At 58.3% G+C, this 56,873-nt stretch carries 55 protein-coding genes (2 of these 55 only partly in view); 33 read left to right on the plus strand and 22 right to left on the minus strand.

What is annotated here, in order from left to right; translation table 11 throughout:
- Window positions 1–149 carry the 3' end of a DMT family transporter gene (locus FHP24_RS19555; protein ID WP_139677902.1) on the plus strand. The gene continues 766 nt to the left of window position 1, outside the view, so the window shows 149 of its 915 coding nt (coding positions 767–915); its start codon lies beyond the left edge, outside the window; its stop codon occupies window positions 147–149.
- 422 nt (window positions 150–571) lie between these two features.
- On the opposite strand, the gene metF is transcribed toward FHP24_RS19555, so the two are convergent.
- The 3 genes from metF to ettA form a co-directional block, all read right to left on the minus strand.
- Window positions 572–1,465: a methylenetetrahydrofolate reductase [NAD(P)H] gene (gene metF, locus FHP24_RS19560; RefSeq protein ID WP_394344647.1), complete on the minus strand. Its 894-nt coding sequence runs from the start codon at window positions 1,463–1,465 to the stop codon at window positions 572–574.
- Between the two features lie 5 nt (window positions 1,466–1,470).
- The gene (locus FHP24_RS19565) at window positions 1,471–2,466 is read right to left on the minus strand and encodes an ArsR/SmtB family transcription factor (protein WP_139677904.1); all 996 of its coding nucleotides are present in this window, start codon (window positions 2,464–2,466) and stop codon (window positions 1,471–1,473) included.
- 130 nt (window positions 2,467–2,596) lie between these two features.
- Window positions 2,597–4,246 carry an energy-dependent translational throttle protein EttA gene (ettA, locus tag FHP24_RS19570; protein ID WP_139677905.1) on the minus strand — a complete coding sequence of 550 codons (1,650 nt, stop codon included), beginning with the start codon at window positions 4,244–4,246 and terminating at the stop codon, window positions 2,597–2,599.
- A 90-nt stretch (window positions 4,247–4,336) separates the two neighbouring features.
- On the opposite strand from ettA, the gene FHP24_RS19575 reads away from it, so the two are divergent.
- The 5 genes from FHP24_RS19575 to FHP24_RS29250 all read left to right on the plus strand — a co-directional run bounded on the left by FHP24_RS19575 (window position 4,337) and on the right by FHP24_RS29250 (window position 9,348).
- On the plus strand, window positions 4,337–5,272 hold the full coding sequence (locus tag FHP24_RS19575) for an alpha/beta fold hydrolase (RefSeq protein WP_139677906.1): 936 nt from the start codon (window positions 4,337–4,339) through the stop codon (window positions 5,270–5,272).
- 61 nt (window positions 5,273–5,333) lie between these two features.
- Entirely contained in the window at window positions 5,334–6,299 is a 966-nt protein-coding gene (locus FHP24_RS19580) for a DMT family transporter (protein WP_139677907.1), read from the plus strand.
- Between the two features lie 2 nt (window positions 6,300–6,301).
- A complete protein-coding gene (locus FHP24_RS19585; RefSeq protein ID WP_139677908.1) occupies window positions 6,302–7,501 on the plus strand; it encodes a CaiB/BaiF CoA transferase family protein in 1,200 nt (399 codons plus the stop codon).
- Window positions 7,498–9,159, plus strand: a complete 1,662-nt coding sequence (locus tag FHP24_RS19590) for a thiamine pyrophosphate-binding protein (protein ID WP_139677909.1) — start codon at window positions 7,498–7,500, stop codon at window positions 9,157–9,159. Before FHP24_RS19585 ends, FHP24_RS19590 begins: the two co-directional genes overlap by 4 nt.
- A 66-nt stretch (window positions 9,160–9,225) precedes the next feature.
- Window positions 9,226–9,348 carry a hypothetical protein gene (locus FHP24_RS29250; RefSeq protein WP_280518259.1) on the plus strand — a complete coding sequence of 41 codons (123 nt, stop codon included), beginning with the start codon at window positions 9,226–9,228 and terminating at the stop codon, window positions 9,346–9,348.
- Window positions 9,349–9,438: 90 nt separating this feature from the next.
- Here the strand turns inward: FHP24_RS29250 and FHP24_RS19595 are convergent, their stop codons facing one another.
- The 4 genes from FHP24_RS19595 to FHP24_RS19610 all read right to left on the minus strand — a co-directional run bounded on the left by FHP24_RS19595 (window position 9,439) and on the right by FHP24_RS19610 (window position 11,477).
- Window positions 9,439–9,780: a hypothetical protein gene (locus FHP24_RS19595; protein ID WP_139677910.1), complete on the minus strand. Its 342-nt coding sequence runs from the start codon at window positions 9,778–9,780 to the stop codon at window positions 9,439–9,441.
- A 33-nt stretch (window positions 9,781–9,813) separates the two neighbouring features.
- The gene (locus FHP24_RS19600; protein ID WP_139677911.1) at window positions 9,814–10,155 is read right to left on the minus strand and encodes a RidA family protein; all 342 of its coding nucleotides are present in this window, start codon (window positions 10,153–10,155) and stop codon (window positions 9,814–9,816) included.
- 69 nt (window positions 10,156–10,224) lie between these two features.
- Window positions 10,225–10,563, minus strand: coding sequence for a TIGR01244 family sulfur transferase (locus FHP24_RS19605; RefSeq protein ID WP_139677912.1), 339 nt, complete (start codon window positions 10,561–10,563; stop codon window positions 10,225–10,227).
- A gap of 74 nt (window positions 10,564–10,637) precedes the next feature.
- A complete protein-coding gene (locus tag FHP24_RS19610) occupies window positions 10,638–11,477 on the minus strand; it encodes a DUF4432 family protein (protein ID WP_139677913.1) in 840 nt (279 codons plus the stop codon).
- A 189-nt stretch (window positions 11,478–11,666) separates the two neighbouring features.
- Here FHP24_RS19610 and FHP24_RS19615 point away from each other — a divergent pair, with 189 nt between their 5' ends.
- Complete coding sequence (locus FHP24_RS19615; RefSeq protein WP_139677914.1) at window positions 11,667–13,061, plus strand: L,D-transpeptidase; 1,395 nt, start codon at window positions 11,667–11,669, stop codon at window positions 13,059–13,061.
- A gap of 80 nt (window positions 13,062–13,141) precedes the next feature.
- Here the strand turns inward: FHP24_RS19615 and FHP24_RS19620 are convergent, their stop codons facing one another.
- On the minus strand, window positions 13,142–13,858 hold the full coding sequence (locus FHP24_RS19620) for a ParA family protein (RefSeq protein ID WP_139677915.1): 717 nt from the start codon (window positions 13,856–13,858) through the stop codon (window positions 13,142–13,144).
- Window positions 13,859–14,062: 204 nt separating this feature from the next.
- A complete protein-coding gene (locus FHP24_RS19625; RefSeq protein ID WP_139677916.1) occupies window positions 14,063–15,562 on the minus strand; it encodes an amino acid permease in 1,500 nt (499 codons plus the stop codon).
- A gap of 522 nt (window positions 15,563–16,084) precedes the next feature.
- On the opposite strand from FHP24_RS19625, the gene FHP24_RS19630 reads away from it, so the two are divergent.
- From FHP24_RS19630 to FHP24_RS19655, 6 genes are all read left to right on the plus strand, one after another.
- Entirely contained in the window at window positions 16,085–17,191 is a 1,107-nt protein-coding gene (locus tag FHP24_RS19630; protein ID WP_139677917.1) for an ABC transporter substrate-binding protein, read from the plus strand.
- Between the two features lie 66 nt (window positions 17,192–17,257).
- Entirely contained in the window at window positions 17,258–18,133 is an 876-nt protein-coding gene (locus tag FHP24_RS19635; protein ID WP_139677918.1) for an ABC transporter permease, read from the plus strand.
- 10 nt (window positions 18,134–18,143) lie between these two features.
- Window positions 18,144–18,932: an ABC transporter permease gene (locus FHP24_RS19640; RefSeq protein ID WP_139677919.1), complete on the plus strand. Its 789-nt coding sequence runs from the start codon at window positions 18,144–18,146 to the stop codon at window positions 18,930–18,932.
- 9 nt (window positions 18,933–18,941) lie between these two features.
- Window positions 18,942–20,003 (plus strand): ABC transporter ATP-binding protein, encoded by a 1,062-nt coding sequence (locus tag FHP24_RS19645; protein WP_139677920.1) that lies wholly within the window; start codon window positions 18,942–18,944, stop codon window positions 20,001–20,003.
- Window positions 20,004–20,172: 169 nt separating this feature from the next.
- Window positions 20,173–21,522 (plus strand): MFS transporter, encoded by a 1,350-nt coding sequence (locus FHP24_RS19650; protein WP_139677921.1) that lies wholly within the window; start codon window positions 20,173–20,175, stop codon window positions 21,520–21,522.
- A gap of 208 nt (window positions 21,523–21,730) precedes the next feature.
- A complete protein-coding gene (locus FHP24_RS19655) occupies window positions 21,731–22,798 on the plus strand; it encodes an acyltransferase family protein (RefSeq protein WP_139677922.1) in 1,068 nt (355 codons plus the stop codon).
- Window positions 22,799–22,964: 166 nt separating this feature from the next.
- On the opposite strand, the gene metH is transcribed toward FHP24_RS19655, so the two are convergent.
- A complete protein-coding gene (gene metH / locus FHP24_RS19660; RefSeq protein WP_139677923.1) occupies window positions 22,965–26,741 on the minus strand; it encodes a methionine synthase in 3,777 nt (1,258 codons plus the stop codon).
- A gap of 204 nt (window positions 26,742–26,945) precedes the next feature.
- Between metH and FHP24_RS19665 the strand changes: the two genes are divergently transcribed.
- A complete protein-coding gene (locus tag FHP24_RS19665; protein WP_139677924.1) occupies window positions 26,946–28,202 on the plus strand; it encodes an AGE family epimerase/isomerase in 1,257 nt (418 codons plus the stop codon).
- A 214-nt stretch (window positions 28,203–28,416) separates the two neighbouring features.
- Here FHP24_RS19665 and FHP24_RS19670 read toward each other — a convergent pair whose 3' ends face one another.
- The 5 genes from FHP24_RS19670 to FHP24_RS19690 all read right to left on the minus strand — a co-directional run bounded on the left by FHP24_RS19670 (window position 28,417) and on the right by FHP24_RS19690 (window position 33,568).
- Entirely contained in the window at window positions 28,417–29,145 is a 729-nt protein-coding gene (locus FHP24_RS19670; protein WP_139677925.1) for a copper homeostasis protein CutC, read from the minus strand.
- Window positions 29,129–30,106 carry an ROK family protein gene (locus FHP24_RS19675; RefSeq protein WP_246091842.1) on the minus strand — a complete coding sequence of 326 codons (978 nt, stop codon included), beginning with the start codon at window positions 30,104–30,106 and terminating at the stop codon, window positions 29,129–29,131. Before FHP24_RS19675 ends, FHP24_RS19670 begins: the two co-directional genes overlap by 17 nt.
- Complete coding sequence (locus tag FHP24_RS19680; protein ID WP_139677926.1) at window positions 30,106–31,662, minus strand: VOC family protein; 1,557 nt, start codon at window positions 31,660–31,662, stop codon at window positions 30,106–30,108. The genes FHP24_RS19675 and FHP24_RS19680 overlap by 1 nt, the downstream gene beginning before the upstream one ends.
- 17 nt (window positions 31,663–31,679) lie before the next feature.
- On the minus strand, window positions 31,680–32,828 hold the full coding sequence (locus FHP24_RS19685) for a M20 family metallopeptidase (RefSeq protein ID WP_139677927.1): 1,149 nt from the start codon (window positions 32,826–32,828) through the stop codon (window positions 31,680–31,682).
- A gap of 146 nt (window positions 32,829–32,974) precedes the next feature.
- The gene (locus FHP24_RS19690) at window positions 32,975–33,568 is read right to left on the minus strand and encodes a DUF922 domain-containing Zn-dependent protease (RefSeq protein WP_139677994.1); all 594 of its coding nucleotides are present in this window, start codon (window positions 33,566–33,568) and stop codon (window positions 32,975–32,977) included.
- Between the two features lie 274 nt (window positions 33,569–33,842).
- Here FHP24_RS19690 and FHP24_RS19695 point away from each other — a divergent pair, with 274 nt between their 5' ends.
- From FHP24_RS19695 to FHP24_RS19735, 9 genes are all read left to right on the plus strand, one after another.
- Window positions 33,843–34,595, plus strand: coding sequence for a FadR/GntR family transcriptional regulator (locus FHP24_RS19695; protein ID WP_139677928.1), 753 nt, complete (start codon window positions 33,843–33,845; stop codon window positions 34,593–34,595).
- A 73-nt stretch (window positions 34,596–34,668) separates the two neighbouring features.
- On the plus strand, window positions 34,669–35,574 hold the full coding sequence (gene kdgD / locus FHP24_RS19700; RefSeq protein WP_139677929.1) for a 5-dehydro-4-deoxyglucarate dehydratase: 906 nt from the start codon (window positions 34,669–34,671) through the stop codon (window positions 35,572–35,574).
- 5 nt (window positions 35,575–35,579) lie between these two features.
- On the plus strand, window positions 35,580–36,728 hold the full coding sequence (locus FHP24_RS19705) for a mandelate racemase/muconate lactonizing enzyme family protein (RefSeq protein ID WP_139677930.1): 1,149 nt from the start codon (window positions 35,580–35,582) through the stop codon (window positions 36,726–36,728).
- Window positions 36,728–37,609: an amidohydrolase family protein gene (locus tag FHP24_RS19710; protein WP_139677931.1), complete on the plus strand. Its 882-nt coding sequence runs from the start codon at window positions 36,728–36,730 to the stop codon at window positions 37,607–37,609. Before FHP24_RS19705 ends, FHP24_RS19710 begins: the two co-directional genes overlap by 1 nt.
- A 52-nt stretch (window positions 37,610–37,661) precedes the next feature.
- On the plus strand, window positions 37,662–38,648 hold the full coding sequence (locus FHP24_RS19715; protein WP_139677932.1) for a TRAP transporter substrate-binding protein: 987 nt from the start codon (window positions 37,662–37,664) through the stop codon (window positions 38,646–38,648).
- 80 nt (window positions 38,649–38,728) lie between these two features.
- The gene (locus FHP24_RS19720) at window positions 38,729–39,250 is read left to right on the plus strand and encodes a TRAP transporter small permease (RefSeq protein ID WP_139677933.1); all 522 of its coding nucleotides are present in this window, start codon (window positions 38,729–38,731) and stop codon (window positions 39,248–39,250) included.
- On the plus strand, window positions 39,250–40,530 hold the full coding sequence (locus FHP24_RS19725; protein ID WP_139677934.1) for a TRAP transporter large permease: 1,281 nt from the start codon (window positions 39,250–39,252) through the stop codon (window positions 40,528–40,530). Before FHP24_RS19720 ends, FHP24_RS19725 begins: the two co-directional genes overlap by 1 nt.
- 147 nt (window positions 40,531–40,677) lie before the next feature.
- On the plus strand, window positions 40,678–41,913 hold the full coding sequence (pepT, locus tag FHP24_RS19730) for a peptidase T (RefSeq protein ID WP_139677935.1): 1,236 nt from the start codon (window positions 40,678–40,680) through the stop codon (window positions 41,911–41,913).
- A gap of 105 nt (window positions 41,914–42,018) precedes the next feature.
- A complete protein-coding gene (locus tag FHP24_RS19735; RefSeq protein WP_139677936.1) occupies window positions 42,019–42,249 on the plus strand; it encodes a DUF6894 family protein in 231 nt (76 codons plus the stop codon).
- A 15-nt stretch (window positions 42,250–42,264) separates the two neighbouring features.
- Here FHP24_RS19735 and FHP24_RS19740 read toward each other — a convergent pair whose 3' ends face one another.
- Entirely contained in the window at window positions 42,265–42,981 is a 717-nt protein-coding gene (locus tag FHP24_RS19740) for a Crp/Fnr family transcriptional regulator (RefSeq protein WP_139677937.1), read from the minus strand.
- Between the two features lie 201 nt (window positions 42,982–43,182).
- Here FHP24_RS19740 and FHP24_RS19745 point away from each other — a divergent pair, with 201 nt between their 5' ends.
- Complete coding sequence (locus FHP24_RS19745) at window positions 43,183–43,545, plus strand: response regulator (protein WP_180356060.1); 363 nt, start codon at window positions 43,183–43,185, stop codon at window positions 43,543–43,545.
- On the opposite strand, the gene FHP24_RS19750 is transcribed toward FHP24_RS19745, so the two are convergent.
- Window positions 43,542–44,267 carry a Crp/Fnr family transcriptional regulator gene (locus FHP24_RS19750; protein ID WP_139677939.1) on the minus strand — a complete coding sequence of 242 codons (726 nt, stop codon included), beginning with the start codon at window positions 44,265–44,267 and terminating at the stop codon, window positions 43,542–43,544. The two genes, FHP24_RS19745 and FHP24_RS19750, sit on opposite strands and share 4 nt — an antisense overlap.
- 417 nt (window positions 44,268–44,684) lie before the next feature.
- Between FHP24_RS19750 and FHP24_RS19755 the strand changes: the two genes are divergently transcribed.
- Window positions 44,685–45,620 carry a DnaJ C-terminal domain-containing protein gene (locus tag FHP24_RS19755; protein WP_139677940.1) on the plus strand — a complete coding sequence of 312 codons (936 nt, stop codon included), beginning with the start codon at window positions 44,685–44,687 and terminating at the stop codon, window positions 45,618–45,620.
- 113 nt (window positions 45,621–45,733) lie between these two features.
- Window positions 45,734–46,123 (plus strand): response regulator, encoded by a 390-nt coding sequence (locus FHP24_RS19760; protein ID WP_139677941.1) that lies wholly within the window; start codon window positions 45,734–45,736, stop codon window positions 46,121–46,123.
- 80 nt (window positions 46,124–46,203) lie between these two features.
- Here FHP24_RS19760 and FHP24_RS19765 read toward each other — a convergent pair whose 3' ends face one another.
- The 3 genes from FHP24_RS19765 to FHP24_RS19775 are packed head-to-tail and all read right to left on the minus strand — an operon-like array spanning window position 46,204 to window position 47,861.
- Window positions 46,204–46,611 (minus strand): DUF2177 family protein, encoded by a 408-nt coding sequence (locus tag FHP24_RS19765; RefSeq protein WP_139677942.1) that lies wholly within the window; start codon window positions 46,609–46,611, stop codon window positions 46,204–46,206.
- 12 nt (window positions 46,612–46,623) lie between these two features.
- Window positions 46,624–47,280 (minus strand): ChrR family anti-sigma-E factor, encoded by a 657-nt coding sequence (locus FHP24_RS19770; RefSeq protein WP_139677943.1) that lies wholly within the window; start codon window positions 47,278–47,280, stop codon window positions 46,624–46,626.
- Window positions 47,277–47,861 carry a sigma-70 family RNA polymerase sigma factor gene (locus tag FHP24_RS19775; protein WP_246091843.1) on the minus strand — a complete coding sequence of 195 codons (585 nt, stop codon included), beginning with the start codon at window positions 47,859–47,861 and terminating at the stop codon, window positions 47,277–47,279. The genes FHP24_RS19770 and FHP24_RS19775 overlap by 4 nt, the downstream gene beginning before the upstream one ends.
- Before the next feature lie 206 nt (window positions 47,862–48,067).
- Here FHP24_RS19775 and FHP24_RS19780 point away from each other — a divergent pair, with 206 nt between their 5' ends.
- Genes FHP24_RS19780 through FHP24_RS19790 form a run of 3 tightly spaced genes read left to right on the plus strand, consistent with a single transcriptional unit; the run spans window position 48,068 to window position 51,428 of the window.
- On the plus strand, window positions 48,068–49,423 hold the full coding sequence (locus FHP24_RS19780; RefSeq protein ID WP_139677944.1) for an NAD(P)/FAD-dependent oxidoreductase: 1,356 nt from the start codon (window positions 48,068–48,070) through the stop codon (window positions 49,421–49,423).
- Window positions 49,420–50,217 (plus strand): DUF1365 domain-containing protein, encoded by a 798-nt coding sequence (locus FHP24_RS19785; RefSeq protein ID WP_139677945.1) that lies wholly within the window; start codon window positions 49,420–49,422, stop codon window positions 50,215–50,217. The genes FHP24_RS19780 and FHP24_RS19785 overlap by 4 nt, the downstream gene beginning before the upstream one ends.
- On the plus strand, window positions 50,217–51,428 hold the full coding sequence (locus FHP24_RS19790) for an SAM-dependent methyltransferase (RefSeq protein WP_139677946.1): 1,212 nt from the start codon (window positions 50,217–50,219) through the stop codon (window positions 51,426–51,428). Before FHP24_RS19785 ends, FHP24_RS19790 begins: the two co-directional genes overlap by 1 nt.
- A gap of 199 nt (window positions 51,429–51,627) precedes the next feature.
- On the opposite strand, the gene FHP24_RS19795 is transcribed toward FHP24_RS19790, so the two are convergent.
- Complete coding sequence (locus FHP24_RS19795; protein ID WP_394344652.1) at window positions 51,628–52,347, minus strand: phosphatase PAP2 family protein; 720 nt, start codon at window positions 52,345–52,347, stop codon at window positions 51,628–51,630.
- Between the two features lie 142 nt (window positions 52,348–52,489).
- On the opposite strand from FHP24_RS19795, the gene FHP24_RS19800 reads away from it, so the two are divergent.
- The 4 genes from FHP24_RS19800 to FHP24_RS19815 all read left to right on the plus strand — a co-directional run bounded on the left by FHP24_RS19800 (window position 52,490) and on the right by FHP24_RS19815 (window position 56,257).
- Entirely contained in the window at window positions 52,490–53,698 is a 1,209-nt protein-coding gene (locus FHP24_RS19800; RefSeq protein WP_246091846.1) for an HlyD family secretion protein, read from the plus strand.
- A gap of 2 nt (window positions 53,699–53,700) precedes the next feature.
- The gene (locus FHP24_RS19805; protein WP_139677948.1) at window positions 53,701–55,305 is read left to right on the plus strand and encodes a DHA2 family efflux MFS transporter permease subunit; all 1,605 of its coding nucleotides are present in this window, start codon (window positions 53,701–53,703) and stop codon (window positions 55,303–55,305) included.
- A 44-nt stretch (window positions 55,306–55,349) separates the two neighbouring features.
- Window positions 55,350–55,772: a secondary thiamine-phosphate synthase enzyme YjbQ gene (locus tag FHP24_RS19810; RefSeq protein WP_139677949.1), complete on the plus strand. Its 423-nt coding sequence runs from the start codon at window positions 55,350–55,352 to the stop codon at window positions 55,770–55,772.
- Window positions 55,773–55,903: 131 nt separating this feature from the next.
- Complete coding sequence (locus tag FHP24_RS19815; RefSeq protein WP_139677950.1) at window positions 55,904–56,257, plus strand: hypothetical protein; 354 nt, start codon at window positions 55,904–55,906, stop codon at window positions 56,255–56,257.
- Between the two features lie 93 nt (window positions 56,258–56,350).
- Here FHP24_RS19815 and FHP24_RS19820 read toward each other — a convergent pair whose 3' ends face one another.
- Window positions 56,351–56,873 carry the 3' portion of an SIMPL domain-containing protein gene (locus FHP24_RS19820; RefSeq protein WP_139677951.1) on the minus strand. 224 nt of this gene lie beyond the right edge of the window, so only the last 523 of its 747 coding nucleotides appear in the window; the start codon falls outside the window, past its right edge; the stop codon is at window positions 56,351–56,353.

Genomic DNA, 56,873 nt, shown 5'->3' on the forward strand with positions numbered 1-56,873 from the left:
TGCTGGTGCCACCGAGCGCGATCCTGCTTGGTGCATTATTCCTTGGAGAACGCCTCGCCGTGACCGATATCCTTGGCATGGCAGTGATTGGATTTGGCCTCGTACTGCTCGACGGACGAATCCTTCGCATGCGCAAAAAGGCGGCCTGAAGCATTGCCGAATGGCACCATTGGTCACGCAAAATAACTGTCATTAACAGACAAATAGATGAATTTAACGTGTCGGAAAGCTTCGTTAATTTCGATAAAATCTTTTATTATCAACAGCATAGAGGGATAATAAAATCGTAAAGAGGTTTTGCTGCCGCAATGCAGCACAAAATTCCGCTTCCCATTTGACACAGAACCGACATAAAATCTGACCGTCAACGCAAGGAGGCAGACATGGGACGTACATACCCCCTCAATCTCCTGGTAGTCGGTGCAGCATTTGCATTCATTGCCTCGATGCTTTTCATCTAGGCTGAAAGACTACCGGTCGTATCTCGCATCCACCAACGTTTGATAGGGACCAGAATTTCGAAAAACGCATGTCTTCCGGGACATGCGTTTTTTGTTTTAATCTCGCGCCCTCAGGCAGCCGCCCTCGCAGCTCCAGGCTTGTAGCCGATATTCTCCAGCACGGCCGAAACAAGCGGCGCCCGGTTCATCGTGTAGAGATGGATATGTTTGAATCCATGCTTGCCGAGTTCCTCGATCTGCTCGGCGGCCACGTCCGCAGCTACCTTGGCCCGCTCCTCTGGCTTATCGTCGAACCCATCGAATCGGTCATCGAGAAAGCCTGGCACTGTCGCGCCGCAACGTTTTGAAAAGCGCTTCAGCTGCGTCAGGTTCTGGATCGGCATGATGCCGGGGATGACCGGAAGCGTGATGCCTGCAGCGGCAACTGCGTCCATATAACGGAAAAACACATCATTATTGAAGAAGAACTGGGTGAGCGCACGGGTCGCACCTGCATCCGCCTTGCTCTTCAGCACAGCGATATCCGCCGACATATCGGGGCTCTCCGGATGTTTTTCCGGATAGGCCGAGACCGAAATATCAAAATCGCCGTAAGCCGCCAACGCACCAACCAGATCGGCAGTCTGCTGAAACCCCTGTGGATGAGGCGCGTAAACCGTACCGATACCCGCCGACGGATCACCACGCAGCGCGACGATCCTGCGCACGCCTGCGGCACGATATTCCTCGACGATCGCGTGCACGTCATCCTTCGAGGCATCGACACAGGTCAGATGCGCAGCAGTCGGCAGATTCGTATCCTTGATGATCGTCGTGACCGCGGCAAGCGTCGGCTCCTTGGTAGAGCCGCCTGCACCATAGGTCACGGTCACGAATTCCGGTTGCCAGAGAGCGAGACGTTCGACGGTCTCGAACAACTGGGCCTCCATCTCCTCCGATTTCGGAGGGAAGAACTCGAAAGAAATCTCGAATCGCGGGTGTGTCGTGTTCTCGTTCATCATCATTCTTCCTATAGAACCGAAAGCGCTTCCGCCCGCTCGGTTCCCGCCATCAGCAGGCGGCGATCCTTTGCCAGCCAGATTGTTACGGTCAACCCATCTTCATTATCCGGCACGATATCGATCGCCTTTTCGATGTCCAGTCCGGCCTTTTCCAGCCAGTCACCGATAATTTCATGCGAAAAGCCCAACCGCAGATGAGCGTGCTCTTCGCGCAAATGCTCCATCTTGTGGGGTGCCAGATCGACGATGATAAGCCGTCCACCCGGCCGAAGAATCCGCGTCGCTTCCGCAATCGCAAGCTCCGGCTGATCGAGGAAATGCAGTACTTGGTGGATGGTTACGACATCGAAATCCTGCCCCTCGAGCGAGAGGTTGAGAATATCCGCATGCCGGACCGATGCCTTCAGTATGCCCGCGTTGTCAAGATTGGCTCGAGCGACGGCCAGCATGTCGCGGCTCGCATCGACGCCGGTCGCGCGGCGATACCGCGGCGCCAGCAACTGCAAAATCCAGCCAGTGCCTGTGCCGAGATCCAGAAGCGAATCGATCGGCGCGGTTCCGACCAGACGAAGCAGTGCCTGTTCGACGGCGGAATCACTGGCATTCAGACGGCGCAATTCATCCCATTCCGAAGCGTTACGGCTGAAATAGGCCTGCGCCCGCTCTGCCCTCTGATGCTTGACGGCCGCGAGCCGTTCTCCGTCACGAACAAGCACGGGATCGTCACCGGCGGAAGCGGCAAGCAGCGTCTTCACCAGCGCCGCCGACGCACCTTCCTGGCTGAGGCGAAAATAGGCCCATGCCCCTTCCTGATAGCGATCGATCAACGCTTCTTCGTTCAGGAGCTTCAGATGTCTGGAAATTCGTGGCTGCGATTGTCCGAGAATTTCGGTGAGGTCCGTGACCGTCAGATCGCCACGCGCGAGCAGGGCGAGAAGGCGAAAACGCGTCGGCTCACCCACCGTTTTCAGCACATCAACCAGTGTATCGAGCGATATCGACATCCACGTTCCCTAATAATCAAGATATAAAGATATCTTTATATGAAAAAGGAGAGCGATGCAACCCATGCGCCGATTTGCAAGAAGGGCGGCCAAGCCGCCCTTCTCTATTCCAATGAACTGTCGGAGAGCCTTAGCGCGTCAGGCGCTTGTAGGACTGGCTACCGGCGTTCAGCGCATCAGGGCCAAGGCGGCGGATCTTGTCCTGCTCGTAATCCTCGAAGTTGCCTTCGAACCATTCGACATGACCGTCACCTTCGAAGGCGAGGATGTGGGTCGCCAGGCGGTCGAGGAACATGCGATCATGGCTGATGATGATCGCGCAGCCGGCGAAGTTCTCGAGCGCCGTTTCGAGCGCACCGAGCGTTTCCGTATCGAGGTCGTTGGTCGGTTCGTCGAGCAGCAGAACATTGCCGCCAGCCTTCAGCATCTTGGCCAGATGGACGCGGTTACGCTGACCACCCGAAAGATTGCCGACCTTCTGCTGTTGGTCGCCGCCCTTGAAGTTGAAGGCGCCGCAATAGGCTCTGCTGTTCATGTCGAACTTGCCGAGCTTGATGATTTCGGCGCCGCCGGAGATTTCCTCCCAGACAGTCTTGTTGCCGTCCAGCGCATCGCGGCTCTGGTCGACATAACCGAGATGCACAGTGTCGCCGACGCGGACCGTGCCTGCATCCGGCTTTTCCTGGCCAGTGATCATCTTGAACAGCGTCGTCTTGCCGGCGCCGTTCGGGCCGATAATGCCGACGATGCCGCCCGGCGGCAGCTTGATCGACAGGTCGTTGATCAGCGTGCGCCCTTCAAAGCCCTTGGTGATGCCTTCCATGTCGATGACGACCTGGCCGAGACGCTCGGAGACGGGAATGATGATCTGCGCATCGCCGGGGCGGATGCCATCGGCTGCGTCCACCAGCTGTTCGTAGGCCTTGATACGAGCCTTCGACTTGGCCTGACGGGCCTTCGGGCTGGATGCAATCCATTCCTGTTCGCGCGAAATCGCCTTCTGGCGGCCTGCATCCTCACGGGATTCCTGCAGCATGCGCTTGGCTTTCGCCTGCAGATAAGCGGAATAATTGCCTTCGTACGGAATGCCACGGCCGCGGTCGAGCTCCAGGATCCAGCCAGTGACGTTGTCGAGGAAGTAGCGATCGTGGGTGATCATCATCACGGCACCGGGATAATCGCGCAGGTGCTTTTCCAGCCACGCGATGGTTTCGGCGTCGAGATGGTTGGTCGGTTCGTCGAGCAGCAGCAGGTCCGGCTGCGACAGAAGCAGACGGCAAAGCGCGATACGGCGGCGTTCACCACCCGAAAGCAGCGTCACGTCGGCATCCTTCGGCGGGCAGCGCAGCGCTTCCATCGCCATCTCGACCTGCTGTTCCAGATCCCAGAGGTTCTGGCTGTCGATGATATCCTGAAGCTTGGCGCCCTCGTCCGCCGTCTCGTCGGAATAGTTCATCATCAGTTCGTTGTAGCGATCGAGCACGGCCTGCTTGTCGGCGACGCCAACCATGACGTTTTCGAAAGCGTTCTTGGCCGGATCGAGATGCGGCTCCTGCTCGAGGTAACCGACGGTGGCACCCTCGGCGAGCCATGCTTCACCGGTGAACTCCTTGTCCTGACCGGCGATGATGCGCAGAACCGTCGACTTACCCGCGCCGTTCGGACCGAGAATACCGATCTTGGCATCCGGGTAGAAGGACAGGTTGACGTTCTCGAGAATCTTCTTGGCGCCATAGGACTTGTTCAGTCCCGACATGTGATAGATGAACTGACGTGCCATCGATAATTAAGCTCCGGGGGAAAGAGGTTTTGCCGCTATGTAGGCGAAGACGGGCCGCGGGGCAATGCAGAGAGCGGGAGAGGCTTGGAAATGAACCAGCAATTTGCGTGGGAAACGCTGAGATTGGACCGTCCAGCGAGCGCATCCCTCGCCTTCCACCACTCCGCGGCGGGAGAGGCAGCCAAGGGTATCCTGCTGATTTCCCATGGCTTGGCGGAACACTCGAAGCGATACCATGCCTTTGCATCGGAAATGGCCTCGGAAGGCTTCCACGTCTATGCCTGGGATCATCGCGGCCATGGCGAAACGACGGCACCGGATGCACCGATCGGCCGATTCGCGCTGAAGGATGGCGCGCGCGCGGTCATCGACGATCTGATGGCCGTCCGGGCTCACGCCAGCCTTGCCCACCCCGATCTCCCGATCATCCTTTTCGGCCACTCAATGGGTGGCCTCATAGCGCTCAACGCCGCCATCGATCACCCGCAGGCATTTGACGCCATCGCCATCTGGAATTCCAACTTCAATCCGGGCCTTGCAGGTCGCGCCGCACAGGGTCTGCTTCTGGCCGAGCGTGCGCTGAAGGGATCGGACACGCCGAGCGGCCTCCTGCCGCGCCTGACCTTCGGCGCTTGGGGCAACAGCATCCCCGGCCATCGTACCGATTTCGACTGGCTGAGCCATGAACCGGCCGAAGTCGACGCCTATATCGCCGATCCGCTTTGCGGGTTCGACGCGAGCGTTTCGCTCTGGCTCGATCTTTTCGAACTGACCTTCCGTGCACCGACGCTTGTCGATTGCCTGCCGAAAAACCTGCCGGTTCACCTGCTCGGCGGCGGCGAGGATCCTGCCACCAACAACGGAAAAGCAGTCCTCTGGTTTTCCGCACTCCTGCGGAAGAATGGCCTTTTCGACGTCACGACCAGATTTTGGCCGAATGCACGCCACGAGACGCTCAACGATACGATGCGCCTTGAGGCTTCGGCCGAGTTCGCCCAATGGGCAACCAAGGCCTGCAGCAGGTAAGGAATGAGTTCATGACTTTTCTTCAAGTGCGCGAAAGGTCGCGCCTCGGTATATCCACGCCATGAGTGCATCGTCCGCCAAATCGGTATCGCAACCCCAGACTGCCAGCATCTCGGCCGGTCTCGGCCTGATGATCCTCGCCATGCTGGTCGCACCGCTGATCGATGTTTTCTCGAAGCTGGCAACGACGACCGCCTCGCCCACCATGATAACGGCCGCGCGCTTCTTTTTTCAGGGCCTTTGCATGCTTCCGTTCGTGCTCTGGGCAGGATCCTGGCGTTCTTTTTCGTGGCGAATGAGCTTCTATCACGCGATCCGGGCGGCGGTGATCACGCTCTCCATGGTCTGCTTCGTCGCAACGCTTGCGGTCATGCCGGTGGCCGATGCCATTGCCATCTTCTTCGTCGAGCCGATCATCTTGACCGTTCTGTCGAGCATATTCCTCAAGGAGATCATCGGCTGGCGGCGTTATACGGCCTGTTTCGTCGGCTTTATCGGCGCCATGATCGTCATCCGCCCGAGCTTTCAGGAAATCGGCTATGTCGCCCTTCTGCCGGTCGTCACAGCCTTTTGCGTCGCCATATTCGCGATGATGACGCGCGCGCTTGCGCATCGGGAGGACCCGTGGGCGATGCAGTTCCAGATGTCGCTCTGGGGCCTGCCGATCTGCGCGGTTTTGCTGCTGGTCGGAGACCGCGCGGATATAGGCTTCCTCGCACCATCCCTCCCCGACTTTACTACATTCATGTGGATGGTGGGCGTCGGCGTTTTCGCCGCCCTTTCTGGCCTGCTGAGCGTTTACGCCTACAGGGCCGCACCGGCCTCCGTGCTCGCCCCGATCCAGTATTTCGAAATCGTCTCCGCAACGCTGTTCGGCTGGCTGGTCTTCGGTGACTTCCCCGATCCGATCAAATGGCTGGGTATCTCGATCATCATCGGCTCCGGCCTCTACATTATCTGGCGCGAGCGCCGCGTCGCATCGATCAAGCCCGTCACCACAAGCGAAACGACATCGGTAGCCCCCTGACCATGGACATCGCCACCAAGAAACCGCCGCTTGCAGGCATCCGAGTCCTCGAACTCGCTCGCGTTCTCGCCGGCCCCTGGGCGGGCCAGATGCTGGCCGATATGGGCGCCGACGTCATCAAGGTCGAGAACCCGGAAGGCGGTGACGACACCCGTGCCTGGGGGCCGCCCTTCGTCGAAAGCACCGACGGCGAAAACCTGTCTGCGGCCTATTATCACGCCACCAATCGCGGCAAGCGCTCGATTGCCGTAGATCTCAAGACCGAGGAAGGCCAGAAGATCGTCCGGCGCCTCGCCGCCCAGTCGGACGTATTGATTGAAAACTTCAAGCTCGGTGGCCTGAAGAAATACGGGCTCGATTACGAAAGCCTGAAGAAGATCAATCCGAAACTCGTCTACTGCTCGATCACCGGCTTCGGCCAGGACGGCCCCTATGCCAGCCTTGCCGGCTATGATTACATCGTCCAGGGCATGTCGGGCTTCATGTCGATCACCGGTGATCCTGAAGGGCAGCCGATGAAGGCGGGCGTCGCGATCGCCGACATATTCACCGGCGTCTATGCCGTCACCGCCATCCAGAGCGCGCTGATCCACACCATGAGAACGGGCGAAGGCCAGCAGGTCGATATGGCGCTGCTCGACGTCATGTCCTCCGTGCTCGCCAATCAGAACATGAACTACCTGATTTCAGGCATCTCTCCGGTAAAACTCGGCAACGCCCACCCGAACATCTCTCCCTATGAGGTGATCCAGGTTCAGGACGGCCATGTCATCTTGGCTGTCGGCAATGACGGCCAGTTCCGCCGTTTCTGCCGAATCCTCGGCGTCGAGCAACTGGCTGACGACGAGCGTTACGCGACCAACAAGGCACGCGTCGCCCATCGCGTCGAGGTACGCAGTCTGATTCTTGCCGAGACCATGAAGTGGACCAAGAGCGATCTTCTGGCCGCCTGTGGTGAAAACGCGGTTCCCGTCGGGCCGATCAACTCGATCGGCGAGATGTTCGAAGATCCACAGGTGAAAGCGCGCGGCCTGCGTATCGATCTTGAGGCTGCGGACGGCACGATCATTCCGGGCGTGAGGAGTCCTATCGTCCTTTCCGAGACACCGCTTGCCTATCACCGGCCGAGCCCGAAAGTGGGCGAACACACGGATGAAATTCTGGCAGAACTGAATGCAATCGAGGAGGAATGCAATCGATGAAGACCGTCGTCAAGACAGGGGGCCAACTGATCGTAGATGCGCTCAAGGCAAACGGCGTCAAACGGGTTTCCTGTGTGCCGGGCGAAAGCTACCTCGCCGTCCTCGACGCGCTTTATGAGAGCGGCATCGACGTCCTCGTCTGCCGTCAGGAAGGCGGTGCGGCGATGATGGCCGACAGCTGGGGCAGGCTGTCCGGCGAGCCCGGCATCTGCATGGTCACCCGCGGACCCGGCGCCACCAATGCCTCTGCCGGTCTGCACGTCGCGAAGCAAGATTCGATCCCGATGATCCTTTTCGTCGGCCAGATCGGCCGCGACATGAAGGAGCGCGAGGCGTTTCAGGAAGTCGAATACCGCCGCGCCTTCACCGAATTCGCCAAATGGGTCGGAGAGATCGACGATGCCCGCCGTATACCGGAATTCGTCACCCGCGCCTTCACCGTCGCCACGTCGGGGCGCCCCGGCCCCGTCGTGCTAACGCTGCCGGAGGACATGCTGGTCGAAGAAGTCGAGGCCCCTGAGGCCCGACTCTATACCCGCGTCGAGAGCCACCCCGGCCAGCCTCAGATCGCAGAATTCGAGAAGCTGCTGAAGGAATCTCAACGGCCGATGGTCATCCTCGGCGGTACCCGCTGGAATGAGCAGGCGGTAAAAGACTTCCAGGAATTCGCCAGCCGCTTCAAGCTGCCGGTCGGCTGCTCCTTCCGCCGCCAGATGTTGTTCGACAACCTGCACCCGTCCTATGCCGGCGATGTCGGTATCGGCATCAATCCGTCTCTGGCAAAGGAGATCAAGGACAGCGACCTTCTGATCCTGATCGGCAGCCGCATGTCGGAAATGCCGTCGTCGAGCTACACGCTGATCGACATCCCCTACCCGCAACAGAAGCTCGTCCATGTATTCCCCGACCCGGAGGAACTCGGCCGCATGTACCGCCCGGATCTCGCGATCTGCGCTGCACCGGCGGAGTTTGTGGCGGCGATCAAGGATATAGAGCCGCCGGCCCTGCCACTCTGGGCCGAGCGCAAATCGGCCATGCACGACGCCTATCTCAAATGGTCGACACCGCCCGAAACCGGGCCCGGCAGTGTTCATATGGGACCGATCATGGCGTGGATCGAAGACAACGTACCGGATAACGCGATCTTCACCAATGGCGCCGGCAACTACGCCACATGGCTTCACCGCTTCCACCGCTTCCAGAAATACAACACCCAGTCCGCTCCGACCTCTGGCTCCATGGGTTACGGACTGCCGGCGGCAGTCGCGGCCAAACAGCTTTTCCCCGAACGCGAGGTGGTCTGCTTCGCTGGCGATGGCTGCTTCATGATGCACGGCCAGGAATTCATCACGGCCGTCCGTTATGGTCTGCCGATTATCACATTGCTGGTCAATAACGGCATCTACGGCACCATCCGCATGCATCAGGAGCGCGAATATCCCGGCCGCGTCAGCGCCACCGATCTCGTCAATCCGGATTTTGTTGCCTATGCAAAAGCCTTTGGCGGGCATGGTGAGCTTGTCGAAAAGACAGAAGATTTCGGGCCGGCCTATTTGCGTGCCCGAGAAAGCGGAAAGCCTGCAATCATCGAGGTCCGGCTCGATCCGGAGGCGATTACGCCGGCACGCACACTGACCCAGATCCGCAACAGGATTTGACGCCCAAATACGGGCATTTGCTCAAAAGTCTCGGAACAATCTCGCGGGTCATGCCGTTGATGCGGCATGGCAAATGAAACGAAACGCAAAGCACTGGGAGGGATGTCGACCTTCGTCGCCGTCATTTTCCTCATCGCCATCGCCTTGGCAGCCTTTTATCTCTTCGGCATGACCCCAGGCGAAGCGTGATCATCAACAACAGAAAAGGGCCGGTTCTTCCGGCCCTTTTTTCATGACGTTCGAGGCGACAGTCCTGATCGACTTGCAATCAAACGGCAATCAACGTCCCAGTTGCTGCTGGAAAAGTTTGGCGAGCCGCGTGCAAAACTCGACGGTGAATTCCTTCGAAGCCTTGGCGTAAGCGCGCGTCGTCTGAATTTGGGATTCTTTGAAGGCCTTCTCAGTGATGGCCTGAGGGTCGGAATAGGCTTCACGGGCATATTTCAAAAAGACAGATTTCGAATCCCATATCATGGCCGGGCGCTTGTAGCGAATATCGCAGGCGCGCGCATAAATCATGCCTTGGAAGGCCACATCCATCTCCGCGCCGGTCGGGACGGAGGGTAAAGTGTCGGCGTGAGCCGCGAATGCCGAAAAGCTGCCGGCAATGCAGATCGCCATCAGACTTGTCTTGAGCATCCGCGGCCCCCTAAATCAGATCGCAGCCGTGACGATAAACTCGACCTTGTACTTCGGCGCAGCAAGCTTTGCTTCGCTGGTGGCGCGGGCCGGCGTATTAGCCGGATCGACCCAGGCTTCCCATGCGGCGTTCATTTCGCCGAAGGTCGACATGTCGGAGAGGTAGATGATCGTCTGCAGGATCTTCGACTTGTCGGAACCGGCAGCAGCGAGCAGGCGATCGACTTCAGCGAGCGCGTCCTTGCACTGGTCCGTTACGGTTTCGCCTTCGCCAACCTGGCCGGCGAGGTAAACGGTGTTGCCGTGAACGACTGCGCCGCTCATGCGTGCGCCGGGATCGATGCGCTTGATGCTCATGGGAATGCTCCTGAATGCTGAGCTAGGGGGAACGCGGCGTAAAACTCACACCGCGCGCGAAAAGAATCGTCAGCCCTTGAAACGCTGGGCCTGTTCGTAAATGGCGGTCGAGCGTGCACCGGACCGGCAGAATCCCAGCATGGGCTTCTGAAAATCCTCGAGCACATCAGCCATCTCGGTCACGCCCTCAGGCGTCAGGCCCATACGGCCGACCGGTATGTGACGGATTTCCAAGCCGAGCTCCTTGGCGCGGGCTTCGATCTCGGCATAGTGCGGCTGACCGGGCTCTTCCTCGTCTGGACGGTTGCAGACAAGTGACTTGAAGCCCTGAGCCTTGATCTCATCGAGTTCATCGACGGTGATTTGTCCGGAAACCGAATACTCGTCGTTGATCTGGCGGATATCCATGGCGCAACCTCCATTTTTTGTGGCGCCAGCATTACGCGGTGGCTTGATGAGCGTCAACGGCAGATGGTCGCATCTCAGACGAAGGCGAAGCGCAGCGCATAATCGACGCTTTCGCCCGGCTGAAGCCATTGCAATTCGCCCGTTTCAGTCAGCTCCTCGCGGCTCGCCAGCCGATGCGATACGGGTTCTATACCAAGCACATGTGCGGGTTCCTTCTGATTCCGCCACATCTGCAGATACGGCAGATTATCGGTCTTGAACCGCACCTTCAGTGTCGAGCCGCCCAGTGACGCGATTGGCCCGAGCACGACTTCCGCCCATTCCTCGCCCTCACGGCGCGCCGAAACGCAAAAGACGCTTCCCGGATCAGGTCCGAAATCCCAGCGCATCTCACCTCCGTCCAGCATTGCACCGCTCAGATGCACGCCATCGTCGAACAGCCATGCGCCGATATTCATGTGATACATATGCACCCGCGCCATCGGCTTGGTTCCGGTATTCGTCACCCTGTCCTGCAGGCAGACCTCGCCCGTGGCACTATCGATTCTCCAGTGACGCTCAAGCAGGGCTCCACCGCCGTCCGCCGTTACCACCGGAACACGGGCACGACATTCCGCATCGTCGCCCTGCATATCCCAGAACAGAATTTCCGCCGGATGGGAGGAGTAGGAACCGTGCAGCGGATATTTCCGGCCGCCGACGTCACCCTCGATCGCCTGCGGATGACGGATATGGTCCGGGCCGCATGTGAACAGGAACCCTTCCAGCGAATGGTCGATTCGCGAATCACCATCGTCAGGAATCGCGCGGCCGGGAGCGATATCGGTATCGTGAACGAAGCACTTTCCGATATCCAGAACCGAGCTTTCATCCAGCTGAAGCGTCGGTCCGAGTGCCGCGGTAAAGGTTTTCATCAGCATTTCCTCCTCATGCTCACAACGCGTTTACCTAATGTGAGCGGAATTTAATGATTCATTCATCGCAAGCTGGGATTTTTCCATACAAGCGTCAAATTTAGCTTGTCAGTCATCGTGGACGGCAAACGGGAACCAAGCGGCCACTTCCCGATTACTTGAATAGGCAACATTATAATCGGTGAGAACGTGAAGCGCTCCATTCTTTTCAGCATCAGTCTTGCGGTCCTGGCAGCTTCCGTTGTCCCGGCAGCAGCGCAGTCGCGTTACCAGCAATATTCCGACGGTCCCGTACTTGTCGCGCCGGATGGAGCCATCCTCGATTACAGGCCGAACAGCCGAGACATCATCGTCAGCCGCGATGGGTCTGGACGTCGAGTTTATCTCGATCGTTACGGCAATATCGTCGCCACGGAAATGCGACAGGGTGGCGAAAGGCAGCGTTACGAAGAATACCCGCCGGCGCCGCGCACCTATGGCAATAATCGCCAGGCAGAGGCCTACCCGCCTCGATCCGACAATCAGGGCGGTTACCGCGACTATCGCCAATATCGACCGGGCGAGCCTGGCGCGGTGACGGGCTCCATCGGTGGCTCGGTTACCCGCATGCCGCTGGATAACCAGAGTCTGCCGGATGCCGATCAGGGCTATGCCGAAGAAGCATCGCTTGAACCCAACCAGAGCATGCCTCCGGCAGACAGTCTGCATCCCAACAAACCGGTCATCACGGTCACAAAGAAACCGCAGGCGCAGATCGCCGCGCTTCAGGTCTTCCTCGACCGCGAAGGCATTTCACCGGGCGTGATCGACGGCCACCTTGGCGACAACGTCAACAAGGCGGTGGCGGCATGGCAGGAAATGACGGGCGAAACGCTCGATCCGAACAATTCCGAAGAGATCATGCAGCGGCTTGCCTATTCCGGTGGGCTGCCGATCATCGACTACACGATAACCGCGTCGGACGCCGCCGGCCCTTATGTCGCCTCCATCCCCGAAGACTACGCCCATAAGGCAGTTTTGCCGGCCATGTCTTTCACATCGGTGACTGAAAAGCTGGCCGAGCAGTTCCACATGGACGAAGGGTATCTGAAGGCGCTCAACCCGGGTGCCGATTTCACCATCCCCGGCACGATCATCAAGGTCATCAACCCCGGCCAGCCAAAGACCGGTCAGGTGACGCGCATCATTGCCGACAAGGCACGCAAGCAGGTCTTCGCTTATGGTGCCGACGGCAATCTGATTGCCGCCTATCCGGCAACGATCGGTTCCTCCGATACGCCTTCGCCGTCCGGCGATCACACGGTTCAGCGTATCGCACTCGATCCGGGTTACACCTACAATCCGAAAATCAACTTCACCCAGGGTAGCAACACGCAGATCCTGCAGATCCCGCCAGGCCCCAACGGTCCGGTCGGCACCGTCTGGATCGCCCTGTCGAAGCCGACCTATGGCATTCACGGCACGCCTGAACCGTCGAAGATCGGCAAGACCAACAGCCACGGCTGCGTGCGCCTGACGAACTGGGATGCGACGGAGCTCGCCAAGATGGTCAAACCGGGAACGACGGTCCAGTTCGTGGATTAGTTGCCGCTATTACCAATTCATCACAACGACATTGGCCGGCTTTCGCCGGCCATATTCATTATGAGGATGGGTTTGGATTGTCAGGCGATGTTGCGTCCGAGCCCGATAAGCCGCGAAACGGCGGAACGGGTGATTTTGATCGGCATAAGACGTAGAACCTCGACGGCATAGGCGCGGGCGTTCTCTTTTGCCTTGTCGACATTGCTGACCTTGGCCGGGTCCATTGTATGCAGCGTGCCGCCGGTCTCGAACAATTCCTTGAAAGCGGTCCGCTCACCGATCGGCGTCGTCATCACATTGACGCCCTTGGCGGCCAGCAGGCCCTTGATCGCCAGCAGTGCCTTCGTCGTCACCATAGAGGTTACCCGGGTCAGCACGACCGAGTGGTCGAAATCGAGTCTGGCCTTCTTCTTGAGAATGGCAAGCAGGTCGAGAATCTGGGCGGCGCCCTTGGCGTCCATGGCCGATCCCTGAACCGGAATGAACACATGGTCGGAAAGCCCGAGCGCCGTCGTCACCAGCGCATCCCGTGCACCGGCCAAATCGATGATGAAATAGTCGGTAACCGGCGCCATTTCCCGCAAGTGCCCATTCAACGAGGCAACCGTCACCTCGGAAATCACTTCGATATTGCGGACCTTGCCGGACGCCTCCTGCCACTGGCTGATCCAGCGCTGCGGGTCGGCGTCGATGATGATGATGCGGAAACCCTGGTGAGCAAGCTCGGTCGCAAGCAGCAATGCAGCAGTCGTCTTGCCGGCGCCGCCCTTGGCATTGGCGAAAGATATTACGGGCATTTTTCATCCTTGGAGGTGACGAGCCGCATCGCTCTGCAGGCATCCCCGAAGCATGGGGCCGTTAGCCCACATCCTTTCCAAACATGGTTAATCAAAGATTAATTTGCCGACCTGCGCATATCATTTGTCAGGATTGATGCGGCGCAGCATCAAAAATGCGGCCATCCAGCGGATGACCGCACTCATTTCATCAAGCGCCGAAGATCAGGCCAGCGACGCAGCCTCCTTATGTTCCATCGCAAACTCCTCTTCCGGCGACAGAATCAGCCGATGACGACCGATGATCGCGAAATATGCGATTGCCACCGCAAACCAGACGACCACCCAGACGACGCCCTTGAAGAAGTTCGGGTCCTGAATCTGGTAAAGAAGCGTCACGACCGCGATGATGACGGTCAGCGCCGCGCCGGGAATGCCGAGAGGCGAGCGGAACGGCCGTTCGATATTTGGCAGCTTCTTGCGCAGGATGATGAAGGAGATTGCCTGCATGATGTAGGAGAACATCGCACCGAAAACGGCCATGTTCAGAAGTACGGCACCGATCACCGTACCGCCCTGCTCCGCACCGAGCGAAAACCAGATCACCAGCATGACCGCCAGACCAACAGCAGCCCCTGCCATCATCGCCACATAGGGTGTCTTGTAGACCGGATGAGTGATGGACAACGCCGTCGGGAAATAACCGGCGCGGGAAAGCGAGTAGATCTGTCGGCCCTGAGCATAGAGGATCGTGTGGAAGCTGGCGATCAGGCCGGTCAAGGCCACAAGCCCGAGAATGACCACGCCGCTATCGCCATAGACGGCCTTGAAGCCATCGAGCAACGGCTCCAGCGCCGAGCTGAGATGGAAGGCGCCAACGCCCGGCAGAGACGGGTTGAGCAGCACGATCATGAAAGCCGAAACCATCAGGGTAATGATGCCGAGGATGATGCCCTTGGGCATATCACGCTTCGGATCGACCGATTCTTCTGCTGCAAGCGGCAATTGCTCGATGGCAAGAAACAGCCAGACCGCGAAAGGCAGCGTGGCCAGCACGCCGGTGAATCCGAATGGGAACCAGTCGCCGTTGCCCTCCGGCAGTTCAATCGCAGCACCGTCTGGGCCGACGCCGATATTCAATGCCCAGCGGGAGAAGTCCATGTTCGGAATGGCGCTGATCCAGAAGAAGACGAGCACCGCCAGCGATATCAAGGTGATCACCAGCGTCACCTTGAACGATAGTTCCAGGCCGAAAACGTTGAGCGCCAGAAACACGGCATAGAAGAATATCCACAGGAGCGGTGAATAGACCGGATCTAACCCGAGGATCGAGTTCACATAAGCCGTGATGAAAGTCACGATCACCGCCGGCGTCAGCACGTATTCGACGTTTTCGCAAAGCCCCGTGAGGAACCCGCCCCAAGGGCCCATAGCCGTGCGCGCAAACGAATAGGCAGCACCTGTATGCGGCAAAGCAGGGCTCATTTCCGCGATCGAAAATGTCAGGCCGAGATACATGACCGCGATGATCATGCCGGCGACCAGCATGCCGCCCCAGCCGCCCGTGGCAAAACCGAAGTTCCAACCGGAAAAATGCCCGGAAATGACGGCGCCGACCCCCAGCGCCCAAAGTGACCAGACCCCGGCATAGCGGGAAAGACCGCGCTTATCGAAATAGGATGCATCAGCCTTTTTGTAGCTGACGCCTGCAGATGAACTTTCCATTCCCCGTCTCCTGCTCAAAGCAAAGGGCTCCGGCCCCAACGGCCGGATATGCCCATGGACCGGCCGGACCCGATATTTCGGTGTCCGGACCGCGCAGCTTTGACTACTCCCAGGAGGATCTTGTCCGGCATCGCCAGTTGGCTTTGCCGTGTTTCGGAACTGTCGCGATCCCTCGACTGATCCGTTGAAATGCATCGTCGTTCAAAATCACGAGGCCACCATCGCCTTTAACAGGCAGCCGCAAATCGTAAACAAAAGATTGACGCCAGCATTCTTCACTTTCAAGTTGTCGTCAAATGGAACTTCGCACCGTATGTGGCCAAATTGCGCCTTGCATGTTCCATCCACGACGCCCTTGCCGGGTTATCCACAGCCGCAGCCAGATCGTTTTTGACACTTGCGAAAAAAATGCTTTGAAAGCTGGGGCTTATGGCCTGATGATCAGAGCCTTGTCTGTCACATACAGTTCATGAAACAGCACTACGAGTTGCCGCCGACACGTTAAACCTCAGGAGGACATCCGTGCTCAAGAACGCTCACCGCCTTCTTTCATTGACGACTGCCGCAGTCGTCGCATCCACCAGCTTCGCTTTCGCAGAGCCGAGCGCGGAACTGATCGCCGCCGCCAAGAAGGAAGGCGCGCTGACCACGATCGCGCTTCCCCATAGCTGGTGCGGTTACGGCGATGTCATCGCCGGCTTCAAGAAGAAGTATCCGGAAATCACGGTCAACGAACTGAACCCGGATGCAAGCTCGGGTGACGAAATTGAAGCCATCAAGGCAAACAAGGACAACAAGGGGCCGCAGGCTCCCGACGTGATCGACGTTGGTCTGTCCTTCGGCCCGTCCGCCAAGGCAGATGGCCTGATCCAGCCCTACAAGGTATCCACCTGGGATTCGATCCCGGCCGATGCCAAGGATGCCGACGGCTACTGGTACGGCGACTATTACGGCGTTCTCGCCTTCCTGGTGAACAAGGATCTCGTCAAGGAAGCACCGAAGGACTGGCCGGATCTGCTGAAGCCGGAATTCGCCAACTCGGTTGCCCTCGCCGGCGACCCGCGCTCGGCAAACCAGGCCGTTCAGGGCGTCTATGCTGCAGGTCTCTCTGCAGCCAAGGGTGACGCTGCCAAGGCCGGCGACGAAGGCCTGAAGTTCTTCGCCGAACTCAACAAGGCTGGCAACTTCGTTCCGGTCATCGGCAAGTCCGCTTCTCTCGCTCAGGGCTCCACGCCGATCATCGTCTCGTGGGATTATAACGGCATTTCCTGGGGCGAGAGCCTCAAGGGCAACCCGCCTTACGAAGTCGTCGTCCCGGCTTCGGGCGTCGTCGCCGGCGTCTACGTCCAGGCGATCTCCGCTTTCGCCCCGCATCCGAATGCAGCCAAGCTTTGGATGGAATATCTTTATTCCGACGAAGGACAGCTCGGCTGGCTGAAGGGCTATTGCCACCCGATCCGTTTCAACGATCTTGCCAAGAGCAACAAGATCCCGAAGGAACTGCTCGATGCCCTGCCGCCGGCAGCAGCCTATGAAAAGGCCGTATTCCCGACGCTCGACCAGCAGGCAGCCGGTAAGACCGCAATCACCACCAAGTGGGACAGCGTCGTCGGCGCGAACGTCAAGTAAATCAAATCAGCCTCCCCGTCCAAACGGCGGGGAGGTTTTCCCTACTCCGGCAGAAACGACGGCTGAATGTCCTCCGCATCCTCGTCTTTCATCGATCGCCGCACAATCATCGACTGGCTCGGCATCGTGCCGTTCATGATTTTTGCGATGATGTTCCTGATCATCCCGACGCTCTATCTTGTCACCGGCGCCTTTTTTACCGCCGATGGCCAGTTTACCTTCAAGAACATCGCCGATCTGTTCACCCCGACCATCCTCTCGGCTTACTGGATTTCGATCAGGATTTCGCTTGCCTCCTCGCTGGGTGGCGCGCTGATCGGCTTTTTCCTCGCGTGGGCCGTCGTACTCGGCGGATTGCCCTCATGGATTCGCTCGGGCCTCCTGACTTTTTCAGGCGTCGCCTCGAATTTTGCTGGCGTGCCGCTCGCCTTCGCCTTCATCGCCACGCTCGGTCGCACCGGGCTCGTCACCCTTTTCCTGCGTGACTGGTTCGGCTTCAATCTTTATTCGACCGGCTTCAACCTCCTCTCCTTCTTCGGTCTCACCATCACATACATGTTCTTCCAGATCCCGTTGATGGTGCTGATCCTCACACCTGCACTCGACGGGCTGAAGAGGGAGTGGCGCGAAGCCTCCGAAAGCCTTGGGGCTTCCACTTGGCAGTACTGGCGGATGGTCGGCCTGCCTATCCTTTGGCCAAGCCTTCTCGGCACCACCCTGCTTCTGTTTGCAAACGCCTTCGGCGCCATCGCCACGGCCTATGCGCTGACCGGTGCCTCGCTCAACATCGTACCGATCCTGCTTTACGCCCAGATCCGCGGTGACGTGCTGCACAATCCGAACCTCGGTTACGCGCTGGCCCTCGGCATGATCGTTATCACCGGCCTCTCGAACATCCTCTACATCTGGCTGCGCATGCGCGCCGAACGCTGGCAGAAGTGAGGATGAGACCATGAAGACGTCCAAGTTCCTTGCCTGGCTCGCCATCGCCATCGGCGTGATCTACTTTTTCATACCGCTGCTCGGCACGTTCGAGTTTTCGCTGCGTATGCGTCGCGGCGAATATTCGCTCGATGCTTATGGCTCTGTCTTTTCTGATGTCCAGTTCCAGCAGACGTTTGGTTTCTCGATCCTGATGGCTTTGTTCACCATCGTCTTCGGCATGCTGCTGGTGGTGCCGACCGCTTATTGGGTGCGTCTGCGCCTGCCGCAAATGCGCCCGGTGCTCGAATTCATTACTCTGATGCCGCTGGTCATCCCGGCGATCGTCATCGTCTTCGGCTACCTGCGCCTTTACAATTCGTCGTCCTACATCCCGTTTACCGGCTCCATCTTCGGCACCAACGTGCTGCTGGTCATGTCCTACATCACCCTGTCGCTGCCCTACATGTATCGCTCTGTCGATACGGCGATGCGCACCATCGATGTCCGAACGCTGACGGAAGCTGCCGAAATTCTGGGAGCGAAATGGCCGACCATTCTCTTCCGCTGCATTTTCCCGAATGTCATGTCCGGTGTTCTGTCAGGCGCCTTCATCACCTTTGCCATCGTCATCGGCGAATTCACCATGGCATCGCTGCTCGATCGCCCGGCTTTCGGCCCCTATCTGCAGCTCGTCGGCGCCAACAAGGCCTATGAGCCTTCCGCGCTGGCGATCATCGCCTTCGCCATAACCTGGCTTTCGATGGGCCTTCTTCAGCTCGTTTCCCGTTTCAGCAAATTGGCGCCGTCCAAGGCATAAGGATTTCCCATGTCGTTTCTCGTGCTCGACAGCATCAAGAAGAGTTTTGGACAGACGCAGGTCGTCAAGGACTTCCACATGGCCATCGAAAAGGGCGAATTCGTCTCCTTTCTCGGCCCGTCCGGCTGCGGCAAGACCACCATTCTGCGCATGATTGCCGGGTTCGAGACACCGAGCGATGGAGTAATTTCGATCGCCGGAAAGAACCAGAACGGCCTCAAGACAAGCCAGCGTAATATCGGCATGGTCTTCCAGGCCTATGCGCTCTTCCCCAATATGAGCGTCTTCGACAACGTCGCCTTCGGACTGAAAGTCGCGGGCCAGCCAAAGTCGGAGATCGAGAAGCGCGTCAAGGAGATGCTGAAACTCATCCATCTCGAACATCTCGCCGATCGTTACCCCTACCAGCTCTCCGGCGGCCAGCAGCAGCGCGTCGCCCTCGCCCGCGCGCTCGCGCCGAAACCGCAGGTCCTGCTGCTCGACGAGCCGCTCTCGGCGCTCGACGCCAAGATCCGCGTCTCGCTGCGTGAGGAAATCCGTCAGATCCAGCGCCAGCTCGGCATCACCACTGTGTTCGTCACGCACGACCAGGAAGAGGCATTGTCCATCTCCGATCGTATCGTCGTCATGAATGCCGGCCGCGCCGATCAGATCGGCACGCCGTCCGATATCTACAATCGCCCGGCAACCCGCTTCGTTGCGTCGTTCGTCGGTACACTCAACATCATCGATGCGATTGTTGAGGACCCGGCGGCCAACACCATCCGCATCGGCGAAAACGTCATCAAACTGCGCGAGCCGATCGGAGCGTTGAAGGGTGGCGACCAGGTTTCGATCGCACTCCGTCCTGAAGCAGGCTCGCTCAATGAATCGGCCACCGGCGACACGGCGCTGACAGGTAAAGTCGTATCATCACAGTTCCTCGGCTCCGTCGTCCGCACCAGATTTGAGGTCGGCGGCAACCAGATTTCGTTCGATATGTTCAATGCCCCGGACAAGATCCTGCCGCAGCTGGGCGAGACTGTAACGCTGCGTTTCGCCGCCAGCGATCTGCTGTTGATCAAGGATTGATCCGAACATCGGGTTGCCCCTGTTCGGCCTGTTGCCGAACTGCATCTCCATGCCAGTGGATTGACTGACAAAACGGCCTTTAAGCCTTGATATACGGCCTTCTATGCCGCATTCCGGTCGGTGCTATCTCCCTGAGCGGGAGGCCACCCCGTACATTCAGTTGAGTGCAATGTCTTCGATTACCTCATCGGCTCCTTCCGGAGCCGCTCCGCGCCGCCTCACCTCCCAGGATTTCCGCACCCTTGGCCTTGCCGCCCTCGGCGGTGCGCTGGAATTTTATGATTTCATCATTTTCGTCTTTTTCGCGACGGTGATCGGCAAGCTGTTTTTCCCCCCGGACATGCCGGACTGGCTGGTTCTGATCCAGACCTTCGGCATTTTCGCCGCGGGTTATCTCGTTCGTCCTCTGGGCGGCATCGTGCTCGCTCATTTCGGCGACATGTTCGGCCGCAAGAAGGTCTTCGCCTTCTCGATCCTGCTGATGGCGCTGTCGACGCTCGGCATGGCGCTGATGCCGACCTATGCCACGATCGGTGTGTTCGCACCCATCCTTCTGGTGCTGATGCGCATCCTGCAGGGTGCCGCCATCGGCGGTGAAGTGCCCGGCGCCTGGACTTTCGTCGCCGAACACGTGCCTTTCCGCCGCGTTGGTTTTGCTTGCGGCTTCCTCACCTCCGGCCTGTCGCTCGGCATTTTGCTCGGTTCTTCGATCGCAGCCGTCATCAATACGGTCTTCACGCCCGAGGCGATCGCCGATGGGGCATGGCGCATCCCCTTCTTCATCGGCGGCATCTTCGGTCTGTTGTCTGTCTGGATGCGCCGCTGGCTGCAGGAAACGCCGATCTTTGCGGAAATGAAGGCCAGCCGCGCCCTTGCGCCGGAACTGCCGCTGAAGACAGTGCTGCGCGATCACAAGCGCGGTGTGATCATCTCGATGCTGCTCACCTGGATCCTGTCTGCGGCGATCGTCGTCACAACCCTGATGACCGCAACGCTGTTGCAGAAGCTCTACGGCTACACTGCCCAGCAGTCACTCGCCGCCACCAGCTTCGGCACCGTGTTCCTGATTTTCGCCACCTCGGCTGCGGGCGCTATCGTCGATAGGATCGGATCAGGCCGCTTCTTCACCGTCGCAGGCATCGTTTTCGGTGCCGCCACTTGGGCCTTCTACAGCTTCGCCGGCACGTCGATCATCACGGTTTTCGTACTTTACGCAATCATGGGTCTCGCAGTCGGCATGGTCGGGGCGATCCCTTATGTGATGGTCCGCGCCTTCCCGGCACGCGTCCGTTTCACCGGCCTCTCCTTTTCCTACAACGTCTCCTACGCCATATTCGGTGGTCTCACCCCGATCGCGGTTACATCGGCTCTTGCCATCAACCCGATGGCTCACGCCTGGTATCTGCTGTTCATTGCGGCGCTGACGGTCGGCGTCGGCATCTACCTGATGCTTCATGGAGACAAGGTCGAGTCTGAAGCTGGCATCGAAGAATTGACGGCGCGGCTGGCCAAGGCCTGATCACTGCCCCGAATGCAGTTTAAAAACGAAAGCCGGAAAGCAAAGACTTTCTGGCTTTTTTATTGGGCGACGGCAGCCGAGACGCGCTCCGCGGAAATACTATCAACAACAAAAAATCGAAAAATACTTAAGATAAATTGACGGCAAGAGATGAAATTATAACATAATCACAAGACATATAAACACAGCTACAAGACGTGAGAATTTCATGCGAAATCATTACGAAGTCTTGGATGTATTGCGTTTTGTAGCCGCCGCAGGCGTTCTTTTATTTCACCTCGGGCATTGGCTCAACTTACCTTGGCTGCTTCCCAACGCCGGCATAGCAGTCGATTTTTTCTTCTGCCTTAGCGGCTTTGTCATGGTCATCGCATATCAACACAAAGTAGGTTCAGCCTCCGACCTATTGCCATTCCTGCGCGTCAGAGTGCTGCGACTTTGGCCCATGATCATAGTCGCAACCTTCATCAGCGCCGGCTACCTCCTTGCAAAAGGCTTCCTGTCACCGGAGGCGCCGACCGCCTCAATCGTTTTGGAAGCCGTCAGCTTGTCACTGCTTTCCATTCCTTACATAAGCGCGCCGGAATCCCTTGGAGGCCCGCAGGTATTCCCTCTAAACGGCCCGCAATTCTCATTGTTCTTTGAGTTATTCGTGAACATTGTCTGGACCGCTATCCTGATCACCTTCCCCAGAAGGTTTTATCTGGCGATTTGCACCTTCCTGGTCCTGCTTTCGGCAACCCGTATTCCCTATGGTTTCGGTGGTGATACGACCGCAAATTTCTGGTTTGGTTTCCCGCGAGTAACCTGCTCGTTTTTCCTCGGCATTTTGGCCGCCAACATATTCATGAAGGATCGGTCACCGAGTGTTTTGAGCCAGAGAGTGTTTGTAGCTCTGCTTTTGCTCACCGCGCTCATCGTGGTTCTGCCGATACGATTGGGCCTGATTGCAACGACCTGGACGATCATCGTATCGCCAATACTTGTCGTGCTCGGTGCCAAGCAGAGCCTGCCTTCGCGGCTGAAGGCAACGGCCACGTTCAGCGGCACCCTCTCGTATCCGATCTATACCCTGCACTACCCGATGTTCTGCTGGTTGAATGGCATCTATGTCATGACGATGAAATCGCAGGGCGGCTTGCTGGAAGCTGGCATCCTTTTCCCGATAATCTTGGCCATATGCTGCCTGGTCACGGTCAAGATCGAATTGCCCGTCATGGCACGTTTGAGACGGACCAGGATGCCATCAGCAACCAGCGTGTCGGACAATTCATGACGACCTAACAGGCCTGACACCACCGGAAATGCCGGCGATCTTCTGCACCGGAGGATAGCCCCAAATCGGATCAGCAATAGGCAGTCGGGACCATTCGGCCCGATCGGTCAAACGAATTGTCCGGGAGACCTTCTAGCCTTCCGAACAACATCGCTTTTATGAAGGCTTATGCCGCGTCGTCCACAGCTTCCGCCGACGCGCTGACCGGAACGTAATTCAGCACCGGTCCGAGCCAGCGTTCGATCTCTTCTATCCCCATCTGCTTGCGTGACGCATAATCCTCGACCTGATCCCGCTCCACCTTGGCGACGCCGAAGTAGTAGGATTGCGGGTGGCCGATATAAATGCCGGAGACCGACGAACCCGGCCACATGGCGTAGCTCTCGGTCAGCACCACGCCGGTCGCATCGGTCGCATCGAGCAGTCGAAACAGGGTTTCCTTCTCCGTGTGATCGGGCTGCGCCGGATAACCCGGCGCCGGGCGGATACCGGCATACTGCTCGTGGATCAGTTCGTCATTGCCCAGGGTCTCGTCCGTCGCATAACCCCAGAACTCCTTGCGGACCCGCTGGTGCATGCGCTCTGCAAAGGCTTCGGCAAACCGGTCGGCCAGCGCCTTCACCAGGATCGACGAATAGTCGTCGTTTGCCCGTTCGAAACGCTCGGCGATCGCCACTTCCTCGATCCCTGCCGTCACGACAAAACCGCCGACATAATCCGCCTTGCCGCTTCCCACCGGTGCGACGAAATCGGACAATGCCACGTTCGGCCGTCCATCTCGTTTCGAAAGCTGCTGGCGCAGGGTGTAGAACGTCGCAAGTTCCTCGGCGCGATTTTCGTCCGTGAACAACCGGATGTCGTCGCCGACTGCGTTGGCCGGCCAGAAGCCGATCACCGCCCGAGGCCGGAACCAGCTTTCGGCGATGATCTTTTCGAGCATCGCCTGTGCGTCGTTCCACAACTGACGCGCCGCCTCGCCCTGCTTCTCGTCTTCTAGGATCGCCGGGTATCGGCCCTTCAACTCCCAGGTCTGGAAGAATGGCGTCCAGTCGATATATTGCGCCAGTTCCGCCAGATCATAGGTCTCGAATATCTTCGTGCCGAAAAACTGCGGCCTCACCGGCTGATAGCCAGCCCAATCGACTTTTTCCGCATTCGCACGCGCACGCGCGATCGGCAGACGCTGCTTCTCGGCTTCGGCTCTGGCATGTGCTGCCGATACCTTGGCATATTCGCCCCGGATACCTTCGACATAACCGGCCTTCGCATCCGGCGACAGAAGCGAAGAGACGACACCAACGGCCCGGCTCGCGTCCGTCACATAAACCGCCTGACCACGCTCATAACGCGGGTGGATTTTGACAGCCGTATGCACGCGGCTGGTTGTCGCTCCACCGATCAACAGCGGAACCTCGAAACCCTGCCGTTCCATTTCCGCCGCCACATGGACCATTTCGTCGAGCGAAGGAGTGATGAGACCCGACAGGCCGATGATATCGACACCTTCGGCAATCGCCGTTTCGAGAATCTTCGTCGCTGGCACCATCACGCCGAGATCGATGATCTCGTAATTGTTGCAGGCCAGCACCACGCCGACGATGTTCTTGCCGATATCGTGCACGTCTCCCTTGACGGTCGCCATCAGGATCTTGCCTGCCGACTTGCGCTGGTCTCCGCCGTTGAGACGCTTTTCCTCTTCCATGTAAGGCAAAAGCACAGCCACGGCCTGCTTCATCACGCGGGCGGATTTCACCACCTGCGGCAGGAACATCTTGCCCGAGCCGAACAGGTCGCCAACCACGTTCATGCCGGCCATCAACGGCCCTTCTATGACATGCAGCGGACGCTCCGCCTGCTGGCGAGCCTCTTCGGTATCCGCCTCGATATATTCGGTGATGCCGTTTACCAGCGCATGCGAGATACGCTCTTCCACCGACCGTTCGCGCCAGGAAAGATCCTGAACCCTGGCTTCCTTGCCCGGGCCACCGCGAAAACGCTCGGCGACTTCCAGCAGCCGCTCAGTGCCATCGGCACGGCGGTTCAGCACGACGTCCTCGCAGGCTTCGCGCAGTTCCGCGTCGATCTGGTCGTAGACGGCAAGCTGGCCGGCATTGACGATGCCCATGTCCATCCCCGCCTGGATGGCGTGATAAAGGAACACGGCATGCATCGCCTCACGCACCGGCTCGTTGCCGCGGAAGGAGAAGGACAGGTTCGACACACCACCGGAAATATGCACGAGCGGCATTCTTTCGCGGATCGTCCGCGTCGCCTCGATGAAATCGACACCGTAATTATTGTGTTCTTCGATGCCGGTCGCGACAGCAAAGACGTTCGGGTCGAAAATGATGTCTTCCGGCGGGAATCCTGCCTGTTCCGTCAGGATTTTATAGGCACGCGTGCAGATGTCGACCTTGCGCTGGTAGGTATCGGCCTGCCCCGTTTCGTCGAAAGCCATGACGACGACGGCGGCACCATAACTGCGCACCAGCCGGGCCTGTGTAAGGAACTTTTCCTCGCCCTCTTTCAACGAGATAGAGTTGACGATCGACTTGCCCTGAACGCATTTCAGGCCTGCCTCGATGATCTCGAATTTCGATGAATCGATCATGACCGGCACGCGAGCGATATCCGGCTCGGCGGCGATCAGGTTGAGGAACTCGACCATCGCCTTTTCCGAATCGATCAGGCCTTCGTCCATGTTGATGTCGATCACCTGCGCCCCAGCCTCAACCTGGTCGCGGGCAACCGCAAGTGCCGCCGTGTAGTCGCCGGCTGTGATCAGCTTGCGGAATTTCGCCGAGCCGGTGACGTTGGTACGCTCGCCGACATTGACGAAAGGAATGTCCTTGGTCAGCACGAAGGGCTCAAGACCCGAGAGCGACATGAACGCAACGTGCTCGGGCACTTCGCGAGGCTTGTGCTTGGCAACGGCTTGCGCAATCGCCCGGATATGCTCGGGCGTCGAGCCGCAGCAACCGCCGACGATGTTGACGAGGCCTTCGCGCGCAAACCCCTCGACCTGAGCGGCCATCATTTCCGGCGTTTCGTCATACTGGCCGAACTCGTTCGGCAGGCCGGCATTCGGATAGGCGCAGATGAACGTGTCGGAAACGCTCGAAAGCTCCTGCAGATGCGGACGCATCGCATCGGCACCGAGCGCGCAGTTGAGGCCGATCGTGAACGGATTGGAATGGCTGACCGAATCCCAGAAGGCAGACGGCGTCTGGCCCGACAGCGTACGGCCGGAAAGATCGGTAATCGTTCCCGAGATCATCACCGGCAGAGTGATGCCCTTGGCCGCAAAACGCTCGTTGCAGGCGAAAATGGCCGCCTTGGCGTTCAGCGTGTCGAAAATGGTCTCGATCAAGATGATGTCGGCACCGCCATCGATCAGGCCGTCGATCTGCTCGCCATAGGCAATACGGAGATCGTCAAACGTCACGGCCCGGTAACCGGGATTATTGACGTCGGGCGAGATGGACGCGGTACGGTTGGTCGGGCCGATGGCGCCTGCGACGAACCGGCGACGACCGTCTTCGCGCTCGGCGCGCTTGGCCGCACGGCGCACGATCTCGGCGCCCTCCTTGTTGAGGTCGTAGACGGCACCTTCCATCTCGTAATCGGCCTGGGCGATCCGGGTGGAGGAGAAAGTGTTGGTCTCCAGAATATCCGCGCCCGCCATGGCGTAGCGATAATGAATGTCCTCGATCGCCTGCGGCTGTGTCAGGATCAGCAGATCGTTATTGCCCTGCTGGTGACAGGCGCAGCCAATGAAGCGATCGCCGCGGAATTTGTCCTCGTCAAAGCCAAGCCCCTGGATCTGTGTACCCATGGCGCCGTCGAGAACGAGAATGCGCTCGCGCGCTGCAGCTTTCAGCGCAGCGAGAATTTCCGCGCCGTCGCGACCAGCACCTTCGGGACCGAACAGTTCATCGAACAAGGCAAGCACTCCTGATAGAGATCAAGGCAATATTCATAATCATATAAAGATGCCTTTATGTGATGTCCAGCACATACGTCGCAATCCTTGTCGGATTTGTCGCAACGGTCAACGGTCCGTTTTATGCCAGATTCGCCAATGACAGCTATGGTCACAATGACTATAGCCTTTAAGCAAAGTGTTGACGCACAAGGGAGAAGAAGCATGAGCGATACGGATAAGGCGTTGAAATTCTGGAGCGATCTTCCCTATCATCGCCGCTGGCTGCTTGATCAGGCGGAGGGCCTGATGGATTTCTTCCAATATCGTGCGATCAACCCGAAGGGCGGCTTCTACGATCTCGGTGACGAGGGCCATCCGCTTCCCGGCACAAATCCCCTCCGCGGCATCCACGCCTCTGCTCGCATGGTCCACTGCTTCTCGATCGCCTACATGCTTGGACGTCCGGGTGCTGGCGACCTGATCGACCACGGCATGAATTTCCTCTGGAATGGCCATCGCGACCAGAAAAACGGCGGTTACGTCTGGTCGATGAACGATGACGGCCCCGCAGACACCAACAAGCAAGGGTATGGCCACGCCTTCGTGCTGCTCGCCGCGTCCTCTGCCAAGATCATCGGTCACCCACTCGCGGACAAGATGCTGGCCGATATCACGCAAGTGCTGGAAACCCGCTTCTGGGACAAGCAACACGGTGCCATCGCCGAGGAATTCACCGCAGACTGGGGACCGATCGACGGCGGCACCTATCGCGGCCAGAATTCCAACATGCACCTGACCGAAGCCCTGATGGCAGCCTATGAGGCAACCGGCGAACAGCATTATCTCGACAAGGCGGAGAGCATTGCCGACCTCATCATCCGCCGTCTCGCCGGCAGCACAGGCTTCCGCGTCGGTGAGCATTTCGACACAAGCTGGACCCTCAACAAGGATTATTACCACCCCGACGAGATGTTCCGCCCCGCGGGAACCACGCCGGGACACGCGCTGGAATGGGCACGTCTTACCCTGCAGCTCTGGGTGCTTGGCGGTAAGAAACACGCCTGGATGCCGGATGCGGCCAAAAACCTGTTTGTTCAAGCCGTGTCACTGGGGTGGGACAAGGAAAAAGGCGGCTTTTTCTACACGCTCGACTGGGATGACCGCCCGGCCAAGACCAACAAGCTCTGGTGGCCGATGTGCGAGGCAGCGGGCGCTGCCCATTTCATCAACCAGCACCTGCCGCACGACCCGTTCCTCGAAGACAGCTACCGGCTGATCTGGAGCACCATCGCCAACCGCTTCATCGACCACAAGAACGGTGGCTGGCATGAGGAACTGACGGAAGATCTCGTTCCCGCCCACACGCTGTTCCCGGGCAAGGGCGACATCTACCACGCCTTCCAGGCCTGCCTCATCCCGCTCTATCCGGCGGACGGTAGCCTGACGAAGATGATCGGTAAGGCGGGCGGTCAGATCTAGGCAGCACCGCGGCCAGCGGATCGAACATCCATCCTGCAACGGGTTACCGGCGTCGAAAATTATCACGCCGGAACTAGCCAGATGCTCAACAGTCTCGCAGATGAATTTGTCCAGGATGCTCCAGTATCGATAGAGGTCCCGGTCGTCCGATCGCTAGGCGCGGCAGTTTTCTGCGGTCGGATCGGGGCGAAGGGAAGAGAGATCCGTCTTGAGGCTACTGGGCGAGATCCTCCAAAGCACCGAGCATTTTACGCACGGTGCGAGCATCGGTGCGGTACTCTTGCTGGGCAGAAAAACCGAAGTGAACAAGTGTTTCATCAGCATAGGTCACCGCTTGGCGACATGAGGAATGAACTTCGGAGACTCCGGTTGTCGCGACAATCTCCGCAACGTTATCCGGCAAGACCCCGCCCCCCGCCATGATCGAAATCCGCCCGTCAGCCTGCTCGACGAGACGGCGAAGCACTCGCCTCCCGTCTGAAACTTTGACCGCCTGACCTGACGTCAATATTCGCTCAAATCCAAGTTCGATTGCCTGTTCCAGAGCCTCTAATGGATCAGGAACCAGATCGAAGGCCCGATGCAGGGTCAGGCCCATGCCCTCAGCCCGCTTTGCCAGAAACGCCAGCAGATCGATATCCAGTCGCCCGTCCGAAACGCTTGCCCCGAGCACCACGCCCGCAAGCCCGCTCTCGCGCACTGCATCGATATCCGCCAGCATAACCGTCCGCGAGGCGTCATCGAAGACGAAATCGCCGGCCCTCGGCCTGATCATCGCATAGACCGGCACCGGCGCTTTCGCTGCCAGCGCCATCAACCCCTTGGATGGGGTCAATCCGCCAACATCGAGTGCCGAACACAGTTCGATCCGCTGCGCCCCACTTTCGACCGCGGCATTGAGCCCCTCGGCGCTGTCGACACAAACCTCAAGCAGAACGGACATCAACCACTCCCTGTCGCGCCAGAACGGCGGCCCCTAACAATCCGCCATCTTCCCGTCTGATCGCCGGCACCAGCAACGGCCGATCAAACCGATTGAGAATGCGTGCCCTGACTGCGCCGTCCAGCGCGGTGATCAGCGCTCCGGCAGAGGCAAGCCCGCCGCCCACCGGTATGATCGACGGCCCGACCGTATTGACGGCCACTGCCAGCGGATCGGCAACTAGTTGTAGATAGGCCTCGATCGTTTCGCCGGCTTTCACATCTTTCGCCTGCCAGTCGGCGATGATCCGATGGCTGCTGCGCTCTTCGGCGTGAAAAAGCTGATGCAGCTTTTCGATCCCCCGCGCACCGCCAATCGTATCGACACAACCTGATTGCCCGCAGCCGCAGGAAAACCGCGGCACATGCTGAAGCCTGCCACCGATCTCGACGCTCGTATTGAGCGCCGGCCCATGGCCCCATTCACCGGTTACGCCACCAGCACCACGAAGGGTGCGCCCATCGACTGCAATCCCGCCGCCGATCCCCGTGCCGATGATGACGCAGAACACCACGGCATGCCCACGCCCCACGCCGTCATTCGCTTCGGCCAGTGTCAGGCAATCGGCGTCATTCGCCGCAAGCACCGAACGCCCCGTCAATTCGGAAACCGCTTGAGCGATAGGCAGGCCCGTCAGGCATGGAATGTTTGCCGACAACCCGATCCCCGTCACCGGATCGACGAGCCCCGCCGTCGAGAGACCCAAAGGCAATGTCCTGCCCGCTTCGACCTTATCCGCAAGATGCTGCAAAGTCGTTGCAAGCTCCCGCCAATCCGTCTTCGGCACCGGCACGCGCTCCAGTTCCTCCACCTTGCCCGGCTCTCGCGAGAAACCGAACTTGATGAACGATCCACCGATGTCTGCGCAGAGGACTGCCCTGCCCGACATCAACTCGCCGTCAGATAGAGGCGTGAACGGCATCACACATTCCGCTCTTGCAACCAGGCACTTACGAGCACCTCGTCTTCTGCTCCAAGCCCGTGATTGGTATCCAGCACCTTTGCGGTCAGTTGGGCACCGGCAGACAGCAGTCGATCTTCCAGCTCACCCGCCAGCGGACCGTAAAAATCGTCGGTCGCGCTGAGTGATAAAACCCGCGTGCTGGACAGATCGACCGCCGGCCGATCTTCGAGCACATTCATCGAGCGCAGCAAAACCGCCTTACGGATAACTTCCGGCCGAAGCTGCATCGTAGCGCCGATCATGTTGCCGCCATTGGAATAACCGAGAACCGTCATGCGCGCCGGATCGACACCATAAGCCGGACCGATATCCTCGATGAAAGCGACAAAGGCTTCCACTTCGGATGCGATCTCCTTCTGGTCGAACACTGTCTGGCTGAGACGGCGGAAAAAGCGAGGATAGCCCTCGTCCGTCGAACGACCACGCAATCCGATCAGCATCGCATTCGGCGCCACCTTGCGCCCAAGCGGCAGCATCGCCGTCTCGTTAGCGCCGGTGCCATGCAATAGAACCAGCGTGGAGCCGTCCCAGTTTTCCGGCATATGGACACGGTGTACGAAAGGCAGGTCGCGATAAATAACCCGCTCCTCGCCCGGCAGGCCGAATTGCGGCAGCATCACTTTCAGCGCCTCGTGGTCAGCCTTGAAATGTTTGGGAATAAACAACTGCGATCCGAGCGTCTCCAGCGGTTCGTCAGCTGTAAAGCCCGGCGCATCGGTTGCGACCTCGATTAAAGTACCTCCCGGCTCTCGCACATAAAGTGAATAGAAATATTGCCGGTCATGCACATTGATGTCGCCTGCATTCTCTGCCTGCAGCGCCTTATGCAGATCGTCCACCGCCTGGACATCAGTCGCACGCACCGCCACATGGTCGATCGTCCCCGTTCCCGGCGCTGCCGTCCAGAACCCGCCAGCATTGCGCACATCAATGATCTGTCCGCTGTCGGAAACCAGCCGCTGCACCGCCCCTTCCACCGAAGCGGGCTTGAAGCCTGTATGCCGCTCAAGGAAAGACGCGGTCTCGTCCGCCTTTTCCGACAGGATAGTCGCCCCACGAATACCGCGGATCGCATCGGCCTCGGCAATGCCGCCATCTTTCCACCAGATCCAGTCGCCATACTCGTCGACACCAACCAGCTTGACGATGATCCCATCCGGATCGGTCAGCCGTAGCACCGGCTCGCCGAATTCCTGTGTCGGTCCGGTCATCTTCACATTGCATTGCAGCGCCCGCGTCAGCCAGAAACCGATCGCTTCGCGGTCGACCGCAAAACTGATCTCGCTTGGCGCCCCGTGCCCGACACGCCCGAGCGAACCATCCTCCCAAGCAAGAAACGTGACCAACGAGCCGGGCGTCGCGGCACCATCGCCGTAAAACAGATGCAGCTGCTGTGCATCCTCGAAACCGGCCGTGCGCTTGACGAGACGCAGGCCCAGGAAACCGACATAGAAATCGACATTCGCCTGGATTTTTCGCGTGATCGCCGTGAGATGGTGAATGCCGCTGGTCATAGTGATCTGCCTGTTTCTTATTTCGGTTCGAGCGACATCATCAGGTTCGCGAGCAAGGCTGTTCGCGGCGCAAGACTGCTGACAAAAATATGCTCATCGAACGTATGTGCCCCTGCCCCATCGGCACCGAGCCCATCAAGGGTCGGCACACCCAGAGCCGCAGTGAAATTGCCATCCGAACCGCCGCCGGTCACCACGCCTTCAAGCGTAATGCCGAGTTCCGCCGCGATCTCGGCCGCCGCATCGAACAGCTTCACGCCGTCTTCGGACTGGGCAAAGGGCGGCCGGTTCATCTGGCCGGTAATCTCGAATGTGATATCCGGATCAACCGGTTTCATCACTTCGATCTTGCCCGTGATCTCACGCGCGGCCGTGTCATCCGGCACGCGCACATCCACCACCAGCCGGCACTCTGCCGGCACCGTGTTACGGCCGGTTCCGCCATGGATCGTGCCGACCGTGACCGTCACACCACGTTCGGCATCATTCAAGGCCTCGAGATCCAGCACCAGCCGCGCCGCCGCGCGGATGGCACTGCGCCCGTCCTGCGGACGCGTCCCCGCATGCGAAGCACGTCCCCGAATGGTGACGTCATACATCGCCACACCCTTGCGGGCGATGACGATCTTGCCGCCGTCGCGGGCAGGCTCGACCACCAGTGTGTAACCGGCGTTTGCCGCAAGCTTTTCCATATAGGCGCGCGACGAAAGGCTACCGATTTCCTCGTCCGGCACGAAGACCAGATCGATCGGCATGCGGCTGCCCTTGGCCACCGCGATCTTCAATGCTTCCAGCGCCATCAATGCACCGGATTTCATGTCGTAGATTCCCGGCCCGTAAAGCTTGTCGCCATCTCGCTTCAAAGGCAGCTGCTTGGCGATAACACCATGCGCATGCACGGTATCGAGATGCGCCAGAATGAGGACCGTTTTCTCGTTGCTGCCTTCGGCCCGCGGCGAACGGACGGAGAGAATGTCCCCGAGCCCGAGCGTGCCCGGCAGACGCTCGACCGTAAGTTCGGCGGCTTTGGCCAGTTTTTCGACATGATCCGCCAGCCGGTTGACGGCAGCGGCATCCTGCGATGGCGTTTCGATCTCGACCCAGCGGATGAGCTCTTCGAGCAATGCCTTGTCATCGATATCAGCGGCGGAAACGGAAATGGTCATGCAAATCTCTCTGGAATGTCACGCACTTGCTGGATAGGACTATAGCAACGAACTGAGCACGGGCAACGGCTTGCCACCGTGATCGGACTGTTCATCATTTGGCTTGGGATTATCTTTCGAGGATCAAGCCGGGACAGCCGGGCATCTCACCGTTCGTTCACAAGGTTGAGGATGAGCTGGTGGACATTACCGCCATTGTTCATCTCGATCCTGTCATAGTCCCGGTGCCGCTCTCTGTTGCGTCTGGAAATTTCGCCGAGTTTTGCTGTCAGGTCGGTTCTTATTTTGGCGCATTTCGGATCGTCCGGCACCGACAGACCGACGCTTACCGTCTCGATTTCCTTCACCATCTCGACGATCATCTCGCCATGATGCAACTCATGCCGGCGCACGCCATCGGAAAACACCTGCCACTTGGCTTTTAGCCTGTCCGGCAGTTTTCCGGCTTTCGGCAGCGTGTAGATGAGCGTCAGGCTCGGTCTTGCTGAAACCAGCTTGCATGAACCATCGGGCTGCGGCTCGTATTTGCGCGACCAGAGCAGCTTGAAATCCGTATGCGCGATCGTCCGCATCTGGTCGCCGACCAGAGGTCCCTTCTCGCCGATCTGTGAATAAAGCTCGATACCGGTGGAGCCGCTGACCGTATAGGTCTTTATCTGCTCTGCCGGAGCCCACTGCGCTGTAGCCACAGAAGGCGCAACGAACAAAATGCCCGCAACCAAAACCTTGATAAGCATCATTCTCACGGACGCGCTCCAGCTTCTTTAGCGTATCGTGGTAGTGGGCCTAGCCACTGTTTTCAACACCTCTCGTTAAAGCTGCGAGCTTGTCAGGCCGCGTCATTCCGGCTTCTGTCACCTCATTGCTGCCTGTGCGATAAATCGCTCGCGCAGCTCCCCGTCCGTGAATGCGTGACAAGCAGACAAACTTGTCATACATCTTGCGATACCCGCAAAAAGCGATCGTACTCCGGAAAGTTCGGAGGCTATAAAATCTCAGGAAGGAAAAGCATCTATGAGCGAGGAACTCAAGGCGGATCCGGTTACCTCTCCGAAGACACGCGCCACGAAATTAAGCGAAAAACTTCGCCAGGCGATCGCTGAGGGGCAGTTCCCGCCGGGTTCGCGGCTCCCGAGTGAAGCTCAACTGACATTAGCCCATGGCGTCAGCAGAACGGTGGTCAGGGAGGCTATTGCCGCTTTGCGTTCCGATCGGCTGGTCGAGGCCCGTCAGGGGGCTGGCGTCTTTGTGTTACAGGCAACACCCGCGCCTGCACCATTCAACCTGTCGCTCGGACATGTCGATCTCGCGCGCGTATCGTCCATGATCGAACTGCTCGAATTGAGAACCGCCGTCGAGGTGGAATCGGCAGGAATGGCCGCGTTGCGGCGGTCTCCGGCTCAGGAAGAGGTGATTTTCGAGCGTCACTACGCCGTTCGCTCCTGTCTTGAGGCGCATCAACCGACAAGTGAAGCCGACTTTGCCCTTCACCTCGCTATAGCCGACGCAACCAACAATCCGCGCTTTCGCGAATTTCTGATGATGATCGGCAAGAACGTCATCCCGCGAGCCGCTTTGCGCGGCGATGAAACGGAAGAAGAGCAGCTGGAATACATCAATCTTCTTGTCGAAGAACATCAGGCGATCGTCAGCGCAATTTCCGAAGGTAACGAGGAGGAAGCACGCGACGCGATGCGCCGTCACCTGCGCGGAAGCCAGTTGCGCTACCGCAACCTTCTTCGTGCCCTGCGACAAGATGTCAGGTAACTTGTTGACACAAATTCCTCAAACCTGTACGACAATTTTGTCTGGAGGAGACATCTAAAGAGGAAATTCCATTATGACGCCTGAAGAAATCAAGGCAGCGCTGGGCGCTGGCCTTCTGTCCTTTCCTGTTACCCATTTCGATGATGAAGGTGAATTCAAACAGGATAGTTATCAGCGCCATATCGAATGGCTGTCGGGCTTCGAAGCGCCCGTTCTTTTCGCCGCCGGCGGCACCGGCGAGTTCTTCTCGCTCTCGCCTGATGAAGTCCCAACAATCGTCAGATCTGCCAAGGAAGCTTCGGGTGACACCGCGATCGTCTCGGGTTGCGGCTTTGGCACGCGAGTTGGCGTCGAAATGGCCAAAGCGGTCGAAAAAGCCGGCGCCGATGGCATTCTTCTTCTGCCGCATTACCTGATCGATGCACCACAGGAAGGCCTCTATCAGCACGTCAAGAAAATCTGCCAGTCGGTCGGCATCGGCGTCATGGTCTATAACCGTGACAATTCCGTCCTGAAGGTCGACACACTGAAGCGTCTCTGCGACGAATGCCCGAACCTGATCGGTTTCAAGGACGGCACCGGCGATATCGGCCTCGTCCGGCAGGTCACCGCCACCATGGGCGATCGCCTGATGTATCTCGGCGGCATGCCGACCGCGGAACTGTTTGCCGAAGCCTATCTCGGCGCCGGTTTCACCACCTACTCGTCGGCAGTTTTCAACTTCGTTCCGGGGCTTGCGGTCGAATTCTACAAGGCCCTTCGCGCCGGTAACCGCGCTCGTTGCGAAGAAATCCTGACAGAGTTCTTCTATCCGTTCATGGAACTGCGCGCGCGCCGCAAGGGCTATGCCGTTGCCGCCATCAAGGCTGGTGTACGCCTGCAGGGCTTCGATGCCGGTAAGGTCCGCCCGCCGCTGGACGACCTGACGGCAGAAGAGGAACAGATGCTCCTGAAGCTCATCGGCAGCCACAAGAGGTAATCCCGATGAAAATCGCCTCGGTCCGCACTCATCTCCTCGAACACAGGCTCGATGTGGCTTTCGAAAGCGCGTCCATGCGCTTCGATCGCCGGGCTCACATCCTCGTCGAGATCGAGTGCGACGACGGCACGGTCGGTTGGGGCGAATGCCTCGGCCCGGCCCGGCCGAACGCTGCTGTCGTGCAGACTTATGCGAACTGGCTGATCGGCGAAAACCCGCTTGAGACGGAAAAGATCTGGGCAAGGCTCTACAACGCCCTGCGTGACCAGGGACAACGCGGCCTTGCCGTAACCGCGCTGTCCGGCATCGACATCGCACTCTGGGATATCAAGGGCAAACATTTCGGCGTGCCCATCTCGATCCTGCTCGGGGGCCGGTTTCGCGAAACCATCAAGGCCTACGCAACAGGCAGCTTCAAGCGCGACGGAGTCGACCGCGTTGAAGACAATGCCACGGATGTCGCCCGCTACCGTGCGGAAGGGTTTCACGCCACCAAGATCAAGATCGGCTTCGGCGTCGAGGAAGATCTTCGTGTTATCAAAGCCGTGCGTGAAGCAGCCGGGCCGGACATGAGGCTGATGATTGACGCCAACCACGGTTATGATGCGATCGAGGCGATCAGGCTCGGCAACGCCGCGGCCCAGTATGGCATTGACTGGTTTGAAGAGCCCGTTGTGCCGGAACAGCTTGCCGCCTATCGCGAGGTTCGCGCCAAACAACCGATACCCGTTGCCGGCGGTGAAACATGGCACAGCCGCTGGGGCATGCGCGAGCCGATCGAAACCCGTGCAATTGACATCGTCCAGCCGGATCTCGCCGGCGTCGGCGGCTTTACCGAGGCAAAGCGCGTCGCCGATCTGGCAACCCTGCACGGCATCCGAGTCGTCCCGCATGTCTGGGGTACGGCGGTCCATATCGCGGCAGCCCTGCAGTTCATGGCCGCCATGATCCCCAGCCCGGTCCGCGTCAACCCGATCGAGCCGATCCTCGAATTCGACCGCACCGACAATCCCTTCCGTCAGGCGATCATCAAGACGCCGATCGAACATCGGCACGGCATCGTGCAGATCCCGAACGGCCCCGGCCTCGGCATTGAGATCGACCGCGATGCGCTGAAGGAATTCCGCATGCCCGAAGAAAAGGGAGCGGCCTGATGCTCGTTCGCACCCTGTCCGGCAACGCTCCGAAGACCAAGCTGCCGCAGGGTGCAGTCGATACGCAGATGCACATGTATCTACCGGGCTATCCATCCCTGCCCGGCGGCCCGGACCTTCCGGCCGGCGCCCTGCCCGATCCCGATCAGTACCGCCGGCTGATGCGCTGGCTCGGCATCGACCGGGTCATCATCACCCAGGGCAATGCGCATCAGCGCGACAATTCCAATCTTGTTGCCTGCCTTGAGGTCACGGGAGATATCGCTCGCGGTGTTGCGGTCATCGATAGCGAAACCAGCGAAGCCGAAATGACGCGGCTCACCGATGCCGGCATTGTCGGTGCTCGGATCATGGATCTCCCCGGTGGCGCCGTTGGTCTATCAGAACTCGAAACCGTCGATGCGAAAGCTGCGGCTCACGGCTGGATGCTCGCCGTTCAGTTTGACGGCAGCAACATCCTCGACCACGAAGCGCGTCTGGCAAAGCTGAAATCGCGCTGGGTTTTCGACCACCACGGAAAATTCTTTTCCGGCGTCACACCCGACAGCCAGGAGATCGTAGCGGTCAAGCGGCTGATCGACGGAGGAAACTGCTGGTTCAAATTCGCCGGCGTGTATGAATCGTCGAAAACCGGCGGAACCGACTATGCAGATGTCGCAGCCATTGCCCGCGATATCGCAAACCATGCCCCGGAACGGATTGTCTGGGGTACGAACTGGCCGCACAATCTCGCCCGCCAACAGGCGGATTACCCGGATGACGCGGCGCTTACCGATACAGTGCTTGGCTGGCTGCCGGACGAAAAAACCCGGCATCTCGCCCTGATCGAGAACCCGCAGGTGCTTTTCGGCCTGCAGGAATGGAGTGCATCGACGAGTTGATTTTTTAAATAACCGGTGCGTGGAGGTGCCGGTTTCTTTGGAGGAGGAAAACATGAAAATCACGAAAGCTCTCGGGCTGGCGCTAACGCTTGCCCTTGCCGCAACGACAGTCATTCCATCCGCCCATGCGCAGGAAGTCACCCTGCGCTCGGCCGATATCCATCCGGACGGTTATCCGACGGTGGACGCGGTCAAATATATGGGCGACCTGGTCAAGGAACGCACCGGCGGCCGCATCGCCATCCAGGTGATGAACAACTCGGTTCTCGGCGGCGAAAAAGACACGATCGAGCAGACACGTTTCGGCGTCATCGACCTTAATCGCGTCAACGCAGCCCCCTTCAACAACCTGATCCCGGAAACGGTCGTTCTCGGCCTGCCCTTCCTGTTTCGCTCGACAGACCATATGCACAAGGTTGTTGACGGCCCGATCGGCGACAAGATCCTTGCGGCCTTCGAACCGCACGGCCTGATCGGCCTCGCCTACTACGATTCAGGCGCCCGCTCCTTCTACACGACGAAAAAGCCGGTCGAAAAACTGGCCGACCTCAAGGGTCTGAAGATCCGCGTCCAGCAGTCCGACCTCTGGATCGCCATGATGCAGGCCTTCGGCGCCAACCCGACGCCGATGCCGATGGGCGAAGTCTATTCCTCGCTTGAGACCGGCGTGGTCGACGGCGCGGAAAACAACTGGCCTTCCTATGAGTCCGCTCGTCACTACGAAGTGGCGAAGAACTATACGCTCACCCAGCATTCGATGAACCCGGAAATCCTTGTCATGTCCAAGGTCTCCTGGGACAAGCTGACGCCGGACGACCAGAAGATTGTTCGTCAGGCGGCTAAGGATTCCGTCGTCAAGATGCGCGAACTCTGGACCGCCCGCGAAAAGACCTCGGAAGAAAAGGTCCGCGCCGGAGGCGTCAAGGTCATCAACGTCGACAAGGAGGAATTCTCCGCCGCGATGAAGCCGGTCTACGACAAATTCGTCACCGACGCGAGCATGAAGCAGCTTCTGAGCGAGATCCAGGCCGTTCAGTAGTCAAGCGAATGAAAGCCGGTCTCGTTTCTGAGGCCGGCTTTCGCATATCCGGCACAGAATCCGGGAGGAGGAACAGCACAATGCGAAAATTCATGCAGGCGATAAAACCCGCGCTGGGTGTAGTCAGCCGCTTGTCACTCTGGATCGCAGGTATCGGCATGATCGCCATGACGCTGATCGTTGGCTGGCAGGTCTTCAGCCGTTATATCCTGAACGACAGTCCAAGCTGGTCGGAGCCTTTGTCGCTCCATCTGATGGCCTGGTTCATCATGTTGGGCGCCGCAGTCGGTGTACGCGAAAGCGTCCATCTCGGCCTCGACATCGTGCGTTACGTCATGCCGCATAACATTCAGAAAGCGATGGACCTTCTCAGCCTCGGGCTGATCGTGCTCTTCGGCATCGGCATGGCTTATTATTCGACCTTGCTGGCTGCCGGCACATGGACGGCCCGCATCCCCGTCCTCGGTTGGCCGGGCGGCACCGATTTTTTCCCGATGATCGTCGGTGGTGCGATGATCGCAATCTTTTCCCTTGAACGCTTCATCGACGTCGCAATCGGTGAGGAAATCGCCGCCGACGTGCTTGTCCAGGAGGCCGCATAATGGCCTATACGATCCTCTTCGCCTCCTTCACTTTCCTGATGATCATAGGCATGCCGATTGCGTTCTGCCTCGGCATCTCCTCTTTCGCGACCGTGCTTTATCTCGGGCTTCCACCGATCGTCGTTTTCCAACAACTGAACTCCGGAATGAACGTATTCGCCATGATGGCGATCCCGTTCTTCATCTTTGCCGGCGACCTCATGGTCCGCGGCGGCATCGCGGCGCGACTTATCCGCTTTGCTGCGGGCCTGGTCGGACACATGCGGGGCGGCCTTGGTCAGGTCAATGTCGTCGCCTCGACGCTGTTCGGCGGTATATCTGGTTCCGCGGTTGCCGACGCCTCGGCCGTCGGCGGTCTGATGATCCCACAAATGGCCCAGCGTGGTTATGACCGGGATTATGCGGTAAACGTCACAGCCAATGCCGCCATCATCGCCCTGATGATCCCGCCGTCGCACAACATGATCCTCTATTCGATCGCCGCCGGCGGCAATGTCTCGGTCGCCGATCTCTTCACCGCCGGTATCATTCCCGGCCTGCTTCTGGCAGCTGCGCTGATGTTCACCGCCTGGTGGGTAGCGGTGAAACGCGGTTATCCCGCCGATGCCTTTCCCGGCTTCCGGCGCGTAGGTTATTATCTGCTCGCCTCACTGCCGGGCATCTTGCTGATCGCCATCATTTTCGGCGGCGTGCGTTCAGGTGTTTTCACGGCAACGGAGAGCTCCTGCATCGCCGTGCTCTACGCCTTTCTTGTCGCCATGCTCGTCTATCGGGAGCTGGATTGGTCGGGTTTCGTAGAGGCGGTGATGGGAGCGGTGCGCACGACGGCCATGGTCCTGCTGGTCATCGGCACTGCAGCCTCGTTCGGCTGGCTAATGGCTTTTCTCCAGGTCCAGACGCTTATCATCGCCGCGATCGGAGCAATCTCGGATAACCCGATCATCGTGCTCCTGATGATCAACATTATCCTGCTCGTCCTTGGTACTTTCATGGACATGGCGCCGATGGTCATCATCGCCACGCCGATCCTGCTTCCTGTTGTGAAAGCCTTTGGCATCGATCCGGTTCATTTCGGTGTCGTGATGATCCTGAACGCCGGTATCGGGCTGAACACGCCACCAGTGGGAACTGTGCTTTTCGTCAGTTGTGCGGTGGGCGGCATAACAATACGAGAGGCGATGCGCACGATTTGGCCCTTCTTTGGTGCGAGCATCTTCGTGCTGTTGCTGGTTACGTATATACCCGGTTTGTCGCTTTGGTTGCCAGGCGTGTTCAAGTAGACATTTCCGCCATGCAATACCCAAGATCCCGCTTCGGCGGGATCTTTCGTTCAGACATGCTTAGCACCTGAGAAATGGTGGTTCACGCCTGCGGTCAGGACGGCTATGGTCGGGGATTGAAATCGCTTTTGCCTAATGGATTTTGTCATGACCGATACCGTCACCAGCCGTTTTCTCCGTTACGTCGTCCTCGACACCCAGTCCGACGCCTCGTCGCCAACTCAGCCATCCACGGCAAAACAGCTCGATCTCGGCAGGATGCTCGTCAGCGAATTGCAGGCAATCGGCGTCAACGATGCCGAACTCGACAAGTACGGTTATGTCTACGCCACGATTCCGTCCAATACCGGCAAGAACAACGTTCCCGTCGTCTGCTTCTGCGCCCACATGGATACGGCACCGGACTTTTCCGGCACGGGCGTCAGGCCGCAGGTGATCCGCAACTATCAGGGCGGCGACATCACGCTGCCGGGCGACGCCAGTCGCATCATCAAGATGGCCGAACATCCCGAACTGAAGAACCAGATCGGCAACGACGTCATCACCTCTGACGGCACGACGCTTCTTGGCGCAGACGACAAGGCGGGCCTCGCCGAAATCATGACAGCCGCCGAATTTCTGCTGAACAATCCCGACATCAAGCATGGCACGATCCGCATTCTCTTCACCCCCGACGAGGAAATCGCCCGCGGCGTCGCAAAGGTCGATCTGCAGAAGCTCGGTGCCGATTTCGGTTATACGCTCGATGGTGAGACCGCTGGCACGATCGAGGACGAAACGTTCTCCGCCGACAGCGCGGATATCACCATCAGGGGCGTCGCCATCCATCCCGGCTTCGCCTATGGCAAGATGGAAAATGCCATCCGCATTGCCGGAAATATCATCGCCAAGCTGCCGAAGGACATGACGCCGGAAACGACGAAAGGCCGTGACGGCTTCATCCACCCGACCTCTGTCTCCGGCGCGATGGAAGGCGCCAAGATCAGCCTCATCCTGCGCGACTTCAGGACAGAAGGACTTAAGGAAAAGGCGAAGCTGCTCGAAACCATCATCGCCGAAGTCATGGCCGATTATCCCGGTTCGTCCCATACGCTCAAGATTACCGAACAATACCGCAACATGAAGGAAGTGCTCGACCACCATCCGGATATCGTCGAGAACGCCATCGAGGCAATCCGTCGGGCGGGCATGTCGCCGGTGCGTGGCAGCATACGCGGCGGCACGGATGGCGCGCGGCTCTCCTTCATGGGCCTGCCCTGCCCCAACATCTTCGCGGGCGGCCATGCCTTCCACTCGCCGATTGAATGGGTCAGCAGCCAGGATATGGAGCGTGCCGTGAAGACGATCGTCGAGCTGGCGAAACTCTGGGAAGAGCGTGCCTGACGGCTCAGGCCTTGGGCGCTACGTCAAAAAACGACTTCGACGCGCCAAAATTCGGGAACCGATTGCTGCGCTAGAGGTAAGGCATGGGAAAGGTTGAAAATTCCCATGCCAAAATACTATTTCAATATCCGTTCTACCAATGATCGTTACGACGATCTGGAAGGAATCGAACTGCAAGACAAGGAGGCGGCGCTCTGCGAAGCGAAGGCCGCCGCGCGAGAAATCAGTGCAGACAGGTTGAGACGGGGTCTCTTTACAGACGGGAAAGTATTCGAGATTCAGGATGCAGGCGGCGCCGTGGTTGGCACGGTACCTTTCCCCCGCACAGTGGAGTAACGCATGCCACCACGGTCAGTGGTATGGTCCAAGCAGCCTGTTATATTCCCGTTCGCATTCGCCATAGGCATCTTTTGCAAATTCTTCCAGCGCCTGCCGATCGCGCACGATCATCATGCCACGCTCAGAATAGATCAGCTTGCGCCCCTCGAGCACATGAAGCGCGGTTGTAACGCTCGGACGGCGAACAGCCAGCATGATCGACAGGAATTCGTGAGTCAGGCTGATTTCGTCGCCATCAGTGCGGTCGTGGCACATCAGTATCCAGCGTGCCAGCCGTTCGTCGATATGATGGACGGCATTGGAAAGCGACGTGAAGGCGCCTTGTACCGATAGTGCCTGAACATACCGGCCAAGCAGGCTCTTGAGTTCGCCATCCTGATCGAGCAGCGGCTTGAGCAGCGCCGTCGAGATCCGGTACCCATCTCCCTGAACCTGCATGAAAATCGAAAACGGATCGGAGCCTGCATCAAGCACGACGGCGGCCGGCGTCATCCCGTCCCGCCCGAAGATACCGATTTCTGCATGTTGCCCCTGCGGCGACCGGGCGACAATCGACGCGATACCGGTTTCGGGAAAATAGGCGTAATCCGCTTCCTCGTGCGGCTCGGAAAGCTCGAAACCGCGCGGCAGCTCGACAAATTCCAGATGCATGGCGATTGCGGTAAAACTGGTTGTCGGCAAAAGCCGCAGCAGATTGTTCCGAACTGCCGTTTGCCGAATTTCACCCATTGCTCGCCCTTAAAAAGGAGAACATGGCCTATTCGGCTTCCTCTGGACGAGTAGTCTCCGCGTGATTTGCTCGATTTCATCTATGGCTATAAAATTCGAGACACAACCCGGCCAGGCAGCTCGGTACGGTATCAGACAAAGGGGTACAGAGAGCGAAAAACCGTTTATCTAATCAGTATCTTGTACGTCCAGAGATTCGATTTGCCAGACAAGCTCATATTGTTGCTGGAAGACCAGCCGCTGATCTCCCTCGACATCGAGGAAGCGCTTGCCGAAAAGGGCATGAGCAATTTCGTCACGCTGCGTTCCCGCAAGGATGCACTGAACTGGCTGGATGAATCAGCACCCGATTTCGTCCTGCTGGATTTGTATCTCGACGATGGCGACAGCCAGCCGGTCCTCGCCCGTCTTCAGCAGGGCCACATCCCATTCATGATCTACACCGGCAGCGAAAAACCTCCCGAATGGGATGAAAACCTTTTCGAAGGCAGCGAATGGATGAGCAAGCCGGGTGACCCCGATATTATGGTCGATCGCATCAGAACCCGGCTCGCAAGCATTTAGGCTGATTTTCGCGTAATATCATCGACAATGCCGAACATGCGTTCATATTCGCGCTCCGCTCCGCCATAGGAATCTGCGGCAAATTGCTCCAGTCCCTTCCGGTCCCGAACGATGATCGTCCCGCGGTGTGAATAGATGAGTTGCTTGCCTTCCAGCACATGCAACGCCACCGTCACGCTAGGGCGGCGTACCGACAGCATGATCGCCAGGAATTCGTGCGTCAGGTCAATCGCTTCGCCATTAACTCGATCGTGACACATCAAAATCCAGCGCGCCAACCTCTCATCAACGGGGTGTATGGCGTTCGAGAGCGCTGTAAACGCAGCTTGACTCATTGCCACATGCGCCCAGCGCGTCAATAGGCGCTTCAGCGAAGGTGATGTTTCGATCATATTCCGCATCACCGCAATAGGCACGCGGACACCATGCCCCGGCACCTGCATGACGACAAGATAGGGGGCGTCTGCGGCCCCCAACGCGATTGATGAAGGGGATACTCCCTCTCGACCCAACAATCCGATCTCCGTTCTCTTGCCGGAAGGTGACGTCACCACCGTGGAGATCACCCCGGAGAACGGGAAATAGCAGTATTCGAGCGGTTCACCGGGTGCCGAAAGCACGAAGCCTTGAGGAAGATCGATCGGTTCCAAGACAGATTCGAGCGCCGCGAAGTCGTTCTGCGAAAGACGCGCCAGGAGCTTGTTCTGGTTTCGTATATCCATTCTTCCTTTTCCTATCCTCTTTGTTGCATCCATTATATCCGGTGGTATTTCGACCCGAACGCACCGCCTCCTCTTCTTTGTCCGCAAGGCATGATCTGCCGATGCCGACCACCAAGACGGGCGCATTGGTAACGAGCGCTCTGCCTTGAAGTTCCCAAATGGAAACACCACCTCATGGTTGCTGGTTGCCTGTGAGGGACCGGCAAGATGAATTCCGCAGCTTCTACCGACCATGTTGCTTGATGAGGATATGGTGCGACGAAGGCTTGACCCTGTAGTGCCCGCCAAGCAAGGCGGAGCGCCGTCCGTATCCTTGTCCGACGACGTGTCGGACCGCTGCAAAGCCGCCTGAAACCATTGGTTCGTCTCTTCGATGCGGCTGTGGTTTCAGTTCATGTTTTGCGTCTGGAGGTAGTGATGAGACAGGATCCGTACGAAATTTTGGGCGTGAAGCAGGATGCGTCGCAGAAAGACATCCAGAGCGCCTTTCGAAAGCTCGCCAAGAAATATCACCCCGACCTCAATCCGGGAGATCGAAAGGCGGAGGAAATCTTCAAGGAGATATCCGCCGCCAACGAGATTGTCAGCGACGAGGAAAAACGTGCCCGCTTCGATCGCGGCGAGATTGACATCAACGGGGTCGAGCGCGCGCCCTTCCAGCAGCACCGGGAATATGCCGGAGCCAATGGCGGAGAGGCCTTTTTTGATGAAGGCGGCTTTTCGCAATTCGGCGGCTTCGACGATATTTTCGCAAGCTTCATGTCCCGGCGCGGCGGCAGCGGTCCGAATGCATCTCCGTTCGGCGAAGCACAGTTTCGCAAAGGCGCAGACGCCCACTATACGATGGAGGTCTCCTTTCTTGACGCGATCAATGGCACGACCGCACCGGTTTCGCTCGGCTCCGGTTCATCGCTTGATGTGAAAATCCCGGCCGGCACCCGCGATGGACAGGTTTTGCGCCTTCGCGGCAAAGGCGTCAAAGGTGGAGCCAAAGGTCACGATGGCGACGCACTCATCGAGATCAAGGTCAAACCGCATCCGTTTTTCAAGCGGGACGGCGACGATATCCGGGTGGAAATTCCCATTACCATCCGCGAAGCAGTGCTTGGCGGCAAGATAAGGGTCCCCACGCCCGGCGGCTATCTGAACGTGACGTTGAAACCACATACCAATACCGGCACAACGCTGCGCCTGAAGGGCAAAGGCGTAACGAAGATCGGCAGCGGACATGGAGACTTATTGGCAACGATAAAAATCGTGCTGCCGGAAATCCCCGATCCGGATCTGACAGCGCTTATGGAAAAGTGGCCGGAAAGATCGAATGAAGATCCGCGCAAGCATCTTAACCTTTAGACGAGGTGGAACTTTCTAGTCAGCCAAGCGTCCTGTACGACGAAAGCCATATTTGAATTATCTGGACCAGGTGTCATCCTCCCCTGGCCCAGGAATGACACTGTAAAGGTAATATGACTGAAGCTGATTATCTGAACGACTGTCCGAATATCCTGCTGCTGGAGGACGATCTTCTACTTGCAATGGATATGGAAGATCATCTCCTGCAAACTGGCCATAAGATCGTTGGCCCCTTCGGCAGGATTGCCGATGCGATAGATGCCATCCCACGCAATGATCTGGCTGGAGCGATCGTCGATCTGAACTTGCATGGAGAATTGTCGGTTCCGGTCATCGAGATGTTACAGGAGCGGGATGTACCGGTCATCATATGCGGCAGTCATGCGGAACTGCCGGAACTCAAGAGCAGGCTGAAAAATCTGCCTGTACTCCCCAAACCCTTGAACGCACAGAAACTCAACCGACTATTGGAAGAGACTTTTGGTACAAGCAACGTTGCCTGAATGGCCGCATTGAAACCAGCTGGAACGAATACGAGCACGGCGTCAATCTTACAGTGCCGCCCGTCTCTCCCTTAATACGTTCAGGACCCGCTGGAGAATTTCTGCGCCACGAAGTATCCGACAACGGCAGAAAAAGATGTCAGCGCCGTACCCCACGCCATATCGACAGCACTGACAGTCGGTGACCAGTTCTTCAGTGTTGCCAGGTTGGTCATGTCATAGGTGCCGTAGGCGATGAAGCCCAGAATTGCGCCCGCTACAGCCGCTGTCGTCCAATTTCCCGACAAAAGTGCAGGCTGGACGGCGAAATAGACGATGCCGGCAACGTAGAAGAGATAGAACACCCCGGCGGCCACAAAGTTAGGCTGGTCCAGCAAAAGGCTGCCGATCCGGCTGCGATAAAAACCGGTAGCAACCGTGCCGAGCCAGAGAAAATCGAGACCGAGGAAGGCGACGACGGTACCTATATAGGCCAGCGCATAGGTCATCTGTCTCTCCTGTCAGATTTTCAGGATCGGTTGCATCAGCCGCACGATCCAGCTCGAGAATTTCAGCGGCGCTTCGGTGACGGCAAGGCATATGCAATCCTCGCCGTCCGTCGCGGTGGGCGTGTGGAGCAGCTCACCGTCGGCTTCCTCGATATCTCCGCGAGCAAACAACTCGTCGCCGTCGTGAAAACTGCCGGCCAAAACGAGTGTCAGTTCCCGCCCCTCATGCGTGTGCTCCGGCACCGGCTTGCCGGCTGGAATACGCAGCAACCTGACCTGCGTCTCAGTGTCCTTCGTATCGATCAGGATCTGATAGGCGCCACGACCAAGCGCCCGCCACTTGAGGTCAGCAAGATCCCCACCAAGATAGGACCGCAACGGTTCAGGAAGCACGGCCATCGACTTGGGTGTTATAGCGCTTGGCCTGATTTCCTCGGCCTTGATATCAATCGCCCGGGTTTTGAAGCGAGCCCAGGCCACGTCTTCATCACCACTTTCGCTTGCCTTGTCCAGAAGCGCTCCGGCCGCTCCTTCCATGGCAGAGAGGCGCCGGCGGCAATCGGGGCAAAGGGCAAGATGGCTCGCCACAGCAAGGCTCCATCCTTCCGAGAGGCTTCCCGATGCGTAGTCTATCAGGAAGGCGTCGCTGATATGATGCTTCACGCTCATAGCCGCCCCTCCAGTGTGGAGCGCAGCTTCTCGAAGGCAAGCCGGATGCGCGACTTCACCGTGCCGAGCGGTACGCCGAGATCGCGTGCGATGGTCGAATGCGATGCGTCGTCGAAGAACGCCCTTCGCAATACATCAAGCTGCTCTTCCGGCAACGTTGCCATTGCGCCACGTAGCAACTGGGCTTCCTGGAGTTGTTGAAATTCCTGATCGGCGGGTGCCACGTCGTCGGCAACGAAAGCCGGATCGTTGAAGTCGAACTCCGGGCGCTTGCGTCGATAGGCATCGATCCGGACATTACGCGCAATCGTATAGATCCATGCCGATACGTTGCCGCGAGCGGGATCGAACTGACCGGCCTTATTCCAGACCGCCGTCATCGTTTCCTGCATCAGCTCTTCAGCGGCCTGCCTATCCTTCGTCTTGGCAGCCATGAAGCTGCGAATACGCGGCGCATAGAACCGGAATATCGCTTCAAATGCATCGACGCTGCGTTCCCGTCCGACGATGGAAAGCAGCCGCACCATCTCAGCCTTAGCGAGATCGTCGGCTATCAGACCACCGGAGTTTTTCTTGTTCATCCCGAGCCTATGCGCTGCGTGTCCCGTCAGCCTTAAAGCTGACGGTCGCCTCTTTTGACATTTATCAAGCGAGATAGAAATGCTCAGGTTCATGGCAAGCTTTACGAGACGCTTACGCCGCCGGATCATAGCCATTGCATCTTTTTGAGAGATCCGATTCGCACCCTAACTCGTAATGAAGTGCAGATACGGGCGAGGAATCTGGGATGACACCTTTGACGCAAAATTTCGGACAGGAAGCAAAAAAGATAGCGGTGATCGGATCGGGCATCAGTGGCCTCTCCTGCGCTTGGCTCCTGTCGAAAAGAAACGACGTCACTCTCTATGAAGCGTCCGATCGGCTTGGCGGTCACGCCAATACGGCAAGTATTGATATTGGCGGCCGCAGAATTGCGGTCGATACCGGCTTTATCGTCTATAATGAGACCAATTACCCTAATCTTGTCGCCCTGTTCGAGCATCTGCAGGTGCCGACGATTGCATCCGATATGTCCTTTGCCGCGTCCATGGACGATGGCGACTTTGAATACAGCGGTACCGGCCTCAAGGGCCTCCTCGGCCAGAAACGAAACGCATTTCGTCCGCGGTTCTGGGCCATGTTGCGCGACGTCTTCAAATTCTACAGGGAAGCGCCCTCCCTTCTTGACCGTTCCGATACGCAGGATATCACGCTCGGTGACTACCTGCGTGATGCGCGCTACTCCGCAACCTTCATCAACGATCACCTGATGCCGATGGGTGCCGCCATCTGGTCGACGACGGCGGCGGAGATGCACGATTATCCTCTGCATGCCTTCCTGCGATTTTTCGTCAATCATGGCTTGCTGCTTCTGTCGGGACGGCCGCAATGGCGCACCGTCGATGGTGGCAGCCGGGAATATGTCACCCGCCTCGCCGCGGATTTTGCCGGAACGACCCGCCTCACCGCTTCGGTCTCCTCGATCCGACGTGCTGCGAACGGGGTGACCGTTACCGACACGAGCGGCCGTTCGGACCTGTTTGACGATGTGGTAATCGCAGCCCACGCGGATGAGGCCCTGAACATGCTCACGGATGCGGATCAAAGCGAGCAGGATCTGCTTGGGGCCTTCGGCTACACTCGCAACACGGCTGTTCTACACAGCGACCCGGCTTTGATGCCCAGACACCGGAATGTCTGGTCGAGCTGGAATTACATGAATGGGGCAAAAAAAACCGGAGATCAGCAGCTCTGCGTCACCTACTGGATGAACAGGCTTCAGAACCTGGACACACAAAATCCTGTCTTTCTCACGCTCAACCCCAATCGGGAACCGTTGCCGCATCTGGTCCACGGCACCTATGATTATACCCACCCCCGTTTCGACACGCGCGCCCTGAAAGCCCAGAACGAACTCTGGCAGCTTCAGGGTATCAACCGCACCTGGTTCTGTGGTGCTTATTTTGGCAGTGGTTTTCACGAGGATGGCCTGCAGTCGGGGCTAGCCGTCGCCGAGGCGCTTGGAGGCATTCGTCGCCCGTGGAGTGTCGAAAACGAATCCGGCAGGATCAGGATTGGAGAGTTTCGCGAGGCCGCCGAATGAATTTGACGTCCAGCATCTATGCCGGCACCGTTGTCCACACCAGGCTGAGGCCAAAACGCCATAACCTGCGCTACAGCGTCTTTTCCCTGCTTCTCGATCTTGATGAACTGACGGTGATGGATCGGACGTTACGCCTTTTCGGCGTTAACCGGCGCGGCTTGTTCAGCTTTTGGGAAAAGGACCATGGCGCGGGAACATCCGGCGGACTGAAGAGCTGGGTCAGCGGGCAACTCTCCGATGCCGGCATAAAGACCAATGACCTGCGCGTGAAGGTTCTCTGCTATCCCCGCATCTTCGGCTACGTCTTCAATCCCCTTACCGTCTATTTCTGTTTCGGGCCGGAAGACAAGCTGCGCGGCGTGATCTATGAGGTCTGCAACACCTTCCACGAACGCCACGCCTATGTAATCCCGGCAAATGCCGACGACAGCGCACAGATAAGCCATTCCTGCAGCAAGGAGCTTTATGTTTCGCCTTTTGTGTCAATGGATTGCCGATACGACTTCACCGTGAACATGCCTGCGGACAAAGTGCGGATTGCGATCAAGGAATCCGACGCAGACGGGATGTTTCTCTACGCAATGTTCCAGGGAAAGCGCGCGCCCTTCTCCGATCGCGGCCTTGCGATGGCATTTCTCAGATATCCGCTCATGACTCTCAAGGTAACGGCCGCCATTCACTGGGAAGCGCTTTTTCTGTGGCTGAAACGGGTCCCCGTTCACCGCCATGCACCCGCACTCTCGCCAAGAACGACAACCATCGTCACCCACACTCAACGGACGGAAATCCGCTGATGTCGGATGTCGATCACAAGTTTGAGATGCCGGTCCAATCCTTTTCGCTCTTTGAGAAAATTCTTTGCCGCTGGGCCGATCGCCTGACGGCAGGCCAGTTGACGCTCATTTTTCCAAGCGGACGCAAAGCACGTTTCCTCGGAGAAACAAGCGGCCCCACGGCCATGATCGAATTCAGGACCATGCGCCCTCTTCGCCGCTTGGCCGCGGGAGGCAGCCTTGGCTTCGCCACATCCTATCTGGAAGGTGAATGGGAAACACCGGATCTCGGCGCGGTCATGGATCTGGCGATCGCCAACGATGGGCGGTGGCACGAGATGATGAAGGCAAGCCCCTTCGCCGCGTTGCTGGCCCGTATGCGCCACCGGCTGAACCGTAATTCGAAGGCGGGTAGCCGCCGCAACATCGCCTACCATTATGATCTCGGCAATGAGTTCTACGGACTGTGGCTAGACGAAACGATGACCTATTCCTCGGCCCTTTTTGCCCAACCTCGCGCGCACCTCGCCGAGGCGCAGAAAGCCAAGTATCGGCGTATCATTGAGGAGCTGCATATCGGCAAGGACGATCACGTGCTGGAAATCGGCTGCGGCTGGGGCGGTTTTGCCGAAGAAGCTATTCGCGCGACCGGATGCCGAGTGACCGGCCTAACTCTGTCGAAGGAGCAGGCCGCATTCACGAAAACGCGACTGAAGCAAGCGGGTCTCTCCGACCGTGCCGATATCCGGCTTGAAGATTACCGTGACTGCCAAGGCACCTTTACCAAGGTTGTGTCCATCGAAATGTTCGAAGCGGTCGGTGAAGAGAACTGGCGGACCTATTTCGATCAGGTCAGATCCCTCCTTTCTCCGACAGGACAGGCAATCATCCAGGTCATCACGATCGCGGAGGATCGTTTTGCCCATTACCGCAGCGATGCCGATTTCATCCAGACGTATATTTTCCCGGGCGGCATGCTGCCAAGCATCCCGGCATTCGAAAACGCGGCGCAGAAAGCTTATCTCTCTGTCGAGGATAGTTTCCGTTTCGGCCGCGATTACGAGCACACTCTGCTTCTGTGGGACAAGTCCTTCAGGGAAAACTGGCAGAGGATCATGTCTCTCGGTTTCGATGAACGTTTCTTCCGCATGTGGCATTATTACCTGCAATATTGCGCGGCTGGCTTCCGGACTGGACGCCTCGACGTCGTACAATTCAGGCTCGCCCGGTAGCGGTTTGCTTCTTCCGAAGCACTCTGCGCGTCACCGCGAGGCTGAGTGTATAAGGCATGACGGCAAGCAGTTTCATAGCAACTGCCTCCACGGGAAGCGGATATCGAACCTGTTGCTCTCGAGCCCATTGACGATGGCAACTGTTGCCTCGTCTTCGTTGATCAGCAAAAGCATCGGCAAATCGTTCGTTCTCGTCACCTCACTTTACGGAAACAGCTTCTTTCGGTTTCCGTTCGATAAAGCGACGCGCAACCAGCCAGCAACCTGCCGCCCAAACGGCACCCGCGCACCAGCCGCCCAATACGTCGGTCGGATAATGAACACCAAGATAGAGACGTGACAAACCGATAATGAACGTCAGGAATATCCCTGTCGCCAGCAGGAATATTCGTGTTGCGCGGTATTGTTGGGCACGGGAAAGCAGCGCGGCCAGCGTCAGATAAGTGACTGCCGAAAGCATCGCATGACCGCTCGGAAAGCTCATATCGTGGACCTCAACAAGATGCGGCACGATATCCGGGCGGGGCCGCGCGACACCGAGCTTGAGAGCGCTGCTGACCAGCCACCCGCCGGCGATCGAAACAAACATGAAGATGGCAATCGCAGTCTGTCGGGCCAGGTGAAGGTAGACGACAGCAAGAAGGGTCATCAGCGACAAAACCGTAACGCCGCCGAGCGCAGTAATGTCGCCCACCGCATGCGTCACCCAGGATGGCGCGATCGGCACGGCAAGGTCGGTCGTCTGTCTCAGCGCCAGCAGAATTTCCTCGTCGAAGGCATGCGTGTCCCCCTCTAACACCTCTCCTGTCAGTGTCAGGAAAGCGAATACGCCGCCGGCCACCAAGGCAAACGTTATGAGACCGATAGGTTCGAAGGTCATAAACCGATCGATAAATCTCCGATGGAATTGCTGATGCAATGGCATGCTCTCTCGCTGGCTTGGTAGGCGTTCAATCTAGATAGGGCGAAGACGCCGCCGCGCAAGAAATCGAGAGACTATGGCGACCGGTTCCTTATCCAGATAGTTGCGATTTAGCCGTCGCAGCAAATCGGGTGGAACCTTGGGCGAGGATGCTGCGTTTGCAGCACTTCTCAAAGCCAATATCGAGAGGCCTGCCGTGGCTCAAGTTCAGCGCGCTAACTCCGACAAAACCGACAATTCCGAAGCCAAGGAAAAGGAACCTGCCGAGGCTCATGGTCAACCAGCAGTCGACAGTGACGCGGAAAACAAGCCATCTGTAATTCGCCGGCACCCGATCTGGATCGCAGTCATCGTTCTCGCTTTAATTGGTGTGGGGGGCGCTGCTTATTTCGTCTGGCTGATCTTCTTTCATCCTTACGAAACCACGGATGACGCTTTTGTCGAGGCCCGCAGCTTTTCGGTAGCGGCCAAGGTCTCGGGTTATGTCGCCGAAATATCCGCAACGGACAACCAGCATCTGGAGGCCGGCGCCAGAATTGCCAGTATCGAGCCGCGTGACTATCAGATCGCACTCGATCAGGCAGACGCCCAGGTTGCCTCGGCAAACGCAGCAATCATCAACGCACAAGCCCAGATCGAAGTCGCGAAAGCCTCCATCGACGAAGCGCGTGCGCAACAGTCATCTGCCGATGCAGCCCTCCAATTCGCCCGCGATGAGGCTGCCCGCCAGAAGGAATTGGTTACCGGAGGCGCCGGAAGTCTGCAGACATCGCAGCAGGCAGACTTAAATCTGAGGCAAGCCCAGGCGACCTATACCCAGTCAGGTGCCAGCATCACATCCGCGGTGAAAAACAAAAATGCTGCCGAAGCCCAGAAAGCAAGCGCCGAGGCGAGCCTGAAGCAAGCCGAAGCGCAGCGCGAGACGGCAGTGCAGAACCTCAACTACACGACGGTGACAACGGCCCAGCCCGGCCGCGTCGTGCGGCTATCTGGCTCCAAGGGCCAATTCATCCAATCGGGGCAGGCAATCGCCATGTTCGTTCCCGACGATATCTGGGTCACAGCAAATTTTAAGGAAACGCAACTTGCCGACATGCGGCCGGGTCAGCCGGTCGATCTCGTTATCGACGCCTATCCGGGCCATCAACTGCATGGAAAGGTCGTCTCGGTACAGCCCGGATCAGGCACTGCCTTCTCTCTTCTGCCGGCAGAAAATGCCACCGGCAACTATGTTAAGGTTACCCAGCGCGTGCCGGTGAAGATTGCCGTCGATGAATGGCCGAAGAACGTGGCCATAGGTCCCGGAATGTCGGTGGTTCCGACAGTTACCGTCAGGCCGAGGAATTAATTATGGCCATTGCGGATGCGAGCGGCGGCGCCCGGCCGGGTACCGCACGGGCGACCAATCCATGGCTTATCGCGGTCGTGGTTGCCGTAGCCGTATTCATGGAGGTGCTCGACACCACCATCGCCAACGTTGCCCTGCGCTACATTTCCGGCGGACTGGCGATCAGTTCTGACGAGGCCTCTTGGGTCGTTACGACTTACCTCGTCTCGAATGCCATCGCCCTGATCGCTAGCAGCTTCATTGCGCAGCGTTACGGCCGCAAACGCTTCTATCTCATTTGCCTCGCCACGTTCACCATCGCGTCGGTCATGTGCGGACTGGCTTGGGATCTTCCGTCTCTACTCGTCTTTCGCATGATCCAGGGTTTTGCCGGCGGAGGTATGGTACCCGTGTCCCAATCCATCCTTACCGACGCCTTCCCGCCGCAAAAGCGAGGCCAGGCCTTTGCGATATTCGGCGTGGCAGTCGTGGTTGCGCCGGTGATCGGCCCAACGCTCGGCGGCTATCTCTCCGACAATTTTTCCTGGCACTGGTGCTTTCTCATCAATGGCCCCGTCGGCGTGTTCGCATTTGCGCTCGTTTATTTCCTCGTCCAGGAATCCACCGACGCGAAAGAAAAGCGCGAGGAGATGCGGCGCAAGGGGATCAGGTTTGACCTTGTCGGTTTCGCGTTGATTGCCACCTTCCTCGGTGCACTGGAACTCGTTCTCGACCGTGGACAGGTCGAAGACTGGTTCGATTCGACCTTCATCATCGTGGCGACCGCGATCTGCATTATAGCATTAGTCATCGCGATCCCCTGGCTGATGACGACGAAAAACCCGGTCATCGACATCAGCCTGCTGGCCAAGCGGCAGTTCCTATCCTGCATGATCGTCATGCTCGCAATCGGCGCGATCCTGATCGCCACGACCCAGTTCGTGCCCCAGGTCCTTCAGGAAAATTACGGCTATACGGCCACGTGGGCTGGCCTTGCACTCTCCCCCGGCGGACTGGTGACCATGTTTATGATGTTCATGGTCGGGCAGCTGACATCGATCTTCCAGCCGAAATACCTGATCGCCATCGGCGCCGGCATCATCGCCTTTGCCATGTACGACATGACGCGGCTGAACCCCGATCTCAACTTCGGTTTCTTCGTCGTCTCGCGGCTTTATCTCGGCCTTGGCCTGCCGCTGATCTTCATCCCGATCACGGCCGCCTCGTATTACGGCCTGCGCGCGGACCAGACGGACCAGGCATCGGCATTGATCAACGCAGCTCGAAATACCGGCGGATCGATCGGCGTCTCGGTCGCCTCCAACGTTCTGGCCCATCGGGAACAATGGCACCAGAGCCGGCTGGTGGAACATGTCGTGCCATCCGATCCGAACTATTTCAACACAATCAGCAATCTGCAGAATTTCTTCGTCGAACGTGGTTCGAGCGCAATCGACGCGCAAAACCAGGCGATAGGCTTCATCGGCTGGCAGATCCAGGAACAGGCAAGTTACCTCGCCTATATTGACGTGTTCCACGTCCTGGCGATCATCTCCGCCTGCGCCATCCCGCTTGCGCTGGTTTTGCGAAAGATCGATCTGAAATCTGGAGGTGGTCCCGCCCATTGAGGCCATCGAAGGTAAGATGATCAGGCGGGGAAGAGGAGGATTTGATGCCACAGACGATGCTTTCGATCTCGACGCACGGCCAAGGCCTTTATGAATTCACCAATGAGGTCGATGCATTCATCCGCAATCACCATGTCGGTCAAGGTCTATTGACGGTGTTTGTCCGACATACGTCATGCTCTTTGCTTATTCAGGAAAATGCCGATCCCGACGTGAAGAGAGACCTGAAAACATTCTTCGGCCGGCTTGTTCCCCCGTCGATCCACCCGGACATGGGTTGGGTCGTTCATACGGCAGAAGGACCGGATGACATGCCGGCCCATATCAAGGCGGCACTGACAGCGGTCTCGATCGGCATTCCGATCAATGGCGGGCGCCTGATGCTCGGCACATGGCAAGGCATCTATCTTTTCGAACATCGCGACCAGCCGCACTGCCGCGAGATCGTCCTTCACCTTTCAGCTTGACAGGAATGGTCAATGGCAGCGCTGAACCGAACCTGAACGCAGCTTTGGGCATCCGTTCAGGCTGTCACGAATAATCTCCAATCATCGCCTCATAGGGCGGACAAAAAACAGCTTCAATCGGAGGACCACCCATGACCAGTTTGTTCACCAGGATCGGACTTGCCGCAATCGTCGCCCTGAGCGGCATCGCAGCCACTGCAACCACGGTGTCAGCCTCGGAACGAGGTTTCGGCCCGAATGGCGCCGGTATATACGTCCAATATAACGACAGGCATCATGATCGCGGTCGCGACTGGCGCCGTCATAACGACCGTCCGGGCTGCTCGCCGGGACGCGCACTCGATAAGGCAGAGCGTATGGGCCTAAGGCGCGCCCGTATCGTCGATGCGTCGCGCCGTGCCATCGTCGTCGTCGGCCGCGACCGGCATGGCCGCGATCGCGTTGTTTTCGCCAATGAGCGCGGTTGCCCCGTCATCCGTCGCTAAGGCTTGACCTTCGACCTGAGATAACCCGATCCCAAAACAACCCGGCCAGTTTTCTGGCCGGGTTGTTTATTTTGGCATTGGCAACAAACAATCTTATTGCTGCAGAGAGAAGGTCACGTTGACGGTAACCGAGTAAGTGCTCTCGCCGGCTGCAACCGGCACGGAATCCGCAGCCATCTCCTTTGCCATTGCCATACGCATCATCGGCTGCGCCATCGGACGGACGGAGTTCTCGCTCATCTCGATGATCCGGCCGAGCTTGACGCCCGCGGCTTCCGTCAAGGTCTTCGCCTTGGCGAGCGCCTGGGCAACAGCTTTTTTCCGGGCTTCGGTCAGTGCGGCTTCCGGATTGTCGTTGGTAAAGCTGATCTGCCCGCCTTCGTTGACCCCAAGTTTTACCGACTGGTCAAGAAGCGCGCCAAGCTTGGAAAGATCGCGCACCCGCACAGTCAGAGCGTTGCTGACCTGGTAACCAATGATCTTGCCCGGTTGCGAATTGCCGTCCTTGGCGTCGGTCTGCTCGTGGCGCGGAAAGATCTGGAACTGGCTCGTCTGGATATCCCGCTCCTCGACGCCGCGTTCACGCAGCGCGCCGACCACGTTGCGCATGGCGGCA

This window comes from Aliirhizobium smilacinae, assembly GCF_006335145.1.
GTDB classification, from domain to species: domain Bacteria; phylum Pseudomonadota; class Alphaproteobacteria; order Rhizobiales; family Rhizobiaceae; genus Neorhizobium; species Neorhizobium smilacinae.

Excerpts from the sequence above, each read along its gene's own strand:
- metF (WP_394344647.1), bottom strand. The coding sequence starts at position 1,465 with ATGATGATGAACGAGAACACGACACACCCGCGATTCGAGATTTCTTTC.
- FHP24_RS19565 (WP_139677904.1), bottom strand. The coding sequence starts at position 2,466 with ATGTCGATATCGCTCGATACACTGGTTGATGTGCTGAAAACGGTGGGT.
- ettA (WP_139677905.1), bottom strand. The coding sequence starts at position 4,246 with ATGGCACGTCAGTTCATCTATCACATGTCGGGACTGAACAAGTCCTAT.
- FHP24_RS19575 (WP_139677906.1), top strand. The coding sequence starts at position 4,337 with ATGAACCAGCAATTTGCGTGGGAAACGCTGAGATTGGACCGTCCAGCG.
- FHP24_RS19580 (WP_139677907.1), top strand. The coding sequence starts at position 5,334 with ATGAGTGCATCGTCCGCCAAATCGGTATCGCAACCCCAGACTGCCAGC.
- FHP24_RS19585 (WP_139677908.1), top strand. The coding sequence starts at position 6,302 with ATGGACATCGCCACCAAGAAACCGCCGCTTGCAGGCATCCGAGTCCTC.
- FHP24_RS19590 (WP_139677909.1), top strand. The coding sequence starts at position 7,498 with ATGAAGACCGTCGTCAAGACAGGGGGCCAACTGATCGTAGATGCGCTC.
- FHP24_RS29250 (WP_280518259.1), top strand. The coding sequence starts at position 9,226 with ATGGCAAATGAAACGAAACGCAAAGCACTGGGAGGGATGTCGACCTTC.
- FHP24_RS19595 (WP_139677910.1), bottom strand. The coding sequence starts at position 9,780 with ATGGCGATCTGCATTGCCGGCAGCTTTTCGGCATTCGCGGCTCACGCC.
- FHP24_RS19600 (WP_139677911.1), bottom strand. The coding sequence starts at position 10,155 with ATGAGCATCAAGCGCATCGATCCCGGCGCACGCATGAGCGGCGCAGTC.
- FHP24_RS19605 (WP_139677912.1), bottom strand. The coding sequence starts at position 10,563 with ATGGATATCCGCCAGATCAACGACGAGTATTCGGTTTCCGGACAAATC.
- FHP24_RS19610 (WP_139677913.1), bottom strand. The coding sequence starts at position 11,477 with ATGAAAACCTTTACCGCGGCACTCGGACCGACGCTTCAGCTGGATGAA.
- FHP24_RS19620 (WP_139677915.1), bottom strand. The coding sequence starts at position 13,858 with ATGCCCGTAATATCTTTCGCCAATGCCAAGGGCGGCGCCGGCAAGACG.
- FHP24_RS19625 (WP_139677916.1), bottom strand. The coding sequence starts at position 15,562 with ATGGAAAGTTCATCTGCAGGCGTCAGCTACAAAAAGGCTGATGCATCC.
- FHP24_RS19635 (WP_139677918.1), top strand. The coding sequence starts at position 17,258 with ATGTCCTCCGCATCCTCGTCTTTCATCGATCGCCGCACAATCATCGAC.
- FHP24_RS19640 (WP_139677919.1), top strand. The coding sequence starts at position 18,144 with ATGAAGACGTCCAAGTTCCTTGCCTGGCTCGCCATCGCCATCGGCGTG.
- FHP24_RS19645 (WP_139677920.1), top strand. The coding sequence starts at position 18,942 with ATGTCGTTTCTCGTGCTCGACAGCATCAAGAAGAGTTTTGGACAGACG.
- FHP24_RS19650 (WP_139677921.1), top strand. The coding sequence starts at position 20,173 with ATGTCTTCGATTACCTCATCGGCTCCTTCCGGAGCCGCTCCGCGCCGC.
- FHP24_RS19655 (WP_139677922.1), top strand. The coding sequence starts at position 21,731 with ATGCGAAATCATTACGAAGTCTTGGATGTATTGCGTTTTGTAGCCGCC.
- FHP24_RS19665 (WP_139677924.1), top strand. The coding sequence starts at position 26,946 with ATGAGCGATACGGATAAGGCGTTGAAATTCTGGAGCGATCTTCCCTAT.
- FHP24_RS19670 (WP_139677925.1), bottom strand. The coding sequence starts at position 29,145 with ATGTCCGTTCTGCTTGAGGTTTGTGTCGACAGCGCCGAGGGGCTCAAT.
- FHP24_RS19675 (WP_246091842.1), bottom strand. The coding sequence starts at position 30,106 with ATGCCGTTCACGCCTCTATCTGACGGCGAGTTGATGTCGGGCAGGGCA.
- FHP24_RS19680 (WP_139677926.1), bottom strand. The coding sequence starts at position 31,662 with ATGACCAGCGGCATTCACCATCTCACGGCGATCACGCGAAAAATCCAG.
- FHP24_RS19685 (WP_139677927.1), bottom strand. The coding sequence starts at position 32,828 with ATGACCATTTCCGTTTCCGCCGCTGATATCGATGACAAGGCATTGCTC.
- FHP24_RS19690 (WP_139677994.1), bottom strand. The coding sequence starts at position 33,568 with ATGATGCTTATCAAGGTTTTGGTTGCGGGCATTTTGTTCGTTGCGCCT.
- FHP24_RS19695 (WP_139677928.1), top strand. The coding sequence starts at position 33,843 with ATGAGCGAGGAACTCAAGGCGGATCCGGTTACCTCTCCGAAGACACGC.
- kdgD (WP_139677929.1), top strand. The coding sequence starts at position 34,669 with ATGACGCCTGAAGAAATCAAGGCAGCGCTGGGCGCTGGCCTTCTGTCC.
- FHP24_RS19705 (WP_139677930.1), top strand. The coding sequence starts at position 35,580 with ATGAAAATCGCCTCGGTCCGCACTCATCTCCTCGAACACAGGCTCGAT.
- FHP24_RS19710 (WP_139677931.1), top strand. The coding sequence starts at position 36,728 with ATGCTCGTTCGCACCCTGTCCGGCAACGCTCCGAAGACCAAGCTGCCG.
- FHP24_RS19715 (WP_139677932.1), top strand. The coding sequence starts at position 37,662 with ATGAAAATCACGAAAGCTCTCGGGCTGGCGCTAACGCTTGCCCTTGCC.
- FHP24_RS19720 (WP_139677933.1), top strand. The coding sequence starts at position 38,729 with ATGCGAAAATTCATGCAGGCGATAAAACCCGCGCTGGGTGTAGTCAGC.
- FHP24_RS19725 (WP_139677934.1), top strand. The coding sequence starts at position 39,250 with ATGGCCTATACGATCCTCTTCGCCTCCTTCACTTTCCTGATGATCATA.
- pepT (WP_139677935.1), top strand. The coding sequence starts at position 40,678 with ATGACCGATACCGTCACCAGCCGTTTTCTCCGTTACGTCGTCCTCGAC.
- FHP24_RS19735 (WP_139677936.1), top strand. The coding sequence starts at position 42,019 with ATGCCAAAATACTATTTCAATATCCGTTCTACCAATGATCGTTACGAC.
- FHP24_RS19740 (WP_139677937.1), bottom strand. The coding sequence starts at position 42,981 with ATGGGTGAAATTCGGCAAACGGCAGTTCGGAACAATCTGCTGCGGCTT.
- FHP24_RS19750 (WP_139677939.1), bottom strand. The coding sequence starts at position 44,267 with ATGGATATACGAAACCAGAACAAGCTCCTGGCGCGTCTTTCGCAGAAC.
- FHP24_RS19755 (WP_139677940.1), top strand. The coding sequence starts at position 44,685 with ATGAGACAGGATCCGTACGAAATTTTGGGCGTGAAGCAGGATGCGTCG.
- FHP24_RS19760 (WP_139677941.1), top strand. The coding sequence starts at position 45,734 with ATGACTGAAGCTGATTATCTGAACGACTGTCCGAATATCCTGCTGCTG.
- FHP24_RS19765 (WP_139677942.1), bottom strand. The coding sequence starts at position 46,611 with ATGACCTATGCGCTGGCCTATATAGGTACCGTCGTCGCCTTCCTCGGT.
- FHP24_RS19770 (WP_139677943.1), bottom strand. The coding sequence starts at position 47,280 with ATGAGCGTGAAGCATCATATCAGCGACGCCTTCCTGATAGACTACGCA.
- FHP24_RS19775 (WP_246091843.1), bottom strand. The coding sequence starts at position 47,861 with ATGAACAAGAAAAACTCCGGTGGTCTGATAGCCGACGATCTCGCTAAG.
- FHP24_RS19780 (WP_139677944.1), top strand. The coding sequence starts at position 48,068 with ATGACACCTTTGACGCAAAATTTCGGACAGGAAGCAAAAAAGATAGCG.
- FHP24_RS19785 (WP_139677945.1), top strand. The coding sequence starts at position 49,420 with ATGAATTTGACGTCCAGCATCTATGCCGGCACCGTTGTCCACACCAGG.
- FHP24_RS19790 (WP_139677946.1), top strand. The coding sequence starts at position 50,217 with ATGTCGGATGTCGATCACAAGTTTGAGATGCCGGTCCAATCCTTTTCG.
- FHP24_RS19805 (WP_139677948.1), top strand. The coding sequence starts at position 53,701 with ATGGCCATTGCGGATGCGAGCGGCGGCGCCCGGCCGGGTACCGCACGG.
- FHP24_RS19810 (WP_139677949.1), top strand. The coding sequence starts at position 55,350 with ATGCCACAGACGATGCTTTCGATCTCGACGCACGGCCAAGGCCTTTAT.
- FHP24_RS19815 (WP_139677950.1), top strand. The coding sequence starts at position 55,904 with ATGACCAGTTTGTTCACCAGGATCGGACTTGCCGCAATCGTCGCCCTG.